Genomic DNA, 57,671 nt, shown 5'->3' on the forward strand with positions numbered 1-57,671 from the left:
GTGAGCACAAGACCTCGATTGCTCTTGGTTGTTTTCAAGATTCGAGGGCTTGCCGTGGCCATCGAAAGCATCGTACGCCGTGTCCGATAGATCGCAAGAGCAATCAGTCACAAAGGAACGAAGTCAGAAGAAAGCTGTGAGTTTGCCCTCTTGGACGCCAATGGAGGCCACCGGCAGGGGTTTCGGGGCGTGCGCCAGAAGACATACTCACTGGGAGTGGGTCAAGACACTCCCGATTGACCAGATTCGTAGGCCCGAACCTGCATCCTTGTCCTTGTGCCACGTAGCGAGCTTCCAGACTCTCTGCTATGCGTAGCGCTTCGCAGAGCATAGTCGCAGCCGGAGCGTCTGCTTCGGCGGAGTAGGCACTTCGCAGAGTAGCATTTGTAGGGCAACCGCCCGTCCCCTCCGCTTCGCTCCACGGACGACGGGATGAAGAATCATGAGGTCCTTGCGTCGTTTGTTTCAGGTGAAACAAACGCGGAGTATCCCAGGGCTCTCGCGTGGGAATTTGACTGACATCACCAAGACTTGACTGCGTTCCGTGGCACGCCATTGCGGATAGGGAGGGTATGGAAAAGACGAAACAGCCAAAGAGAGAGAAACAAGTCGGCGGGCCGGGTCGGCCATCGTGGCCGCTTCCGGCACCGCTTCGGCGTCCTGCCGGCGGGCAAAAACATGCCGCCGCAGGGACGGGAAGGACAGCAGTAGCAACCCTCGGATACCTGATCGCGGCAGCCCTCAGACGGCGGTTGCAGGGTCAGCTACAGAGGGTTGAACTGGTTCTTCAGTGGCCCCACGGGCGTCACGCATCCGAGGCGATCGCCGCCTGGTAGCCCATGATCCCACCACTTACAACAGCCGCCGCGGGCGGCTTGGGTCTTCGGCCGCAAAGCGGCCGGTTGGAGGTGGTGGGATGAGCCAAGATGCGTTTGACGCCGTCAAGCGGCTCATCCCGATCGAGGACGTCGCAAGGGATCTGGGGATCGACATTACGGGACCCGGACGCGCGCGATGCTTCAACACAAACAAAGGCCACCACCGCGACCCCAGCCGCGACAACCACCCAAGTCTCCACTTCCTAAAGGGGAACAAAGGCTACGGACACTACCACTGTCGGGTGTGCGGGAAGGACACCAGCGGCAGCGTCATCGACCTCGTCATGGCCATTCAGGGAAAAACGGCCCATGAAGCGATCGATTGGCTGAAGGATCGTTACAAAAGATACCTGCCGAGTCAGACTGCAACCCACCAAGCGACCCCGCCGAGTTTACCTCACCCCCCATCGCCCAGCGGGGCGGCTGAAACCTCATCCCTGCCTGCGCCGCGCCCGGCGCGGCAGGCAGGCATCGCTCCCGTGAACCTTCGTGTTCCCACGAGCGACGAGGACAGCCGCCCCACACCGGGCGGGGACCCATCCTCCGCAGTAGCTGCTACGGAGGGGGAAGCGGGCAAGAAGCAGGCAGGGGCCTCTGCAGCGTTGATCTACGCGCGCGTCATGGAACTCTGCCCTCCGGGTCCCAGGCTGTATGGCTACCTGGAAAAGGAGCGCGGCATCCCCGGAAGCGTCACGAAAACGCTTCCGATGGGTTGGATCGAAGACGACCGGCAGGTCATGAACACGCTGCGCCGCGAGTTCAGCGAAGAGGAACTTCTCGCCTGCGGGGTCCTCACCGTGAGCAACGCCCAAAAGGGCAACAAGGATGCGCGGCCGTTTTCGGTTCTGTGGAACATGAAGCTTGCATTCCCCTTCTACTGGGGGAGCGAGATCACCTGGATCCAGTTCCGAAGAGACATCGCGATGGATACAAAGCCCGAAAAAGGCCCGAAATTCCTGAACGTGGGCATGCCGCTCCAGTATCCCTACAACGCGAACGCAGCCGTCCATTCGGAAGAAATCTACATCTCCGAAGGGATTCTGGACCTCGCGCAGCTCGTCGTGCTCGGGGTGAAGAACGGCGTAGCGCTTCCAGGCGCCGACATGTTCAAGGACCACTTCATCCCGTGGCTTCACGAATGCGGCGTAAAGAGGGTGCACATGTGTTTCGACGCCGACCCTACGGGAACCAAGCACACCCTCGACATCGCCGGAAAACTTCTCAGGGCCGGTTTCCTGACCACGGCTGCGATCCTCCCGATGGACGAGGACGTCAATTCGTTCTGGCGGGGACATCCGGAAAACGGCGGTAAATCGGATGGCGACGCCACGAGAGCGCAGGCAGCCGACGGGGCGATAGCGGCGTGAATCCGCAGTAGGGAGGGAGAAAGGAAGGATGCAGGACAGCGCATTGGAAACAGGGTCCGGTGGGAGCGTGCAATCCCGAGTGCCGAATGAGGGGTTACCTCAGCCGGAACAGGTGGGACAAGATCCCGCCATGGCTCCGGTCGCGAGCGGCCCTGCCAACGACTTGGGAGCGACCGAGAACCGAATGAAGGTCATCCGCGACGAGGCCCTTCGCGACGCCCCGCTGGGAATCCCAAGCATGTACTACCAAAGACACACCGGCTACGGGCCGCTGCACGTCACGATCGTAGACCGAGACCACCGGCCGATCCGTGTCTTCGCCAACCTTCCCCCGCTCGGCACGGAAATCTCAGCCCTCACGGCCGTCATGGGGATCCTTCTATCGAAGTACCTTGAAATCGGCGGCGACCCGGTCCGGATCGTCAAGCACCTCAACTCCGTCAAGGGCGACCGGCCCCTGGGATTCGGTCCCCACCGGATCGATTCCATCGCGCACGCCGTGGGCGAGTGCCTGAAGGAGCATCTTCGGCGGCGCGGGCTGATGATCCCACCACCTGCAACCGGCTCGCCGGGCGAGCCGAACAGCCCCGATGCCGCTTCGCGGCCTGTTGCAGGTGGTGGGATGACGGGGCCCCGAGCGCTCATCAGGAGCCCAAAGGACCCGAGAGGAGGAGCCATCGAAGACGTAGGCTAATTCACCCAAGGATGCAACCCTCAACAAGGTTGCCCCCGTACTACATGGGAACTCTGCTTTGCATAACGCTTCGCAGAGCGAAAAGCGCTGCGTCCCCTCCGCTCGTGGGCCTTGCAGGGCTTCGCGCAAGGCCCACGTCCACGGACGACCCCCTTCGGGGGCGGCGGGCGGAAGGGCATGGGGATCAGCGCCGCGAGATGAAGAATCATCCGGTCCTTGCGTCGTAGCACGGATGCTCTTTGACAATTCGATAGCCATAGCTTCACCGCTTTGAGCGGTGAGGGCGGAATCACTTCCGCGAATCGAACGGGTCCCAGACGGAATCCGGAGCGGACACGGGTGCGTCCGTCCCTCCCCGGACAGGCAAGGCTGGAAAAGGTCTTGCCCGGCCGGGGGAGGGCGGATGAAAGAGAGGAACGATATGCAGACACCCCTCAAACCACTGTTCGAACCGGAACCGATGAACGACCAAGAATCCTCCATCGTGTCGTGGGACACCTGGGGAACCAAGGGATTCGAGATGATCAGCATCGAGGACACCCTCGAGGACATGCTCGATCTCTCCCCCGAGGCCCAGGAGGTCTTCGACACGCTGGGTTTCGATCTCCTGCTGGACGCCATCCACAAGATGCGCCATCCGGAGACCTCGAACGCGGAGCTCGACGCATGGATCGCAAGGGAGCGCAGGAAACTGGAGGAAATCCAGACGGCGCTGATTCCGGTCCTGCAGCGACTCCGGGACAAAGGATTCACGTTCGGTCCCGACTACTGGGAAAAGGCCGACGAGGCCGATCCCATTCCGAAGATTGCCGCGGAGGAGCTGCCCGAATTGTGGATCGAGCCACTGGCTCGCATCCTCATCGGACAGGCCCCGCCGGAGGCCTTGGTGCTCCTGGCCGACTTCGCCAAACGGTGTACACCGAAAGGCATGCCGGCTCGGGAGCCCTTCAGAGACCTCTGGAGGCTGAGAGACACGGGTGAAGAGGTTGCCCCCTTCGAACGCCGGAGCGCCGGTCTTCGAGGACTACTCATGATGGACGAAATCCTGGAGTGGGCGATGGCCCACCGGGACCGCCTGACTGAGATCCTTGATCGCCGCGCGCCGAGCTACGAGGAGGTTCACCTCAAGGTGACGAGTTGGCTGCGCTCCCTGCAGCGGCACCGGTTTGCGCTACCTGGGGAGAGGATGACGGCAAACGACATCTTCTTCTTTGCGCTTCCGGCGCTGCTCAGAGAGTCCTGCGACCGGCTCCTGAGAACCATCTTCCGGCCCGATCTCAAGCCCGGCTCCGTGAAACTGAGCGAAACCGGCCAATCGCTGCTGCCGTGGATCGCCAATGCGGTCCCCGGGGCGCGCGGCGCGGCGCTCAGGCTCTTCGGATCCATCCCCCAGCCCTCGAAAGAGGACGAGTGGGGAACCTTCTTCGGGATTGCCGATCCGCGGAAATCCCCCGGTCTGGCGCGGATGTTGGGTATCCAAATCGGTACCGCATGGGCCGAGATGACGGGACAGCCCGTCGGGCTTGCCATCTGGAGATGCCGAAACGGATCCCCGCCGCGTGAAGACCAGGACACGGGAAGAGAGCGTCCACGGAGACAGTAGATCCTGTCGCCCAACGCCTTCTTCCAAAACAGTAACCCGCCACGTCTCGTGAACGTGACGCTGGGCGGGTAACCACGTCTTCGTGATTCCCGCCCTCCCCTCTCAAAGCTATGAAGCAGTCGTACAAACGCTCAGCCCTCGCACGCCCCGCGGAGAGGTCTGTGCTGAAGGAGCACCATGCGCGCCCCCTGCGCTCCGCTCCGGGGACGACGGAAGGAATCGTTATGGGGTCCCTGCGTCGAGAGAAGACTCCCCCTTGGGGAAGGAGATAGTCCCGGGCGCGCGCGGGAGACGTGTTATGATTTGCGAACACAACTGGACATGAAAGAGAGCATGAAAGGAAGGCAAGGATGAACACAGAGGATCAGAATCGCGAGGAGGCTGCGAAGGAATACTACTCCGTGGTCCGGATCAAGATCCTCGAAGGGGAGGAGCGGGACGTCCGGACGGAAATCCTGAACGACTTGAAGCGGCCGCCGAGCGTCCGGGTCTTTACAGGGCTCCCGGACCCGGCGCTCATGACCGTGCTTCGTGAGCCGGATCCGCGGATGGAGATCACGCACATGAACGGAGAAGCCGAACCGCTCGATCTCATCGACTACCACCACATCTACTGCGGCCGGTGTGGCCGGTGCGGGTCGTTCTACGGTCAGTGGGGAGCGTACGACGACTCCGCGTGGACCCGCGCCGGGGCGTTCAGCATCGTACAGATGCAGAATGTCCTCGAAGGCGGGAAGCGGGCCGTTGCGGATCTGCCGGGCGTCGGATGCCCGTGCTTCGACGGAGAGGCCGACAGGTGGGCGGAAGCATCTCCGGAGGGAATGGTGAGACGTGCGGGCACGTACTACGGGGCGGTCTTGGAGGAGATGGGAGAGAAGGAGGGGGCGGCGGCCGTGCGGGACTTGGGTGGCGCCGGTGAAGGGAAGGGGATGGATATCGAGGCGTGGCGGCTGAGCGCGGGTCCGTATCGGGAGTGGTGGGTCGGTCGATCGGCCGCGGCCGTGCGGCACATTCCGTGGGGGTGGTGGATGCGTCTGATCACCATGAAGCTGCCGGCGACGGCGAAAATGGCCTTGGCCATGAAGAGCAAGGCGGAGGCCGCAGGAGTGGATGCGGAGACCCTCCTGTCGCGGGCCACGGAAAACGCGAGAATCAGGCGGCGGAGAGTGACCCATTAAGTGCAACCGACGAAGTATCCGCGCGCGGGGCAGTGAACCCCGTTAGAGGCCCGCACGAGAAAAAGATACCCCGTGGCAAACCACGGGGCCTCTAACGGGGTGAAGGGGGAGAAGGGGTCGGCCTTGAAGTTTGCGAAAAAGGGGGGGGCTTCGAAGATGCAGCTGGCTGGGGGAGGATCATGGAAGAAGCCGCCATCGAGGCGGACAAAGAACGAAGTCGCGTGGCGATCCAGGCGGAAAGGAGGCTTGAGAGATGAGCAAAGACGAATTGGGGCAGGCGGCTACAGCGGGAGCGACGGCCGGTGCGCCGGCGGAGCGGGACGGGCGACGCAAGGACCGTATCACCCCTCTGATCGTCGTCCCTGAAGCGGAGCGGAAGGGGAGCGGGGGGGCCAGGCGGCAGGAGCAGGTGTTTCAGGAAGGGTGGCTCGTGGCGGCGTCGATCGGCTACTACCGGGGGCAGGAGTCGGTCTCCCCGGAGGATCTGGGCCTCGAATGGAAAGGAGTTCCGGACTACATCCGGGATCTGGGACATGTCCGCGTGCTTCCCGAGGGGGCACTGAGGCCGCTGACGCGGGTGGAAGGGGATACGCGCCGGCAGGTGGGTGGCCTATCGCTACGGTTTCCGCTGACGCACGCGAGGTACGTTCCGGTGAGAGCCATCCCGATGCTGGAAACGGCGGTAGAGGAGTGCGAGAAGCGGTTCTGGGCGGGGATCGAGGTCTTTGCATCGGGTCTTCCCGGCTACAGGGAGGAAATGATACCGGTATTCCGAAAGGGTGCGGAAGTGATCCTTGTGGAGAGGGCGTCGTTGATTGCCGAGAAGGAAGGATTCGTGGAGCGGTACGTCGAGCGGATGGAGAAGCTGTTCCCGACGGCGGAGGTGATCGAGAAGCGGGCTTGGTTCAAGATCGACATGTTCCAGGTCCAGATCCCAAGCCGCATGGTGGTGGATCGACTGATTGAGGAAGGGACGTTGACGGGACTCGGGGAACAGATCTCGCAGCGGCTTCAGGGGTCACTCATGAAACTGGACTTCTTCACGAAGAGCATGGAGATCCAGCTCGCCGCCCGGACGATGGGGATCGTGCGCCGGATTACGGGGGCGGCGAGACGGGGACAGGGAGTGGGGCGACGCGACACGATGAGGCTCCTCGAGAAGGCGGATCGGCTGGACGTGCTGAACGCGCCCGGCTTGGAGGCGGTCCGGAGGGTCATCGAGGTCGTGCGGGGGAGAGCGGACGGCACGAGGCTGGTGCGGAACGTGGTTCGGGAGATGAGCGAGGCGCTCGTGGAGGAAGAAGCGTGGCTTGGGATGAAGCTGGGAGGTGTGGAGGATCTGCCGAGTTTTCTGCGGGATGACGTGGTGAGCGAGGTGCGGAGCGTTCTTGGGGAGGTTGAGGAGGACGGCGAGGAAGGTGGGAAGACATCTGCGGCTGTGGGGGGAGCAGAGGAGGAAGGCGACGACGAGGGATCGGCGGAGGGCGAGCATGTGGCGAATGAATCCGAGGGCACGCTGGAAGAGACGGGCGGGGGAGGATCCAATGGGGAGTGGGGAGCCGGGGATGGGGCGCGAGGAGAATGATTGGGGTGCGGGTGAGCAGGCGACGACGCCAAGACCCCATGGTTTTTCATCTCGTCGTCCGTGGAGCGGAGTGGAGGGGATGATCGAAAGGGGAATGGTTCACAAACCCGTTGTCTTGAGGGTGAGCGTTGCGTGAGGTGTTCATCCCACCACCTGAAACGGGCGCGCGAGCGCCCCGTTCCGGGTCGGTTTCAGGTGGTGGGATCATGATCGTCAATCTCGTTCAGGTTGATGGGAAGCTTCCGAATCTGGCACTCATGAAGCTGTCGGCCTGGCATAAGAGTCGGGGGGACGGGGTTCGACTGAACTCCATGGGGAGGGCCGACCGGACGTACGTGTCGTCGGTGTTCTCCTGGTCCGAGGCGAAGAGACGCAGGTGGACAGCGTTGTATCCGGATGCGATTACGGGGGGATCGGGATTCGATCCCGCCGTACGGCTGCCGGAGGAGATTCAATGGATGAAACCGGATTTCGACCTCTTTCCCGAGTACCCGGCCTGTGTGGTCTACTCGTATGAGCGGTGCCCAAGGAAGTGCGGATTTTGCGTGGTGCCGGGACAAAACATCCCGGAATACCACTCGAGCGTTCGGCGGCTTTGGGACGGGAAGCGGAGGATCATGGAGTTCCTGGACAACAACCCCATGGCGGACCCGGAGTGGCCCAAGACGGTTCGAGAACTTCAGGAGCTGGATCTGTCTTCGCGTTGGCACGGGCTGGATATTCGTTTGGTTTCTGAAACAAACGCTCTCCTTCTGGCGGGTCTAAGGATCGACGGATACCTGCACTTTGCCTTTGATCATGTCGGGATGGCGAAGTTGGTCGGTCGGAATGTGGATCTGCTGTGTGGGGCGGGGATCGGCAAGCGGCGGCTGATGTTCTATGTGCTGACGAACTACGACTCGACGTTCGAGGAGGATGTGGAACGGGTGGAGATCCTGCGTTTGTTGGGCGTATTGCCGTACGTGATGGTCTACGAGAAGGGGCAGGCCCCTGCAAGGGCGCGGGCGTTTCAGCGGTGGGTCAACCGCAGGTATTACAATTTCATCCCGTGGGGGGAATATCGGCATGGCAGGTGGCCCGAAACAGAGCGCCGGGAGGGTGAGCAGTTGTCGATGTACGTTCAGGAGCCGGCGGTATGAAGTTGGGGCGTCTTGAATGGGTATGTAGGGGGGGGTGCAATGATTCCGAAAGCGGCAGCAAGGGGTGAACGCAAGTGACGGGTGGTAGAGCGGAAAGGTGTCTGATGGACGAGAGTTCATGCCTGAAGGCCGTTTACGCGGAGATGGTACGCCGGGGTGTCAGAGTTGGGCGAAGGAACTCACGGATATGGCAGTACTCAACACCAGCCATGGATGGTGCGGCGCCCCGCCCTCCGGGCCGACTACCATGGGAGGCCACTGAAGGCTGGGTGCCACCTTTGCGGAGCGCCCAAGGTGACGGGTATGCTGGAATACGTGAGGTCAGATCTGCCTTTCCGACCCGGTCGTTTTGAGCGAGCGTCATTATTTACCATTGTGAACCTACCCTGAGTGGTGTAGGTTCCGGGATGGATACGTTTTCGTAATGGGCATGGCACGGCAGGTAGTCATCGACAACCCGATTCTGAATTCACCTTATGAGGAACCGTGCCGACATTTTCGATTCACCGACGAGGGGATCAGCAGTGAAATCGTAGAGTCCCGCCGGGTAAGCTCCTATTTCGTACCGATTCCCCGGCCAAAGAAACGGGGGAAACAGCTCTCCTTCGAGACGGAATGGACCCAAGATCGAATCGAGGAGAATAGGTTCATAAACCGTGTTCGCGAGCGGGTCCGGATCTGGCGCGGCGGGGGCCACATGGGGGTAACCAGAACCAGCACCGAACTTCTTCAATACTGGCGGCGTCAGGAAAGAATCCGTCGGTTGTTTTTCTGTCAAATCGAAGCCATTGAGACCGCTATCTACGTGATGGAGGTAGCGGGGAGATACGGAGATGCCTGGATAGAGAACGAACTCCAGGAACAGAATCGACTTTCGAATCCGCTTCTCCACCGGATGGCATTCAAGATGGCGACCGGCAGCGGCAAGACCGTCCTCATGGCGATGCTGATTGCGTGGCACGTTCTGAACAAAGTTTCCAACCCGCAGGACAGTCGTTTTTCCGACACGTTCCTGGTCGTGACGCCCGGGATCACCATCCGCGACCGACTGCGCGTGCTCCTGCCCAGCGACCCCAGCAATTATTACCGTGAACACGATCTCGTGCCCATCGGACTCATGGACACCTTGGGCCGAGCGAAGATCATCATTACCAATTTTCATGCCCTCAAGCCCCGCGCATTGGTAGAGGCGGGAAAGCTCACAAGAAGTATTCTGCTGCGAAACAACGGCGATGCGTTCACGGAAACTCCTGATCAAATGGTTCGTCGAGTCTGTCGGGAACTGGGCAACAAGAAAAACATTGTTGTTCTGAACGACGAGGCCCATCACTGCTACAGACGAAAGCCCGATGGTGAAGGTGAGCAACTCTCAGGCGAAGAGCGCCGCGAAGCCGAGAAAAGGGAGGAAGAAGCCCGGATCTGGATCTCGGGTCTTGAAGCCGTGAAAGCCAAGATCGGTTTGAAGGTCGTCTACGACCTCTCGGCCACCCCCTTCTTCCTTCGGGGATCTAGCTATCCGGAAGGCACGCTCTACCCGTGGGTGATATCCGACTTTTCGCTCATCGATGCCATCGAATCCGGTATCGTAAAAGTTCCACGGGTACCGGTGGCGGACGACTCCATGACGGGCGACCAGCCGACTTATCGGGACCTGTGGTTCAGGATTCGGGATCAGTTGCCAAAGAAAGGCCGGGGACGGCAGGCGGTCGAAGGAGAACCCAACATCCCGACGGAACTCGAGGGTGCCTTGCAGAGTCTGTACGGGAACTATGAGAAGCGGTACAAACGATGGGAGGGAAGTGCGAATTCTCAGGGGGACGGACGGACGCCGCCCGTTTTCATTGTCGTCTGCAACAACACGAATGTGTCCAAGCTGATCTATGACTACATCGCCGGTTGGGAAAAGAAACTTCCCGATGGATCCACGGTGGCTGTGCCCGGAAAGCTCCCCATATTCAGCAACGAATTGAATGGCCGATGGTCCGATCGCCCAAAGACAATCTTGATCGACAGTGAGGAGTTGGAGTCCGGAGACGCGCTCAGTCCGGAATTCAAGAAAATTGCCGCTCGTGAAATTGAGGAGTTCAAGTCCGAATATAGGCGCAGGTTTCCGGGGCGGGATGTCGATGCCTTGACCGAGCAGGATCTCCTGCGGGAGGTGATGAATACGGTAGGGAAGGCCGGAAAACTGGGCGAGCAGATCAGATGCGTCGTCTCCGTCTCCATGCTCACGGAAGGTTGGGATGCGAACACCGTCACGCATATTCTGGGCGTCCGTGCTTTTGGGACCCAGCTTCTTTGCGAGCAGGTGGTCGGTCGCGGCCTGCGCCGCATGAATTACACTCTGGACAACACAGGGAAATTCTCCCCGGAATACGCGGAAGTGTACGGTGTGCCTTTTTCATTCATTCCGTGCGCGGGGACAACCGAAGGCCCCACGGACACCCCTCAACCTACACGAGTCAGGGCTCTTGAAGATCGGCTTGAACTTGAAATCACGTTCCCTCGACTTCTCGGTTACCGATATGACATTGAACGGGAGAGGATCTCCGCGCGCTTCACGGAAGAATCTCAGTTGGCGATATCTACAAAAGACATCCCTACGCGTACGGAGAACGCGCCAATCGTCGGAGAGACAACGCTTCACACACTCTACGGGCTGAAAGAGAAGCGCGAGCAGGAAATTGACTTCAAGCTCGCACAACAGGTTCTGGAACGATACTTTCGTGATGAGGAGGGCCAACCGAAAATCTGGTGCTTTCCTGAACTGCTTCAGATTGCGCGCGAGTGGCGCCAAACCTGCCTGACCTGCAAGGACAATACGTTCCCCCAGATGCTGCTCCTGATCGAACCCGCCCACAACGCCTCAGAACGGATTTACCGTGCAATCGTGGCCACAGCCAATGGAAACAAGACATTGAAGCCCATTCTTCGGCCCTACGACACCGTCGGCTCAACGCGCTATGTTGACTTCACGACCCTTCGGGACACCTACCTAACCAATCCCCGGAAGTCGCATGTCTCGCACGTGGTGCTGGACAGCGATTGGGAGGCAAAACTCGCGCAGAGTTTGGAAGACATGCCGGAAGTCGTCTGCTACGTCAAGAACGACACCCACCAGCCCGGTTTCAGTATTCCCTACACCTTGAGCGGGGAGGAGCATCCGTACATTCCGGACTTCGTGATCCGGTTTAGCGATGGACAGGGCGAAGGTGACCTTCTGAACCTTATCCTGGAAGTCACCGGCGAGCGGAAGAAGGACAAGGAAGCGAAGGTGTCCACCGCGAAGAACCTGTGGATTCCCGCCGTCAATAACCACGGAGGATATGGGCGCTGGGCGTTTATCGAGATTTCGGATCCTTGGAACGCGCAGAATTTGATTCGGGCGGAAGTGAAATCGAGGCGCGGATGAGATCGTTTTCGTTCGACGAAATCGGGTACTGGACTGAAATCAAGCTCGAAATCATTCGAAAGTATGCCGTAGAGTATTCCAAGATTCTGGCCGCTCAACGACCGATTCGGCGGCACGTCTACATAGATGCCTTTGCGGGGGCGGGACACCACATGTCGAAACGATCCGGCCGGCTTGTTGCCGGTAGCCCGCTTAATGCACTCGACATTCAACCCCCTTTCAGCGAGTTACATTTCATTGACCTCCACGGCGGAAAGGCTGGTGCTCTCCGGAAACTGGCGGGTGATCGGAATGACGTTTTCGTGCACGAGGAGGACGCGAACACGGTTCTTTTGAGGGATTGTTTCAGGCGATGTCGGTTCGAGGACTACAGCCGGGGGCTGTGCATTCTCGACCCGTATAGCATTGCCGTAGATTGGAAGATCCTCGCGACGGCGGGCAAGATGAAATCGGTTGAAGTGTTCTACAGTTTCATGATCATGGATGCGAACATGAACGTCCTGTGGACAAATCCCGATAAGGTTGCCAAGAATCAGGCGATCCGGCTGGATGCGGTGTGGGGCGACCGATCTTGGCGTTCGGTCGCCTATCCCAAATCCCGTGGCCTATTCGGGGAGATGGAGGAGAAAGCGGGAAATGAAGAAATAGCTGAGGCATTCAGGAAACGCTTGATTGATGTAGCCGGTTTCAAATTCGCACCGAAACCCATGCCAATGCGAAACAGCAAGGGAGCCGTGGTTTACTACCTTTACTTTGCCTCCCCAAACAGGACAGGGGCCAAAATCGTGAAGAGCATCTTTGATAAGTACCGGTCGATGGGCATCCGCTGATGGCCACCAAATCCTCAATCGAATGGACGGAATCGACGTGGAACCCCCTCACGGGGTGCAGCAAGACGAGTCCAGGATGCGACAATTGCTACGCGGAGCGGATGGCGCGGCGACTTCACGCGATGGGGCAGCCGCATTACGCGAAGGGATTCGAACTTTCGCTCCACGAGGACGCCCTGGGATTGCCGCTCCGATGGAAAATGCCACAAACGATCTTCGTCAATTCGATGAGCGATCTCTTCCACCAGGACGTACCCGTCGCGTTCATCCAGAAAGTGTTTGACGCGATGCGACGGGCTTCTTGGCACCGGTTTCAAATCCTGACGAAACGGTCCCGCAGGCTCTTGGAGTTGAGTCCCGATCTACCTTGGTCGCCCAACATCTGGATGGGCGTGAGCGTCGAGAAATCCAGTTACGGCTTCAGAGTCGATCACCTGCGTCGGACTGGGGCACACACCAAATTCCTCTCGTTGGAACCGCTTCTTGGCCCGTTTCCAGCTCTTGATTTGGAGGCCATCGACTGGGTGATTGTGGGTGGAGAGTCGGGGCCGGGGGCACGGCCAATGGACCCGGCTTGGGTTATCGAAGTCCGCGATCAATGCCGTGCGTCCGGCGTGGCATTTTTCTTCAAGCAGTGGGGAGGTGTCTGGAAGAAGAAGACCGGTCGCCTGCTCGAAGGCAGAACATGGGACGAAATGCCCAGGGTCCACATGCCTCCAATCGATACAGGGCGTGAATTCGCATGGGCGTGACGGAAGATTCTCTTTGAAACAGAAGAAACACAAACCTTCCACCTACGTCGCATCCGTCCGCCACAAGGACAAGCGGGCGAATATCCCGACGAAAGAACTGCGGGACTTCGTCAAGGAGGACGAGGAAAAGCCAAAGAAGGTACTGTATCCCCGCGACCCGTCCCTCGATCCTCAGTTGGTTTGGAAGGGGAAGGACGAGCAGGATCAGCACCCGCTGGAGGTTCCGGCTGTTCCCATATACATCCAGGAGAAGATCCACCCGCAGGCCATCATCGAGCAGGTGCGCGCCGAGGCGCGGAAGGACGCGCCGGGCCAGGCGGAACTTTTCGCGGATTTCAACGGGATCAAGTTCGAGGATTTGGTGGACTTCTACCGGCACAAGGACGGTGTCAACTGGGCCAACCGAATGATTCTTGGTGATTCTCTTCTGGTAATGACCTCCCTCGCCGAAAAGGAGGGACTGAAGGGCAAGGTGCAGTGTATCTACTTCGATCCTCCCTACGGGATCAATTTCGGCTCGAACTGGCAGGTCTCCACCCGCAAACGCGACGTCAAAGACGGGAAAGCCGAGGACACCACCCGCCAGCCCGAACAAATCCGGGCCTTCCGCGACACATGGAAACTCGGCATCCATTCCTATCTCGCCTACCTCCGCGACCGGCTCACCGCCGCCCGCGAACTCCTCACCGAAAGCGGCAGCATCTTCGTCCAAATCGGTGATGAAAACGTCCACCTCGTGCGCTGCGTGATGGACGAAGTGTTTGGAAGCGAGAATGCAGTAGTATCCATCATCGTTAAGAAGAAAGGAGCGACGACTGAAACCGACCCAGTTAATGATTTCCTGCTCTGGTTTGCCAAAGATCGTGAGCATCTAAGGACGAGACGGCTCTTTCTGGACCGGCCAACGCCAGAGGACGACACCAAGTTCAACACGTTGATCTCACCAAAAGGAAAGCACGTTCGCGTAAAGGACTGCGAGGAAGGCGAGGTCGCGACACTCTTAGCAGAGGGTTACAAATGGGCGCGAGTAAATTGGCCGCTTGTTAGCCAAGATCCAAGTCCTCGCAGTCAAGACTTCGTCTGGAACGGTAAGCGGTTTCAATGCGGCAAAACCCGTCACTGGACATACGACCCAGAAACACAAATGGAGCGTCTCGCAATTGCAGATCGTTTGTTTGACGGCGGAGGCGAATCGCTTGGCGGTGTTGTCTATTGGGATGACTGGCCATTTATTGCGTCTTCAAACATTTGGGAAGATGTAAAAGGTGAGGAAGAAGCCATTTACGTTGTTCAAACATCTCGCAAGATTATTGAGCGTTGCCTTCTCGTTACGACCGACCCCGGCGACCTGGTGCTCGACCCGACGTGCGGCAGCGGCACGACGGCGTATGTGGCGGAGCAGTGGGGACGGCGCTGGATCACGATCGACACCAGCCGCGTCGCCATCGCGCTGGCGCGCACCCGCCTGATGGCCGCCAAGTATCCGTATTTCCTCCTTTCCGATTCGCCCGAAGGTATCAGAAGAGAGGCGGAGTTGACCGGCAAAGTCCCACTGGAATACAAAACGGAGAACGACATCAAGAAGGGCTTTGTCTACAAGCGCGTCCCGCACGTCACGCTCAAGTCCATCGCCAACAATCCCGACATCAAAGAGGGGATGACTCGCGAGCAGATAGACGCCACCATCGCCCGCCACGCCGAGACCGAATACCTCTACGACCAGCCTTACGAAGACGGCAAACGCATCCGCGTCACCGGCCCGTTCACGGTCGAAAGCCTGTCACCGCATCGCGTCCTCGCCACCGACACCGAACGCCCGACCTCCGAAGTCGCCGGGCGGAAAGACAGCTCCGTCGGCCAGTTCGAACCGATGATCATCGAAAATCTGGGAAAGGCAGGCGTACAGAACCGCGTAAAAAATGAGCGGCTGACTTTCGACCGCCTTGAACCCTTCGCCGGAACATGGCTTCACGCGGTGGGCGAATACGCTGAGAATGGGAAGCGTCGCCGCGTAGCCGTCTCCATCGGACCGGAGCACGGTACGGTTGGGCCGGAGCAGGTGAAGGAAGCTGCCAAGGAGGCCGTTCAAGGCGTGGGGTATGATTTGCTGGTCGTATGCGGCTTTGCTTTCGACCCCCATGTTTCTGAAGAAGCAAAACGTTATGGCAAACTCACTGTCCTGACCGCACGCATGAATCCCGACCTCGCCATGGGTGACGAACTATTGAAGAAGACAGGTGCCGGCAACCTTTTCATGGTTTTCGGTGAACCGGATCTCGACGTCACCAAGAAGGACGACAAGGTCATCGTGACCATCAAGGGGCTGGATGTTTACGACCCGACCACGGGTCAGATTCGAAGCAACTCTACGGCCGACATCGCCTGCTGGTTCATCGACACGAACTACAACGGCGAGAGCTTCTTCGTACGCCACGCCTATTTCACCGGTGCGGGTGAACCCTACGACAAGTTGAAGCGGGCCTTGCGTGCCGACATCGACGAATCCGCTTGGACCGCCCTCTATCGCACCGTGAGTCTCCCGTTCGAGAAACCGAAAACCGGCAAGATCGCCATCAAAGTCATCAACCACTACGGCGACGAAGTCCTGAAGTTGTTTCCTCTGAAATGAACCGAAGCCGTTTCTTATGGCGAAATCATTGCTCGACATAGCCCCCGAGCCGAAAGCCATATTCGACGTGACGCCCGAAGAACTGGCGGGAGTCGTGCTGGAATATTTGAATTCCCTGTCTGATAACGAGCGTGGGCAACTCAACCGGAACAATTTCAGTTTGCATGTCCAAGACACCTACAGGCGAGTCTCTCGCAATCTCGAACCGAAGATTTCCGAGGCGTACATGGAAGCATGGGTGTGGCTGGAACGGGAAGGAATGATCGCTCCGACCCCAGGCCGACAGGGAGAATGGGTTTTCTTAACGCGGAAGGGCCGACAATATCAGAACCCGACAGACCTCTCAGCCTACCGGATCGCAGCCTCGCTCCCGAGGGAGATGCTCCATTCCCTTGTTGCAGAAAAAGCGTGGCCCCTGTTCATGAGGGCCGAATATGACACCGCCGTTTTCCAAGCGTTCAAGGAAGTGGAAGTAGCGGTGAGAAAGGCAGGTGGCTTTGCCCTAACCGATATTGGGGTGGACCTAATGCGAAAGGCATTCAACCCAACGGATGGGCCATTCGCCGATCACTCGCGACCTGCCCCCGAGCGGGAGGCTGTGGCGCATTTGTTTGCCGGATCCATCGGTTTGTTCAAGAACCCTCACAGCCATCGAAACGAACCGATCACAAATGTCCAGGAGGCATTTGAAATGCTGGTAATTGCCGGCCACCTCCTGCGGATTCTTGATTCTCGCTCAGAGTCACCAAAGGCAGGGCCTCGTGGCTCGTGACAGAAACCACACGTAGCAATCCGTTTCAGGCGCATCCACCATGCTGATACGGTTGCTGACGCAAATCGCTCTACTCGCGAGTCCAATGCAGTTGTGGGGCTGGGGCTCAGGACAGGAGCTTGGAAACGGCGACGAGGAGTACAAGCTGAACGACCCACCCGACGGCGCAGACGGCCACGGCCCGAAGGGTGCTCGTGTAGTCGAGCGCCTGACGGACGGCGATGACCATGCTCGCCAGCATCCAGATGCCGGCGACGAAAAACACGATGGACTGGACTCCGGGGATGACACCCAGCACCCGGATTGCTCCGGGTGCGCTTGAGAAGCCGATCGTTCGCAGGAGTTCACCGACGTCCGACTGGGTCTGAGGGCTTGGCAGGATCTTGGTGCCTATGACGTAGGTGAGGAGGGCCCAGACAAACCAGCTACCCACGGCGACGATCGAGCCGATGAGAATCCCGGTGGTCCCCACAGCCGAGATGGACCCGATGGCTGCGGCGATGGCTGAAAGCGCGACGACGACGAGCGCCTGGCCTGTGGCGCTCTTGTCGGCTTCGACTTCTTCGTAGAGAGCGGCTTCGAGTTTGGCGGCTCGAAGCATGCGCGGGAACAGATTCGACATGTCGCGTCACGCTATCAGATCGGTGGAGGATACTCAATTTGAAGTCTACCGGGAGCCTTTTTCACGGTTTAGAATGACAGACCTTCCCACAGGGCTTTCCCTGCCCCCGCCGCCCGGTTCCTTAGGGTGGTAGGCAGGGCGCGGTACGGGGACGGTTCCGCAGTCACGGATTGTCGTCCCCTCCGCTCCGCTGCACGGACGACTCCCTTCGGGGGCGGCGGGCGGAAGGGCATGGGGATCAGCGCCGCGAGATGAAGAATCATGGGGGCCTTGCGTCGCCGGTTTGTTTCACCTGAAACAAACGCGGAGGAATCGCGGGTGGGTGTGCGTGAATGTGTGCATGATTTCGCCTCTATAACGGGGTGCCGTGGCATGGACTTGCGAGAAGAGGGGGCATGGCAACCAAGAGATGCCCGAAGACAGAGGGGGGCAAAGGGCTTGGAAAGTTCTCCATAACGGGAATCCCATGCCTTCAGCCCATCCTTGGTATTGTAAGTTTGATGGTCGCGGGTTGCGGAGGCGGCCTTCCGGACGTGGTCGTGCCGCTCAGGCCCGAGCGGGCGGGGATGCTGAGTCGCGTGGAATGGAACGTCGTGGATTCGGAAGGGGAGAGGGCGGAGGTCGATATCGTTCGCCTGGAGGATCCCAAGTCAGAAAACCGCGCCCCCTCCGCTTCGCTCCAGGGACGACGAGATGAAGAATCATGGGATCCTCGCGTCGAGGAGCGGAGCGGGCTGGTTCTCGGTGATGCTCTCAACCGAAAAGGTACTTATCTTGTGATGCAAGCGGCCGGCGTGCCGGTGGCCATTGTTGCCGGTCATCCGCCGGTCATCGAGTGGCTCGACCCGGACCATGACCGGGTGGACAGTCTCACGGAGCTCCTGCTGCAGACGGATCCGACGCAGGTGGATGTCACGGCGGGGTCGGACGCGGTGAGGAGGGTCGAAAGGGAATCCTACGCTTTTGCGTCGGACCTCCCGGTGAAGGAGCGGGGGAAAAAGGAAAAGTGGGTGTACGGCCGCGAGGGGCGTATTTTGTTCGAGAGCGGTGAAAGCGCCCGGGCGGATCTCGCTCGCTGGTGGAAGGGGCCGGGGAAAGACAATACGTGCGCGGAGGCAGCACCCGGAGACGCTTGGGAAATGCACGAGGTGGGCTGCGACGTTGGCTCGTTGAACATGAGCGACGGTTGGCACACGGTCTGGGCGGAAGACGTTCTGACGTTTCGGATCGGGCGGCCGGTGCCGGCCACGGTGGTCAAGACTCGCGAAGACGGCATGGATTTTCTGTGCCAGGGGGATGAAAAACTATTCGGCCCAAGCCTGTGCTACGAGCAGTGCTCGGTCGGGGCCATCGGATTTCGGTCGTGCGGGAGCGTCGACTACGTCTCGACGGGTCCGGGGATCGCCGCGGTGCGCGTGCGATCGGTGGAGGCGGGCGGAGCCATCGACCTGACGGGAGCCACGGTGCCGTACCGGAGCGTGGCGCGGGCGGTGGGACGCCAAGGCCGCGAAGAAATTCGGTTGTCGCCCGGGCGGGGCGATCTCCTCAAATACTGTGCGGATGGAAAAGGGGGTTGCGAGCCGACGAAGCCGCACACGGAGATCTTGCGGCTCTCCTGCAAGGCATCCGGGTGCAAGTATTTCGTCAACACGGTTCAGGAGCGACGGGAGAGACTGTCGGCGCCACGGCAGCAGAGCCTCGTGGTCATCGACGGCGATGCGCCGACGGCGCAGTACACCCCCGAGACGGGATGGTTGGGCTCCTCCGGGACGTATGAAGTCAAGGGCCATGATGCCAGTTCCCCCCTGATCGGTTTGTACTACTGTGCGGCCGGAGCGGGGGCGCCGCCTTGTGAAGGCGACCCAGCCGACTACGACCGGCTGATTGCAGCGGAGGGTACGGGGGGCCAAACCGTGCAGGATGGGTACGGCTTTACGTTTACGTTTACGGGGGCGCTACTCCAGGAGTTGGCGACGCAGTCTTGCGCGGGGCTTGGAGCGTGCACGATGCGGCTGGCCGGCGTGGTCATGGACAGCGCGGGGAACCCCAGCGTGAAGATCGAGGCGGTGGTGAAGCGGGACGTGAGCGTGCCGATCGTAACGGCCTACGCGCCGGAGTACACGACGGAGGCCGCGGCCACGGTGAAGTTCAGCATGACCGATACGGGCTCGGGACCGGCGAAGGTACGGCACTGCATGGCCGCGCAGGGGAGTGATACGTGCGAGCCGGCGACGGAGACCAACGTGGACGAAACCGGCTCGGCCGAGGTCACGGTGGACTCGCGAAGCAGCGTGGACGTCGTCACGGTGGTGTACGAGGGCCTGGACCAACTGGGCAATGTTTCGACGCGGGGGAGCGTCGTCCTGAAATTTGACGGCTCTGGACCGATGGTACAGATGCCGAGCCCGGGCGTGTACGGCCCGGGGCCGAAGGCGGTGTCCGCGACGGATGCATCGGGCGCGGGACTGGATCGGGTGGTGGTGTGCGTGGTGACCGTGGACATGAATGCATGCCCTGAAAAAGGGTATGCGGTCCAGCCGTCAAGCGGGGTGGATCCGCTGGAATTTACGGTGGACGTGACATGCCAGGAGGGGGATCTGTGCGCACGGTGGATCCTGGCGAAGGCGTTCGACCGGGCGGGGAACGCGGGGGCCTGGGCGAAAACGAAACTGAGCATCGATCAGAGGGCGCCCGCGATCACGATTGAAGGGCCGGCGGGTCAGCTCCTGGCCTCGAAAGCGGAATTCAAAATCACATCGGCGGACGGAACCGGAGAGAGCGGCGTGGCGAAGGTCACGTTCTGCACGGGGGCGAATGGGGCGTGCGACGCGGCATCCGGCCAGAACGTGCCGGCGGGTGGCCGCGTCACGCTGGAGGGAGACAAAGACGTCTTCAGCTGGCGATGGCTCTGCGTGCGGAGTTCCGACCGGATCGGGAACGCGGCGAGCCGCTGCGTTCGGGCGGGATTCGACCATGTGACGGGGGCGTGCGCGATCGAGAATGGAGGAGGACGGTGGATGCGGTGGACGAGCGACGTGCCGCTGTCGAGCTGCGTCGAGCCGGGCCAGGATGAGTTTCTGGGGGACTCGGGGAAGGATCTTGTGCGCGAACCCTTCGGGGCGCGCGTGGCCTACTGCATTACGAATGAAGGTGGGACGTGCGTGCCAAATGGGTCAAAGACCGTTGCGGTTGACGCGGCATCGCGGAGGGCGGCGATGCCAATCGGGGAATTCGGCTGCGGAGCGGGGGAGGGGTGTGCGAAGGCGGTGTTTTTCCGCATGGAGGACAAATTCGGCAACGTGGGGAAGGTCGAGTCCGGTGCGGTTCGGATCGACCTCCAGGCGCCTGAACTGATGGCGCTCCTCAGCGGCACGACGCTGACCGTGAATGTGAGTGACGGACATTCGGGAGCGGCGCTCGTGCGGTATCACGCCTGGGTGTCCGGAGGCTTCAGACCGGAGGCGAACACGGAATGGGATTTCTACGTACCCTCGGAGGGGGGCGGAGGGGCTGGGGCGGCGCAGATGTACGAGGCGGGGAACTGGCTGAACCTGTCCGGAGTGGGAACGGTGACGGTCAATAGTCACGCGATCCTCTGTGGAAGGGTTGACCGGAGCGCGGGGAGCACCGACTGCACGGTAACCATCGAATACAAGGTGCGGGACGCGGCCGGGAACGAGTCGACGGGGGGTACTGGAAGCACGGGAAGCAAGGTCAAGGTGGGTCAGATCAGCGACGGGGGAGTGAAGGACGAAGGCGCGCCCGTGATTGTGGGAGGCAAGGTCTACGAGGGATTGTACGAGTCGTCCCCTCCGCTTCGCTCCACGGACGACGGGATGAAGAATCATTCGGTCCTTGCGTCGGCTGAGCACGACATCGAGGTATGGGCGGGCGGCGGGTTGCCGGTAAGCGTGAGATTCAAAGACGGGCTGGTGAACGCGAAGAATGAACCCACCGGGACGTCAGCCGTGGACTATGTGCGGTTCGATCTCTTCTGGGGTTTCGACGGAAGTCAGGCCTGCTCGGAGAGCTACCGCGTAAAGTGGGAGTGCAGTGGTAATTGGACGTGCGTGATGCCGAAGGATCCGAAGCCGGCGACGGAGCTCCTGGGAATTGCGTACATGAGACCGCTGTCCGGGGGCGAGCGGGCATGGACGGGAAGTCTGAACATCGACCTGGCGAAGATCATGGGTACGGACCAATACCGGGGGGACCAGGTGGATCCGGCGGTAAATTCGGCGGCCCAGGCGAAGCAAGCTCCGGGGCGCGTTCCGCGGCGTTGGTTTGTTCGGGCGAAGGCGGTGGACGTGTACGGCAATGTGTCGGCCTGCGCGGCCTCAAATGGGTTCTACCCCTACGAAGTCCGCGGCGAAGGGGGTGACGCGCATCTCAAATTCCTTCAGATGAGCGCAAACCTGGGCTCGGCTGAGAACGTGCTCTTTGGACGATTCAAATCATTCGGCGACGCCTACCGTTCGAAATCGGAAAGCGTGATTGCGCTCAAAGACTGGACGCCCCCCGCGGAACTGGGATGGAACAGCGGTTCGATAGCCACGACGCGGAGGACGGTGCGCGCGCTGGCGGCGAACGAGGACAAGGACGCCCGGTACTGGGTGAGCTCGGTGACGTACAACCAAGATACTACAAACGGCCTGTACTTAACGCTGCAGCACTCGCTTTGGCTGGACAAAATTCGCAAAAGTGATGGAGGCCGGAGGACGTGCTTCGTGGGGAAGGCCCCATGGATGATCGTACCCAAGAATGCAGCGGTTCCGGATCCGCACGGCTGGAGTGCGGTACTTCCGAGTGGGAAGGTCTTGGTGTCTGGGGTTTTCTACAATGCCGATTCAACGTATTCAGATGGCTACCACGCCGCGGCGGTCCGGGGCGTGTTGGATCCGGCGATGATGGAAAAGCAGCCGGCGCCGACGGAGGAGGATCCGCAGAGGATGGTGGATTCGCCGCGTTGCGGCTCCTCGATCGATGAGGTTCTCCGGCGGGCGGAGAAGGCGAGAAACCCGAGCTGCACGGGTGCGTGCGAGCCGAGCTTCTATACGTTCATTTACTTCGTGCAATCGTCGGACAGGGGGCCTCTGTGGCCGTCCTATAGCGAGGGAGCATCCAGCTACGAAGGTCCCCAGGGAGATGGCTACGAGCGTACGGTGCTGACCGCTCCGAGCCCCTACGGCGATGGACACGTATTCTACGGGGCGCTGATCTACTCCGACTACTTGGAGAGCTCCGGGTATGTCCCGCGGATCGTGCTCGACTGGGAGGGCCGGGCGGAGAAGGCATACGGCGAGGGACAGTTTTCGGATGGGAACGTGCTCGAACTGGCCGGTATGAAGTGCCGAGACGCCGCCTTGGCGGCCGATCCTGATTTCGGTCTGATTGTGCGGAGTCCTTACGGGCTCACGAACTACCCGTGGTTTCGGCCGGTGTCGGCGAGAGTGTTTTCCTCCGCATCCTGCGGCATCCACCTCTTCTGCGCCAAACCGGAGGGCGGGGGCCAGCACATCTGGACGATGGATCCGCTCGTGAAGGAACAGCCGGGCACGCCCTACAAGGCGGTAGCCGCAAACAAGGGCGCGGTGTGGAAACGTGAGGACTACGCGTTCAGGGACGTGACGATGGACCAGATGTGCAATCTTCACGTCCTGGACGATGGATCGGGATCCGCGTATCAGCCGTCGAACCTCCGATACCGGGTGGACCCAGCTAGGTGGTGGTAGCGGTGAGAAACCTTCCCGCGCGCAGGACGCGCAAGCGGTGCCGGCAGCGGCCAGGATGGCCGACCCGGCCCGGCATACACGATGGCGCGGACGCCCTCCTTTCATGGTCCCATACCGTCCTGGCCCCCTGCGCTCCGCTCCGGGGACGACGGAAGGAATCGTTATGGGGTCGCCGCGTCGGCATGGGACTGACGCTACTTCTTGCTTTAGCGGGAACGCCGGCGTGCAGCGGCGAAGGGCACGGAGGACAGCTTCCGAGTCTGGTTCTACTCACGCCGCGGGTGCGGAACGGTCAGGAGATCAAGGTGCAGGTTCGGTCGTTCGTAGAAGGCGCCGAGGTGACGATCGATGCGTCGGCGCTCGATTCGGAGTTCGGGCCGACCCGAAAGACCGAGGTGCGGACGCGGGAGGACGGTGTTTACGAAGCTGCGTACGTCGTGGCGGCCGAAAATCGAAACGTGGACGGAGCGTATGCGGTTCGCGTCCGCGTGAGGATGCCGGAGGGGGATTTTGCGGCATCGGAGGAGTTCACGGTGAAGCTGGAAAACGGAGCGACGCACGGATGGGTCGTCTCGTTCGAGGCGACCGCGGGAGAGGCGGCGGGGCCGGACGGGTATCGGTCGGTCGGTCGCCTGGTGGTGGCGGCGCGGGAGGACGGTGTTCTGAGGGCGCTTGCGATCCGGTCCCGTCCGGTCGCCGGACCTCAGGCGGGCGGAGGCGCGGTAAAGAGCGAAAGGATGCGGGGGGAATGGCGGCTGGCGAGCGGAGTGGCCGGGAGCGAAGTCTTGGATTTTACACCGGGGGCAACGGCGGACGGACAGCCGAAATGGGACGTCGCTCTGGGCGGAGAGGGTCTTCCCGTCGAAAAAGGGATGCATCGATGGAGTCTCCTCCTGCGGAGAGCCTGCGGCGAGGCTGGAGAGGCGCCGGCGCTTGAGATGAGCGCCGAGGACGTGATGGTCGTAAACGGCGTGGGCCAGGTGATTGAAGTTCAGGGTGTCCCGGTGACGATTAGGATCGAGGAGGCCGTCTCGCTGGTGGAGCGGTGGTCGCTCAGCCTGGCGGCATTCGAAGCGTTTCCAAGAGTCCTGGGTGCAGCCGATTTGGAGAGCAGCGAGTGGGGGGATGAACTCCTGGTGTTCGGTGGGCATGGCGGCCGGCGGATTTCGAGGATCGAGCTGGATGCATCGGCGGGGGCCCGGGAGGCGGGGAGGTGGGAATCGATCAAGGGCCGGAGACTCGTGTCGGCAGCGACGGCAAACCTGGACGGCGACGAGAAGGTTGACGTGATTGCGACGGATGAGACGGGGGGTATTCAGGTGTTTTTCAATGCGGATGCGGAAGGGAGGATGCCAATCCTCTGGACGGGTGAGCCAGGGCTTGAGGTCGTGGGAGGGACTTTCGACGCCGACGGGAATGGTCTTGGCGACTATGCGTTTTTCAACAAATCGACGGGCTCGCTCTGGATTGGGCCGAGCCGGCCTGACGGGGTGAGCAAGGCAGTGGGTTCGGTGGAAGCGCCCCCTCCGCTTCGCTCCGGGGACGACGATCAGAACGGTCATGCGGTCCTTGCGTCGCCGACCTTCGTAAAGGGGTCGCTGGGGCAGGGGCCGTTCGCCGGGGTGTGGGCGGTCGACGTGGACGGCGACGGCGTGAGCGAGCTGATGGCGGCGGCTTCGTCGGGACGTCGGAGCTGGATGACGCTTTACCGGCGATCCGGTGAGACAGGGCGATACGAAGGAGGCCGGTCGGCCGGATTCGGGAAAGGCGCTCTGCAGTTCTCAGGGCCGTGCGAGGGGTGCGACCGGGAGGATGGGGCGTGGGCGGCCGTCGTTCTGGACGGAGGCGAAGTGAAACTCCTGCATGTCACGGCGCAGGGCGAGTGGGCCGTGGCGTGGTCGAGGGATGTGGGGCGCGGAGCGAGGAAGATTGCCGTGCTGCCGGACGGAGATGTGGCGGTATCGATTTCGAGCGGGGTGGTGGTCCTCGATTCCGGGGGTGAGCGCCCCGTAACGGGGGTTGATCGGGAGCCGGATTGGATGGGGGCGGCAAGGGCACGGGGATGCGCGGGTTGCGGGGGGGATTTCGCGGTCGGGTATGAGGAAGGCTTGGACGTCGTCTCAGGGGCGGGCGGGGTCTGGTCGGTGTCAAGGTCCTCGGGGTCAGGATTTTATCCCACGCGCGTGGCCACCGAAAACGGGGCAGGACTTTGGTTTGCTGGGAACGGAACCAGCGCACAGCACCTATCGGTGGAGTATGGCCGGCCGGGCGGACTGACGGCCGTGAGCACGAAAGGGCGGATCCTCGGGGCAGCGGCCTTGAGTGGGGGCGTGGCGCTGCTTCAGGAGAATGTAGTTGAGATTGTGGGACGGCGCTGCCCGCCCGCAGGACGCGGAAGCGGTGCCGGAAGCGGCCAGGATGGCCGACCCGGCTTGGCCGTGGAGTGTCCGGAACAAGGGCGAGAGGTGGCGCTCCCAAAGGGAGAATGGAGCGCGATCGCGAGCGGCGATCTGGACGGCGACGGCGAAAACGAATTGGTTGTGGCCCCGAAGGTTGGGGGAAGGTGGCTTTTCATGAAGGACGAGGGGGGGCCGCTGGCCAGTTCCGATTTGGGCGTCCGTGCGGAGCGGATATTCGTAGAGGACCTCGATGGGGATGGCCTGGCGGAGATCGTTGCGCTTATGGAAAAGGAAGGCGCCATGGCGGTTATCGGCTTCGATGTGGCCGGGCGAACGCTCAGGGTGAGAGGGACCGCCCAGAGGGGTAGCGGGATGCGCGTGTTGGGTTGGGCGGGGAACGGACGGCTTGTGGCGGCGGGCTCGGGTTCTGTCGAGTTGGTCAAAATCGAGATGTCGGATGGACAAATCGCCGTCAAGAGATCGGGGGCAAGGGCGGTCACGGGCCTGCCGCTGGGCGCCGCTGAGGTGGGCATGGGTTCCGGATCGGGCGGACCGGAGCCATCCATGGGGGTCTTGATTGATCGGGCCGATGAGGGCAGGGCCCTGGGTCTCCTGTCCGGGGAGGCCGCGGAGAGCGGATGTCTGGGAGCGGTCGTGCGGGTTGATGCGGACGGCCTGGCAGCGGTGGATCTTAACGGAGATGGACGAAAGGAGCTGATCGCATGGAGTTCAACGAGTGGAGTGGTGAAGGGGTACGAGGTGCGGCCATGATCCCACCACCTGCCACCAGGTCGAAGACCTGCCTTCCGGTCCGCCTGAGGCGGACAGGTGGTGGGATGAAATCCCCCGGCTCCCGGATGAGACGCGAATGGGCTGCGATCGTTCTTGTGGTCGGATTGATTGTGATCATGGAGAGGACGTCTTGGGGCTTCGCCACGAGCACGATGCGCGAGCGGGAGGTGAGTCTGGGGGCGCGAACAAGCCTGGAACGGGAGAACGTGCGGATGGCCGGCGTCGTGGGCGGCGCCGCAGTTCGGGCGGACCTCCCGGTTCACTACCTTGGAATCTTGGGAGAGGCAACCTACGGACTGACGAAGAGCCTCGACATGGGCCTCAGCCTCGGAGCGGCGAAGATGAAAGGCCCCTGGGAGGAGGCGAAGGCGGACCAGGCCACGCTGATGACGGGCGGACTCCGCGTGAGGGGCACGGCCTGGTCGAATCATTCGGTTGAAGTGGGGTTTCTCGGAGACGTGCGATACCTGCCTTCGGTCGCGTTCAATGAAGACCTCCTCGTGGGGAATCTCCGGATGCCGGGTCAGGTCGCGTTGAAGAACGTGTTTGCGACGGAACTCGGAACCGGCGTGACCTTCTGGCTGCGCACGGCCGGAAAGACCTGGGTGGCGCCGTACGTGAGGGGATCCCTCCTGCCGATCGTGGCGCTTTCAGGGACGGTTCAGCAGGGGGAATTCGAAGCCAAGTCCGTTTCCAGACTCACGGCCGGACCGGAGAGGTTGTGGGGCGTGGCGACGGGGCTGGGAATCAATGTGAATCGGTTTTTCATAACGCCGGAGGTGCGGTTTTGGCCGATCGCCGGCGGCATCAAGTTGGAGATCCTGCTCTAGGGGCGCACGGGTCGCTCAAAAGGAGGCTTGCGATGAGAAGCACGAGGAAATGGCCGGTACGAATGGGAACGGCGGCGCTCTTGGGATTGATCCTGGGCGGCTGCGCAACGACGAAGGGCGCGGGTCGGAAGGCGGACGACACGACGCTCTCCTGCCGGCAGGTGGGGGAAACCCTCCGCTGCTCGGGGCTTGAGGGGGGCTATGTGGAGTTTGCACCGGAACCTTTGGCCGTGGATCTGTCGGGCATGAAAAAGAAACGCGAGGCCTACGACGCCGGGTACCAGGCGGGCATGGAGAGCATGCACAAGATCCGGCAGGGCTACGAGGAGGGAGTGCGGTACGTGTTCAAGCGGCCGGTCTGGCAGAAGGTGAAGCTGCCGGCGGAGGTGAAGGACGGGGTGTTTCATCCGGAGCGGGAGGTCTACGTGCTCGTTGAACCGGGCCGCTACGAGCTCAAGGGGGGAGCGGTGTCCCCTCCGCTTCGCTCCACGGACGACGAGATGAAGAATCAGAGGGTCCTTGCGCCGGATGCGCCCTCTCCTGCGAGCGGAGCGGAAGGGCACGAATAGAGAAAGGGGAGACACGGTGAAATTGCCGACAATGAGATGAGTGAAAGAGGGGTCAGGAAAAAAGAGAAGTGAATTCAGATGTGCATGCATCACCGAGGAACGGACGGAATCCTCGCGTCAGCGTGAAGGTCATTTCCCCGCTCGATGGTCTCTTGCGGCCGACAAGGGAACGATCGAGCGGGGAAAGGAGCTAGGCAACTATGACACAGAATGGACCGACGAATCAGAAACCCCCTGAGGGGGGATTGGATCAGTCGTTCTATGTTGATAGTGTGAGCACACCCTCCATCCTACCAAGCGAGGCGGCGAAGATAACCCGCCTTGCGTTCCGGGAGCGGCTGTCTCTGGATTCGAGCGCAAAAGTGCTTGGGTTCTTGGGGCTGGCCAATGCGGAGGACATGGAGCTGGTGGGAGACCTCGACGCAATGGTCGGAGCGGTGAAACACCGCATGAGGACGCACCTACGGCGAAGGAGGCCGGATCTCGTGGTCACATGTTTGGCCGCTGGAGTCGACTTCTTGATGCTTGAGGTGTGTGAGGAAGAGGCTATCCCGTTTGTCGTGGTAGCGTTTCTTGACCGGGTGGACGTGGACCGGGACGGCAGCCGCGAAAGACTGGCGCGGCGACATGGTCTCATGTCCAAGGCAAGGCAGGTGGTATTCGTGGCGGACCCGCTGGATGCGGAAGGCGATGAGAAGGCGACCCGCTGGGTCGCGACTCACGCGGACCGCGTCTACGCGATTTCCGGCGAAGTGACGGAGGAGTCGATGGCGCGGCTGGAAACAGCTCTCCGCGCCGGTTCTCCTGTCCGTGTCGAGCCGATTGAGTTCTGCGAGACTGTCTACGCCAAATGGGTGGACGACAGGTTTTGCGATCTCATGTTGGCGATCCAGCCCGGGGCCGCGGATGCGCACCAAACCACGACGGAACAGACAAGCTGCAGTGCGACCGGTGGCGAGCCCCCGGCCGTAACGCAGTAGCAGTCATGGGACGGCGATATCCCGCTCCGTCCGTCCCTCTGGGATGCATGCGGAAAACAATGAATAGGATGGAACGAACAAGAGCTCGCGGGGAGGCGCGAGAAGAGAAGGGTTCAACGGAAAGTCTATTTCGCATCTCTGTGGAACGGACCCGGAGAATAAGGGGGCGATCCTTTCCCGCCCGACCGGTCCCTGCCGAAGGGCGGGGGTCGATGGGGCGGGGAAAGGAGAGAACCATGAAGCAACCTGATGTCGCAGACGCAAAAGGCAGTCAGGGCAGTAGTCATGGACAGATCGTCATGGCGTCGTTTGAGTCGGCCGCGGTGACGAAGCGGGATATCCTCCAATGGGCCGGAAAGGGCTCGGAGGGGATCATCCTTGCGGTTACCGGTCACCGGCCGGACAAGATCGGTGGCTACGACGAAACGCACCCCACAAGAAGGGCCGTAAGGACGGGGATCCGGAAGGTGCTCGAAGGCATTTCGCCGACGGTTGCGCTGAGCGGAATGGCGCTCGGCGTCGACCAGGATTTTGCCGAAGAGTGCATTTCCTTGGGGATCCCGTTCGTGGCGGTCGTTCCGTTTCGCGGTCAGGAAAACGTCTGGCGCGGCTACGCGCGCGAGCGGTGGCGGAACCTGCTGAGGCAGGCCGTCGCCGTCGTGAACGTGAGCCCGCCGCCCTACGCCGGCTGGAAGCTCCAGCGGCGGAACGAATGGATGGTGGACCGATGCGATGCGCTCCTTGCCGTGTACGACGGGTCTCCCGGCGGCACGCGCAACTGCGTTGAATACGCCGAAAAGAGGCGGTTCAGTGCGGAAAGGCTGCACATCCTCCGACCGGGGGACTGTGTGGAATCGCAGAGTGTTCCGGCGGTCATGCCGGCGGAATACCAAACGGCTTGCGCACCATGCTGAAGGTCTACACCAGTCGTGTAGGGTACACGGGCCCCTTGCCGCTCGACGTCACGATCAAGTCGGCGGGAGAGATGGGGCGCGCGTTTGCACCGACGAGTTGGGACATGGTCCTGGGTGCAAAGAGCGGCCGCATTCCTCACGATCAGTACCGAACTTGGTACGAGGACGTCCTCGACAAGAGCCGGAAGGCGCAGCCGTGGCACTGGGAGAATCTCCTCGGGCTGCCCCGGGTGGTGCTCATGTGTTACTGCACCTCCCCCTTGAATTGCCACCGACGATATCTGAGCGAATACCTCATGAAAACGTTCGGGGCATCGTATCAAGGTGAGGTGCCGGTAAACGGCAGCGATCTTCCGGAAAGGTTTCCATTCAGCAACTTCCAGCCTGTGCCGGTGAGCCACGAGGGGATTTTGTATCCCAGCGTGGAGCACTACTACCAGGCGATGAAGACGCTGGACCTGGCGGAGCGGAGACGCATCGCCCAGCTGCCCACGCCGGGAATGGCGAAGACGGCGGGGAAGAAGCTCTTCCACCGTCGGGATTGGGAACGGGTCAAGATCGAGGTCATGCGCGATGGCCTCAAGAAGAAGTTCTCGCCGGGGTCGGCCTATCTGGCGGCGCTCCTGAGAACAGGCAGTGATGAGGTGGTCGAATCGAACCGGTGGCACGATGTGTTCTGGGGACGGTGCATCTGTCTCCAGCACAACGGTGCCGGGGAGAACCAGCTTGGTCAGCTGCTCATGGAGCTCCGCACGGAGGCGCGATCGGCGGGGATGAACGCGTGAAATGGAAACGGCCCAAAGCCCGCCCGGGCCGTTCCATAGGGATGCGAAGCGAGAGGTGGACATGGGGAGAACGGGGCGATGATCCCACCACCTGAAATGTGAGACGTACACCCGACCGCTGGCATCTGGCGTGACAAGTATCAACTCTTCTCAATTCGGAGGTGATTCTCTCCTGGCGACGAGCGCATCACTCCCAGTGTGCCAGTGCCGTTCGCGTTGACGTTCTTCGGAACCCCTTAACCATCGGTTCCTCGTCAGAGATGAGTACGCTGTGAGGTGATAAAAAGGAGTTCACTCATGCAAGCCGCGTCCGGCGTGAACTTTGCGAACTGCGAACTGCGTCAAGATTCGAACCCGAGCGTCGGCGGGTGGGCTGCCACGATACATTGTGGGTGATATTGCGGATGAGGACGTCGTTGAAGTGGTAGACGTAGCTCCCGGTGCAGCCAAGGGGATCGGTTGAAGAGACGAGGCGGTTCATCGTTTCTTCGCAGAGTCACCAGTCAAGCTGTGACCCTCAATCTTCAGGTCCGTCTTTCTATGACCGTTCGCGCAATTCGTTCAGAAAGGTGCGGCTGCGCACCCGAAGCCGACCGATTCTGTCTTCTCGCGTGAGGTGGGGTCCTCCATCTGGGCCGGGGAGGACAGCGCTTGCCTCGGCGGAGCCAGCGGAAACTTCACCGGGTCGTACTCGACAATCTGGTCGCTCACGTCGTACCCTAGTACCCCCAAGTACCCCCCGAAGCAGTAGATCTTCCCGTTGGCCGGCCCCACACAGGACAAATCGCTCCGCGCCGACGGCAGCTTGGCCGATTTCGTTGCAACGGTATCACCGGCCGGGTCGTACTCGACAATCTGGTCGAAGCGGCTGCCGCCGATCCCCCCCAAGCAGTAGATCTTCCCGTTGGCCGGCCCCGCACAGGACAAATCGCTCCGCGCCGATGGCAGCTTGGCCGATTTCGTTGCAACGGTATCACTGGCCGGGTTGTACTCAACAATCTGGTCGCTCACGTCCTGCCGTAGCACCCCCAAGGACCCCCCGAAGCAGTAGATCTTCCCGTTGGCCGGCCCCACACAGGACAAATCGCTCCGCGCCGACGGCAGCTTGGCCGATTTCGTTACAACGGTATCACCGGCCGGATCGTATTCGACGATCTCTTCATTGCCTACCCCCCCGAAGCAGTAGATCTTCCCGTTGGCCGGCCCCGCACAGGACAAATTGCTCCGCGCCGACGGCAGCCTGGCCGATTTCGTTACAACGGTATCGCTGGCCGGGTTGTACTCGACGATCTCGTAGACGCCCATGTGCGAAGTGCCCTTCAGCTCGGTCCCCCCGAAGCAGTAGATCTTCCCGTTGGCCGGCCCCGCACAGGACAAATCACCCCGCGCCGACGGCAGCTTGGCCGATTTGGTTGCCACGGTACGCCTGGCCGGGTCGTACTCGACGATCTGGTCTTCATATTCGAAGTAGCCAGCACCGCCGATCCCCCGCCCCCCGAAGCAATAGATCTTCCCATTGGCCGAGCCCGCACAGGACAAGTCCTCCCACCCGGCCGGTAGCTTGGCAACAACGGGCAGCGCGCAAGCGTCGTCGATCTCTCCGTCGCAATCGTTGTCCTTGCCGTCACAACTCTCGGCTGAAGGAGTGCCCGGCGTGGCATTGCATTCTGTGTCGGTCCCATCAGTCTTACACTTAAGAGTTCCGGCTTTCGCGCATTCCCCTACACCCACTGTACAGGAGGGGCCAATGTCGAACCCTTCGTCGACCTTTCCGTCGCAGTCGTTATCCACGTCGTCACATACCTCAGGATTACCGGGAAATGCCTTTCCTTTCGAATCGTCACAGTCTCCCTGCTTGAAGCTGGAGTTTTGTCCACCACAGATATCCGTACTTCGTGGATTGCCACTCCCAAACCCATCTCCATCGCTGTCAACAAAACCAACGCAGATCTCGATACGTTCAGACCGCTTTGGCCCATTGAAAGCGTGCAAGCGATACCTGCCCCCTTCACCACTTCCGTCCCGCCAACGGGTTGTATCTCTTGGAAGACTTGCTATAGGGGAGAAGTTATTGCCTTGCCTCTCGGTCGATTTCTCGACAACAAAACCATCTTCAAAGTTTGAATCATCCTTCCATGTCAAAATGACGCTTCCTTGTTCAAAAGATGCGCCAAGGTCACTGGGTGGATCGGGCGTTGGATCGGCACCGAACATTTCAGCCAGCCCGCATGAGGGGAGTGCAAGTACAATGAGGTACAGAAAGGTTGTCCTGATCCCGCCTCTCAACACTCGCCTGCGGGAAGCATCGCGGATTCCAGGCGCACTATTCCGGAACTGCCGCTCTGCCCCCAATGACCGTGCGTTCAATGTAGTTGTCCACTCCCATCGTCTTGCGAAGCTGGTAGTTGTACAGATCAGCATTCTCCTGCGCAAAGAACGCTGGCGTCACCCTTTTCTTTCGGAGCTTGTATCCCATGGGAAACAAGATCCCGCTCGTACCCCCAAACGCCGCAGCTATTGGGAAAGCAAATATCACTCCAGCCACCTGGGCATCTTCTGACTTGCCTTTCTTCATCAGGTAGTCGCCCAGTAGTTGTGATCCCGTTCCGAGAACAGCCATCCACCATCCCGCTGTGATAAGTTTCTCCGCTAGTTCCTCTCTTCCCTTTGCGATCGCCACAAGTTCCATCTGCTGGCTCTTTTCCCAGAACTGGGATTCCTTCAAGGGAACAATCCCCTCAAAAGGCGCCCATGTCTTGATTTGTGAGATGTTTGTGCTTTCAAACGAGCCAAACTTTCCGAGATTCGTTGAACTCTGCTTCACTTCGAGCTCCGTTGCACTTTCAATAGAGATCTTCCGTTCAATGTATGAGCGGTACTGCGTGACAACCTCATCGTCTTCCAACACGGGTGGGGACGCGGATTGTTCAACCGATTTCAGAGTCTCTTTTTTCAGGTGCTTTTGAATAATGTCGTCTTGTCCCCAAGCAGGGAAACCTGTAAAGGCCAAGACAACGAACAGCGCAACTGATGCTGCCCTCGTCGTCAGCCCCACCCTACGCGACCTACGTGTTTGTCTCATGGCACCTCCCGATACTTTACATTTCCACCATCAACGTGGCTCCTGTGATCTACGTGGTTGGCCAACCGCAATCTGTTATGAAAGCGGCTTGCAATTGCACTGAAAAGGAAGGGATGACCCGATATTTCCATATTGATATACTTGGCGCGGTCAACATTTGAGCTTCTTGGGGGCCATCCCGTAGCTCCCGATTTTACATCGGGCGATAGATCGTCCTAGACCGCACCCGATTTCTTTGGACATTGGATTAGCGATGGTAGGATGGGTTTGACAGGAGGTGGCTATGTCCAAGAAATCGAACGGTGATGCAACCCCGGAGGCTCGCGAAGCGCTCACCGGCCGGCTTGATCTCCCCCGTCGAGATGTCCTTTACTTTTCCATTACCCATATCTCCTCCCTCCAATTACCTCCCCTCCTGACGCGGCAAAGCCGCGTTGAGAATCGACCATCGCTTTTCACTGATCCCACCCCCTGCTATTGCCCACCTGTGGTCGTCTTGAGGATCGTGCCGCCTAACCCTACCGCGTAGCCCGTGGTCGCGTCCACCGGGAAGTGGACGGCATAGAGATGGTTGCTCGTTCCCGATGTCTGGGCGGTCCAAGTGGCGCCGCCGTCGGTCGTCTTGAGGATCTTGCCCGAATCCCCCACGGCGTAGCCCGTCGTCGCGTCCACAGGGAAGTGGACGGTGTAGAGCCAGTTCGTCGTCCCCGAGGTCTGGGCTACCCAATTGGCGCCGCCATTCGTCGTCTTGAGGATCGTGCCATTCCCCCCCACCGCGTAGCCTGTGGTCACGTCCACAGGGAAGTGGACGGCACTGAGGTTGGAGCTCGTTCCCGATGTCTGGGCGGTCCAGGTGGCGCCGCCATTGGTCGTCTTGAGGATCGTGCCACCCACCCCCACGGCGTAGCCTGTGGTCGTGTCCACCGGGAAGTGGATGCCATAGAGGTAAAAGCCCGTTCCCGATGTCTGGGTCCAGGTGGTGCCGCCATCGGTCGTTTTGAGGATCGCGTTGCTTGGCCCCACGGCGTAGCCGGTCGTCGCATCCACAGGGAAGTTGACGGATTCGATCCCTTCGCTCGTCCCCGAGGTCTGGGCGGTCCAGGGCAGGGGGAGGGTCATCGCGCTCTTTTCCGTGGTGTTCGGATCCTCGTTGCCCTTTTCGTCCACGGCGCGGGCGACGAAGTAGTAGGTGGCGCCAGCGGTGTAACCCGTTGCGCGGTGGGAGGTGGCGCCGGCGGCGGTCGTGTACGTGGCGGTGAACGAACGCCCGCACGTTCCTGACGTGTTGGATTGGCAGATGCGGTAGATGATGTTAGCTGGCGCGCTCACATTGTCCGTCGCAGCCGCCCAAGCGAGGTCGATTTGGCTCCTAGAGACCCCCGTAGCCGAGGATAGGCCGGCAAAAGTTGGGGGTGTCGTGTCGCAGGCGTTGTCCGTTTGCCCGTCGCAGTCGTTGTCTTTGCCGTCGCAGATTTCGGCCACCGGGATCACCTCGCCGCTGCACGTTCCCCACTGGCCGCCCGAGCAGGTCTGGGAGCCAGCCTTGCAGACACCCGTGCCTTTCGTTTCGGAGGCACCACTGTAACAGCTTTGGATCAACCCGTCGGTGCAGGCACATCCCTCGTCCACACTCGCGTCGCAGTCGTTGTCTTTGCCGTCGCACTTTTCAGGATTCCCAGGGAAAACGTCACTATCGGAGTCTTTGCAGTCTCCGCCCACCAATAGAAGTGAGTCCGGCCCTGGGCAGGCCTCATATGTCCCCGGCCACACGCCATACCCATCTCCGTCCCGGTCCTGGAAAAATAGACACCGCTCGGCCGCCGAAGATTTCTTGTTGCCCCTGACAGCATACACTCGGTAGCGGGCACCCTGAATTGTCTCTTCGGAAAATTCGGTACTGTTCTCAGGCAAACGGGCAAGAACTGAAAACCCTTCGCCTTGCGCTTCCGTGGATTTTTCTACGACATACCCTTTCTCGAAGTCCGAGTTGTCATTCCAATGCAGTCTTACCACGCCATCCTTATAGTCGACCCTGAAACCATCTGGCCCATCCGGTGTCGGATCCGCTCCAACCAGTTCCCCCACAGCCCCGCAGGATTGCACGCCGAGTGCGATCCCACAAAGAGCGAACAGCTTATATATCATTCCCCCGCAGCTTGGCAGGCGGGGGAGGCGGTGATTCTGCTCGCCACGCCGACGCTGGAAATCCCTCAAACATGTCCGCGGATACCCAAAATAAATTTGACGGCAATGGTGCCAAGACTCATTGGCATTTGACACCACCCACTTGCTCGGGAACGGTACAGCCCCCGCCAGCAGTTCCCCCCGCGGCTTTACATGCACCAACGCAATACGTTTTTGCGCATCTGCACTTCTCTGTGTAACCTTCTTGCTGGCAAGCGGCAGCCCCCGCCACATCACTTATCTTGCTGCACGTTGCAAGTTTCTCCTGTGCTTTCAACGTACAATCGTTGAATTGAGCGCAGGGATTATTGGATGCAGCCGAAGCAGCAGATGTAGCCGCTGAACTTGCGTCTCCTTCATCTCCCCCACAACTGAAGCTATTCAAGACCGCAATAGCGAGAAAAAAGACGGCAAGAACTCCAGTAACGGGAGGTTCTGTTAAGAGGTGTGCAAGCCGATATCTCCGATTTGACTCCCGTTTTACCCCTGTGACGGTTTCCATGACGGATGTGGCGATTGTAGCCTGGGCTGATACCTTGTCAAATGCCTCTTAACAGCCAGCCCGAGCATTTCAGGGTGAATCTGGCCATTTGGGTTGGGGGGCGTAATCCGCATAGAGTCGGAATTCGAGGGCCTCCCGGCCTGTAGGACCCGTTGACGGCCTTTCCGCGCTCCACCGCTCCTCGACCCATCACCCAGCGTGTGCCTCGGCTCTCCGAGCGTGCATGATCCCACCACCTGCAATCCGCCTGCGGCGGACTCGGAAAAGAGGCGCTTCTGCGCCTGTTGCAGGTGGTGGGATGATGAGGAACCCCTACCATCGGTTCCTCGTCGAAGGGGATGACCTCGCGGTGAGGTGAGCGGAAGGAATTCAGCAAGGCATCTTGTCTGCCATGAGCCTCGGGGACTCTTTCAAGATTCGCACCCGAGCGTCGCGCGGGCGAGGCGCAATCACGATTGGTTCCAATCTCTTCACCTCTCCGGCAAAGGAGGCGTACGGCACGGGGAACATGAAATCCGTCATGAACGGCGCCCTGACGATCGGGACGATCGAGGCTGCGGCGGACCCCTTCCTCTTCGGCCTCACGGCCGTCGAGTGGGCGATCCTGCACGCCCGGACCCTGCGGCGAACGCGAAGAGGCGCCGCAGGCTCAGGCCGAGTCCGCCCCACAACGGAGCGAGCCACAACGGAAGCGGGGTGAAGGCGGCGTACGTGTATCGAAACAACGAGAGATGGACGAGACCCAGTTCGATCGCCGCGTCCCCGACCATGAATCCGGCCGCGACCATGAGGTCGCCGAGTCGCCGACAGAAGACGAGCCGCGCGGCGAGGTACGCAGCGACAACAACCGCCAACGCGACCTCCCGCGCGTGAAGGATCGCAGGCGCCGCGAATAGCGTGAGCAGGATCGTCGTCTCGAGGCCGACCTCGCGGCCCGTCGGAAGCATGGGCTGAGAAATGCGTCGTTCGAGCGCGCCGAAGCCGGCATTCGCGCCGAGGATCCCCGCGAAGTACACGGCCGCGATCCACACAGGAAGCGGGGCTCCTTCCGGAAGCGTCCATACGCGCGCCCGCAGGTGGACGGACTCCGCAACGAAACCGATCGCGCCCCCGATGGCGGCGAGGCCGATCGATCGCGCTACTTTGGCCGTCACGCGGCTATTCTACGCCTTTCAAGGGCGTATTTCGCCGCTCCGAGAGCGACCATCGGGGATACGAAGAAGCCGCTGGAAATGAATTGTTATGGGGTTCCTGCGTCGTGGCTTGTTTCACCTGAAACAAACGCGGAGGAATCGGGGCGGGGTGTGTGTGAATAGACTCATCGTTAGAGAGGGTTCGGACGGTTGGTTGGCACCGGATTGCAATAGGGAAGGCGTGACGAATGAAGAACAAACGATTGCGGTCAGAAAGAGAGGTCAGACAGTCATGAACAAGAACAGCAAGGACGACAAAACAAAGAGGGCCCGGATGCCTTTTCCATTCCCGATGCTGGGCGGAAGCCAGTCGGGCGTATCGGATCTCGAGGAGCTTTACGTCGACGCCCTCGCGGAGGGCGGCATGTGCGAAGCACCGGAGCAGGATCGAACGGTGGAAATGCTGTCGATCGGCGGAACGACGGTGGTCCGGCGGGTGGGTCGGCGGTCGAGAGTCATCGTCCCCTCCGCTCCGCTCCACGGACGACGAGATGAAGAATCATGGGAACCTTACATCGAGGTCGATCTGGCGTGAGGACGAACTTGGGATCCCTGCTCGTTGCGCTCCGTGGTGGAAAGGCCGCGGGCGAGATGAAGCCCCATGGGGTCTCTGCGCCGAAACCGGCCCGGAAAAGCGCGGGGCGCTTCTTCGAGGTCTGGGGCGAGGCGGAGACGCGGTACGAGCACATGCGAGGACTCACCATTCTTTCCCTTCTGGTCGCGCTTGCGGCCGTGGGCCTGGCAGCCGTGCGGAAAGACCGGGTCTATGTGGTCCCGGGAGCTGCGGGGGTGACCAGACTCGGCGACGAATCGGCGGGACCGGCCTATGCGGTCGACGTGGCGAGGAGTTTTCTCACACAGTATGCGTCCTATCGGCCCGAGACGATCGAGGGGAACGTCCGATCGGCGCGGACGTACTTGGAGGAGCATCTCCTGGAACCTTTCGACAAGGCGACGATCCGCCAGGTGGAGCGGGCGAAGAGTCTGTCGCTGTCGCAGCATTTCTGGATCCGGCAGGAAACGGTGGAGCCGACGGGAAAAGATTACAAAGTGGTTCTGGTGGTGTGGCAGGAACTATGGAGTCCGCGGGGCAAGGAGTGGGCCGGGACGTACCGGTACGAGATCAGTTTGAAGAAGGTGCCGGTCGCCGGACGGGATTTCCGGGGACTGGCGATCGTCAACATCGCCCAGCGACAGGAGGCGGCATGAACGGGATGAGTGTCTGGCGGCGGATCCGGTGGGACGTGATCTTAGCCGTGGGCCTGGCGGCAGGGCTGACGCGGGGAGCGGCGTTCGCAGTGGATCTCTCGGTACAGCCGTGGAGCCCGGGCAGGACGATCTACGTTCCTCTTCAGGTGGGCAATCCGATGAGCGTGAAATTTCCCGAAACCCCGAAGCAGTGCGCCGTCCACGACGAACAGCAGCTCACGGTGGAGTATTTCGGGAGGGAGGCCATCTTCAAGGCGCTCAGTTCTTTCAGCGCGAGCATCTTCTGCATGGACGTGAAGCAGAACACCTACGCGCTCAAAATGGAAACGACCCCCTACGCGGGACCCACGATGATCCAGATCGTCCCGGAGGAGGGTGCGCCGGTCGGCGCAAAAAGCGATGGGGGCCACGCGTTCTACGGACCCCTCAAGAGACTGCTCCTCGCCATGTACCATCAGCAGCCGCTTGCGGGCTACGAGATCGAGGTGACGAGCCGGGTGATCGTGGGATCGGAACCGGGATCGCTCCATGTTCGGCAGGTCATGCGGTACGTCTCCGACGTGAGCAACCTGATCGGATACGTATTGGAAATTGAGAACCGTCTGCAGGGCCAGGCGCAGGCCGTGGCACCGAGGATGCTCAAGGTTCCGGGGAAGGTCGCGGCGGGCGTACGGGACATGTATCTCGCGCCGGCGGGGCCGGCGCCGACGCCCCCTCCGCTGCGCTCCGGGGACGATGAGTGGAAGAATCACGGGGTCTTTGCATCGCCGGAGGCGTACCTGGGTTATCCGACGAAGACGGTGGCGTGGATGGTGGTGGACCGCCGGGCGCTGCCGGAGGGACTCGACAAGGGGACGGACACGCTGCCGTTAACGGTGAATCCCGAGACGCGCAAGGACGGAGACTAGCAAGAAGAGAAAGGTAGGAAGGAAACCGTGGAAGAAGGAGAAAGGGGCAAGACGGGTGGCGACGCGGGATCGATGCCGGGATCCTATGATTCTTCTCCTCATCGTCTCCGGAGAGAAGCGGAGGGGGCGCCGGTCGGTTCGGGAGCGGAGGATGGAACCGAGATTAGCGGGTCGTGCGCTGTCGGAGAGAGCAACCCGGGACCTGCGTCGGTGGCGGCGCAGGATCCCCATAACTATTCCCATCGCCGTCCCCGGAGCAACGCAGAGTGGACGGAAAGAATGGACCTCACACTGAAAACCCACGGGCTTTCACGCCGGCAGGCGGTCGTGGGCGCAGGTCTTGTGCTGGCGGCCCTTATGGCGATCATCACGGCCGGGCGGGCAACCGGAGAGGCGCCGCCACTGGACGTTCTGAAGGAGGGCGTCGTAGGCGGTGCCGAGGCGCAGCCTACGGGGAAGGCTGTCCAAGCCGCGGTGAATTTGCCGCCCGTGCTGGGCGGCGCGGAGGGAATTGAGGGAGAGACGCCGGCGAAGCCGGAGGAGGATCCGGTAGCACGGTGGCGAGCGATGGGCGCCGAGGCTGAAGCGGCGGGAGGCGAGCAGAGGGCGGTAGTAAGAGCCGGAAGTGGGTTCGACTCCGCTCAGAATGCGGATGCGCTGATCAACCGGGAGAAAATGAAGGATATGGAGCGACGCCTTGAGGAGTCGGAGGAGTCGAGGCACCAGCTGGAACTCTCCCTCATGAAGGAGATCGCCGAGCTGAAGAACAAGGCGGAGGGTGGGCGATCCATCACAACCATTTCAGGGAGCGGCGGGGCGTCCGGTTCGGAAGGCCACGCAGGCCACGAGGGCATGGCGGAGGCGCGACCGGTCGGGAGAGGGAAAATTATTGTGAACCCGAGCGCGGGCGCGGCTTCGGACGAGAGCGGCGTGTACTTTCCGAGCGGAAGTTTCGCGGCAGGCGTGCTGCTGACGGGTGCGCTCGCCCCGGATACGGATCAGCAGCTGCCGTACCCGCTGCTCGTGCGTCTGCAGGGTTCGTTCGTGGGACCGAACCGATTCAAGATTCCGGCGCACGGGTGTTTCGCGCTGGGGCGGGCGAGCGGCCGGGCGGTGGCGAGGCGCGCGGAGATCCAGGTGTTTCAGATGAGCTGCGTCTATGAGGACGGGACGTCGATGGACCGCAAGATCAACGGCTGGGTGTCGGGCGAAGACGGCATCCTGGGGGTGCCGGGTATTGTGGAGAACCATGACGGCCTGTACATCGCGGGGACGATTGCCGCCCGGACCGCGCAGGCGTTTTCGCAGGCGATTGCGGCGTCGCAGCTGACGACGCAGCTCACGCCGCTGGGCGGCGCTCAGCAGAAGGTGGACGGAAGTCTCGTGTCTTACGGGTTTTCGAGCGCGGGCGCGGGTTTCTTCGACTCGCTCGCAAAGATTATGGAAGAAAGGATCCGTCGCAACGTTCCGGTCATCAGAGTGGAACCGGGAAAGGAGATTCATGTCGTACTGGCTCAAGGTTTCGAGGGGATGCCCCCCGATCTGGCTCTTCCTGTGCACTAGCCTGGCGCTCTCGGCGTCCGTCGGCTGTTCCGCGCGGGCGCGAATGAGGACGCTGGGCGAGACGTACCGGGAGGCCCTTTCGGAAGGGACGCGCAAAGAGGGGCGGGCTTACCTGGACCAACTCCAGGTGGAGCGCCCGGCCGGGTTTGCCGAGCCGTTTACGCCCGTGAGAAGGAGCGAGGAGAGCCAAGCGTACTGGGTCGAGCCGTATTTTGCCGGGGAGGACGAGGCGCACGACGGCCACTGGATGGTGATCATCGTGAAAGGGAGTACATGGAATTCCGACCTGGTGCTGCAGAAGGGTCTGCTGGCGCTGCCGGGACCCACGATGCCGAAGCCTCCGAGAGCGATGGCGGACGAAGGGACGATGAACGGGGGCATCAAGTAAGAGGTGAAGGCAAAGGTGAGAAGGCAAAAGTGGGCGAGGGAGAAAGCGAGAATATCAACGTGCAGGACATGAAGAATCTGAAGAAACGGAAGGGCGCTTGGGCAGGCTCACGACCTCATAAGGCGCTGAGTCAATCGAAGGGAGCGCAACCGAGCGGCGCCAGGACGGCACAGCCGTCCGGCCCTGCCTGCCGCGACGCCTCCGCGTCCTGCGGCGCAGGCAGGGACTCGCTGGACGCGACGAAGCGGGGCGTTCCCGTCTTGAGTTTCCTCCTGGCCGCGGCGGCGCTCTGCGGGACGGCGGCGTGCGCCCCGCCGGAGCCGGCGACGTACATCATCTATATCGAGGCGGAGAAGTCGCTCACGTCGGCGGTGGAGAGATTTGCGCCGGTGGCACGGATCGACCGGGGGGAGAGCGTGCTGGACGACGGCGTACCGGTGGGCTTCCAGATCGGCGAGGACGGCGCGTCGTATGTGTCGCTGGGATTCGAAGGTCGGCTTGGGAATGCGGAGGACCCGGTCACTCTGACGCTCCATGACCGGAGAGTGGATCTCATCGGCGTGAAGCTCATGCGGGCCAGGAACAGTGAGGGGGTCCTGACGCGGGACGGCGAGGCGACGGCGTTTCCCGATTCGGACGAGGACGGCGTGGAAAATCTCATCGAGGCGTATCTGGGGACGGATCCCTTCTCGAAAGGGCAAAGGCCGCCCGAGGACCAGGCGCAAAAGATTGCGGAGGATGTCTTTCCGGAACTGGCTTCTCAGCGAAAGGCGCGTAGCACCGGGAATACGGGAGGGGCTGGGGCCGGCGACCCCGGTGCGGGGGTCGATACGAAAATCACGACAAAACCTTCGAAGCCCGTGTCATCGGATGCCGTAACAATTCGGTTCATCGCGGTGGGGAAGGCGGAGGGGGCGAGGTTGGAATGTTCGGTGGACGACGGTGCGTTTGGGGAGTGTGTCTCGCCGCTGACGCTTACGGGCCTCGCGGAAGGGCCGCACCGGTTGCGGGTCAGGGCGGTCGCCGGCGACGGCGAGGTGGATGCGACGCCGGCGGAGGCCGTCGTCGTCGTGGACCGCACGCCACCCGCGACGAAAATCACGGGGACCCCATCGGGCGTGAAGAACGAGGGGAAAGTGTCTCTCCAGTTTGAGTCGACGGAGGCGGGGAGCGCATTCCTGTGTTCCGTGGATCAGAGCCCGGTGCAGGCGTGTTCGCCCGGTCAGGGAGTTTCAGTCGGATCGGACGGCCGCCACACCATTCGGGTCTTCGCCATGGATGCCGCGGGAAACCGGGATCCTGTAGGAGCGGAGGCGGTTGTGGATGTGGATCTGACGCCGCCGACGGTAAAGTGGCTTGCCGCGCCGGCCGCCGTGACGAACCGCACGGAGGTAACGGTGACGGCTGCCGCGGAGGACCGCGCGGGAGTCGCTGTGATCGAGTGCGCGGTGCGCGGTGCTGCCGAGAAGGATCAGTCGCCCCCTCCGCTGCGCTCCACGGACGACGAGATGAAGAATCATGGGGTCTTTACGTCGCCCCGGTGGGAGGCCTGCGGGTCGGGCATGATGGTCCGGGGACTGGCGGAGGGCGCCTTCGTGGCCATGACCCGGGCGAAGGATCGGGCGGGAAACGTGAGTGCCGTTCTCGAAACAGCTTTCATCGTGGACCTCACGGCGCCGGCCGTTCGCATCAAGGAGGGGCCGGCCGAGGTCAGCGCGATGAAGCAGGTGTCGTTCGTCCTGGAAGGCTCGGAGGATGTAGAGACCTTCCGCTGCGGAATGGACGAAGAGTGGTCGGCCTGCGGGGGTACCTGGAGCGTGCCGAGCGTGCCGGAGGGGCGCCACTTGGCGCAGGCCGAGGGCGTCGACAAGGCGGGTAACGTGGGCCGAAGCGAGGCGTACGCCTTTACGATCGATCGATCGCCGCCGGAGATCCGGGTCGTGTCCGGGCCGGTGGATGGGACCAACCAGTCGTCGGTTGTCTTTCGGATGGGGATTACAGATGCGCTTTCGGGTGGGGCAAGGCTCGAGTGTTCCGCGGACGGCGGGGCGTTCAGCGATTGCCTGGAAAAGGGCGTGACGTTTTCAAGCCTGACGACCGGAGCGCACGTGCTCGCCGTGAGGGCGGCGGATGGAGCGGGGAATGCGGCGGCAAGCAAATTTACGTTTGTTGTGGACCGGACGGCGCCGACGGTGACGGCCTCCGTGGCGGCCGGCTGGCTCAAGTCGCCGGGGGCGGTGATGTTCTCGGCGGCCGACGACAGCGGCGTCGCCCCGGCGGTCGACTACTGTTTCGCTCTGGGGGCAGGGTCCTGTGTGCCGTCGGTTCGCGCGGTCGATGGAGTGGGAGAGATAAGCTGCGAGGCCGGGGCGATCTGCGAGGGAAACGTGCATTTCACGGCGGTGGACCGGGCGGGGAACCGCTCGGAGGTTGTGCGCGTAAGCGTCAAGGTGGATGCGCAGGGGCCTATGATCGGGGGGGATGTCGCGTTCACGATGATGGGGACGCGAGGCGCGAGTCTGAGCGCGCGATTCGATGACGCGGGTGTAGGCGAAGTGAAAGACTGTCTTCTTGAGTTTGCGGACTCCGCGGGCGTGACGAGTCAAACGAAAGCGGCGGTGGGTGGAGTGTGTTCGGTCTCGCGCGCATGCGAAAGAAAAGGACCACTCGTCTTGGGTGTCGTGGCGCTCGATGCGGTAGGGAACGGATCGGCCCTGGTGGAAAGGACGATGACCTGCGATTCGGCGCCGCCCGCGACAAGTATTACGTTTGGGCCGGACGTGAAGGAGTCCCCCGGGAGGTTCATCGACGGCGGGCCCGGGTTCACGACGAGACGCTACCCGTTCGCGGTGACGGACGGGGACGGTGTGGGGCCACGGGAGGTGCGCTACTGGGTGACGGGCATGAGCGGGGAGGCGAGCTGCTTGTGGACGAGCCCGGGAGGCTGCGGTTTCGAGGTTGCGTGTTTGGGTTCGGTTTGCCTCGGAACGGTCCGGTTCTACTCGGTCGACCAGTTCGGGAATGAAGAGGCGCTGAAGGCGGTGGCTTATACCATCGATCGAAAGGGCCCGGTGTTCGCTTTCGTGGCCGACGGAGAACTGTACGGACGAGACGCGGCCGTTCTGTCTTCGAAAGGGGTGACGCTGCGCGCGTGCGGGAACTTCTATGCCAGCGACACGACGACCACGGTCGCGCGGTACGAGGCGGGTCTGTCACAGGGGGTGAGCGGCTGCGGGAGGTCCGACGTGTCGTTCGCGGGGATCTCGCCGTCCGACGCGCTTCGCCCGGCGGGATGCGTTTCAATGGCCGGTCGTCCGGCGAACAACCGGTACTGTTTCACGGTCAAGGCATACGACGAGTTTGGAAACGTCGGGTGTGCGTCGTCGTGCGACAGGGAGGCCGGGGTGTACTTTTTCGACAATGGAGGACTGGGCCTGTTTTCGCCGGCGGAGGTCGTCGTGCAGAACCGGAGCGACGGGGCGAGTGTGATCAGTATCGGCGGACCCGACAAAGTTGTCCGGTATAGCCCGCTCGCCGGCGGTTTCGAAAAGGTGACCGACCTGGCGCCGGTTGCGGCCGGTCCGGAGGCCGTTCGGATGGGCATCTTGGACGACGGCTGCGTACAGACGTTCTACGAGACTCCGCTTCCCACGGAGGTGAGGGTTGTAGGCTGCCCGTCAATGGAAGAGGGAGTGCTCTCGGGGGCTGAGGCGCTCCTCGGAACGTCGAAGGGATCGTTTTGGGTCACAACGGGGGCCAATGCGCTCATAGGATTCGGCACATGGGATCCGGCGAAGGCCGTCGCCGTAAGCATGACGGATGTCCTGCCGCTACCGAAGGAGGGACTCACGCGCGCCCTGGCCTCGACGTCGTCGAGTTCGACGGCGCATGTAAAGTGGGTGGCCACGGGGGCGAGAAGCTCATCGCCAGGATCGGCTTTCTCCATTCGAAGAATCGTCCATCCGTCCCATGAGATTTCAATTCTTGATGCGTCGGCTCTCTCGGACGGCCAGAATACGTATGCGCTCGAGGGCATCGCGCTGGTCGTTGTCGAGGAGGCGGGCGAATCCCTCGTGATCGCGCAGGGTGTTCGGCAGACGAATTCGGGCTTCGTCCGGAAATTGTTCTACGGTTTTACGACTCCGGCTGGAACGGTTGCGATGAGGATACTGGGGGACGGGGCATCGGGTTTTCCGGTTGCGGCTGTCTTGCCAGGCGTGTGCAGCGACGCGAAGAGGATCGTCGTGGGAGTCGGCTCTGGGCTGATCCGCGGAAAACTGGACCTCGGGACGCGAGCGATTACGGGCATCGAGACCAGCCAGTATCCGGGATGGGTGTTCCAGTCGCTTGGGGCCGACATGGAATGCCAAGTGTACGGCACCGTAATTGCGGATGGGGCACGATATGTCGTGACACCGTAAGGGGAGGCTGGGAATCAGCTTTGCCGGCTAGGGCCGCATGAGAATGGTGCGGTGATCTGGGCCGTCTCGCGGGAGATCACCCCATCCCTCGCTATCGAATCAGTCGATACGCGGCCACTTGGAGGGCGCGGGCCAGCTTCGCCAGCGTTCGAAGCGTGATGTTTGCCGACCGGGAACGGGTGGATTCCAGGCGCTGGTAGTACTTGTAGGGGATCCCGAACCGCTCCATGTCCTCCTGGGTGAGGCCCCGCTGCTCTCGGAATCGCCGGAGGTTCCGGGCGAGCCGCGCGCGGACGGCTGCGTAACGGTCGGTCGCCATGGCGCGAATGGTAGCCAGACGGCTTGACCGTAAACACCCCAATATATTAGGGTGTACGGATGGGCTACGAATGGATAAACTTCCGGAACTAGGCATGGACGCCACCCACGCGCAAGGATTACGCCGCTCGCCCTTCGGACCCGTGGTTCTCATCGTGGACGATGATGATCAGATCCGAAGCCTGCTCCGCCGGCTCCTTTCAGGGCGCTGCCGGTGCATCGAGGCGGCGGATGGAACGGAGGGATACGCGCTCGCGCTCCGCGAAACCCCGGACATCATCCTCACGGACCATGAGATGCCGGGTCTCAAGGGGGCCGACCTTTGCCGTACGATTCGCGGTTCTCCCGCCCTGGCCGGAACGAAGATCATCCTCATGAGCGGGACGTTTTCGGGCGAGGGGGCCTCTCCCGAGAAGGCGAGTGGGTGCGATGCCTTCCTCAAGAAGCCGTTCGACCCGCAGGAACTCTACGAAACCCTGGGGCTTGGGGCCTGAAGACGGTTGTGTGACCGCGGGGTGACCTCCCTCCACGCCATGCCCCGGCGCGAGCGGACCGTGGATCGGAGCAATTCCGTCATCGACTCTGGACAGTGCGACGCGAGGGCATGACGGGCGGTTCAATTCAACCTGCACCGAGGCCATTTCACATGCAGCCCTTCCTGGGCCACTTTTGCGTGGGCCCTCGCCGTCATTATCCCTCACAAAGCGGTTACCGGCTTGTGGGCTGAGCCGGTCATCCTTGGTGAGCCGGAAAAGGAGGCGCACCTTGATGGCCGTCATAGGCAATCGGAATCCGGTGAGCGCATACTTTGTGCCAAGGAGGAAGCTGGTATGCGCAGTCCGCGCGGGTCTTGGATCAGCCGGCGAGGTAACCCTGTCAGGGGAGGAGACTCCGGCATGACGAACGCCGCACAACCCACTCCCCCAGGACCAATTCCGAACGAAGTGCTGGGTGAACTTCTGCAACACCAGTCGCTGGTCGGCCTCTACATGCTTCAAGGCGCAAGATTCCGGTATGCCAACGAGAGGATGGCGGAGATGCTCGGGTATTCCCTCCAGGAGCTCCTCGACATTCCCTCGTTCATGGAACTGGTTGTCGAAGAGGACCGTTCCCTCGTTGCGGAGAAAATGCGTCGGAGACTCGCGGGCGAATCGGCCGCCGAGGAGTATGTCATCCGAGTTCGGACCAAGAGCGGGGCGATCCGACACATCGAGGTCCACGGCGCCGCCACGCCATTGGACGGTGCGCGGGCCATCTTCGGTGTCGCCATCGACGTAACGCCTCAGTGGGCTCTGGACGACTTGCTGAGTATTCCCGAAGTCGCCCTACGACATATCCTCGACCTCTCGAACGATTCGATCGCTCTCCACGACATCGACAGCTTCGCCGTGGTCGAAGCCAACAACAAGTTCTACGAGTTGCACGGGTACGCCCCCGAGGAAGCCGGCAGGATAAGGATCGACGATCTCGGTACCAACCAGGCGCCCTATTCCAAGGATGAACTCCTGCCCATCATCGAGCGGGTTAGGGGGGGGGAGCCCCGGACCTTCGAGTGGCTCACCAGGCACAAGTCCGGCCGCATCTTCCCTGTGGAAGTAAGCCTGTGGCGCACCACGGTCAAGGGACGGGACAGAATCCTGGCCGTTGTCCGCGACCTGACGAAACAGAAGGCCCTTGAAGACCGGCTCGTGCGATCGCAAAAGCTGGAGGTGGTCGGAAGGCTGGCCGCCGGGATCGCGCACGATTTCAACAACAACCTGACAACCATCCTGGGGTACGCCGATCTTCTATCACGAGAACTGGAAGCGGGATCCGAACCGGGCCGCTACGCCGCCGAGATCAGAGATTCCGCCAAGCGGGCTTCAGCGGTCTCTCAGAGGCTGCTGACCTTCAGCCGGAGGGAACTCGTCAAGCCCGTGGAGCTTGAGTTGAATGCGGCGATTTCCGACCTCGAAAAGACATTCAGGCGTCTCATCGGCGAGAACATCGAGTTGCGGGTTACGCCCTGCATCGAGCGCTGCTGGATCAAGGCCGACCCGGGACAACTTGAGCAGGTGCTTCTCAACCTGGTCATCAATGCAAGGGACGCCATGCCTGACGGCGGGACACTGGCCATCGAAACCAAGAGGGGCATGTCCGCCGGCGCCGGCCCGGCGGCCGATCGCACCGCGCGGGAACCGTTTATCCAGGTGTCCGTAACGGACACGGGAACCGGCATGACGCAAGAGACCCAGGCCCGCCTCTTCGAACCGTTTTTCACCACCAAGGAAGAAGACAAGGGAACGGGGTTGGGGCTGTCTACAAGCCGTGAGATTGTGAGGCAGATGGGAGGCGAGATAAAGGTGTGGAGCGAACCCGGCCGGGGATCAAGATTCGAAGTCCATTTGCCTCAAGCACTCCATGCGACCCTCTCCACTCATCCGAAAGTGCATCCCGCCCCGCGGGGGGGGAGGGAAACAGTCCTTCTCGTCGAGGACGACGATCAGATCCGGGATCTCGCCGTTCGGTTCCTGCGGATGTCGGGCTACAAGGTCATCGAGGCGTGCGATGGAGTGGAGGCTCTGGAGTTGTCGGAACGCCATTCGGAAGCCATCGACCTTCTTGTCACGGATGTTGTGATGCCTCGCAAGGGAGGCTGGGAGCTGGCCGCCGAACTGCACGCATCACGACCGGAAACGAAAACCCTTTACATGACCGGATATGTGGACAACGCCTTCATGAGCCAAAGGCTCGGCGAGTTGGGGAGGTCGCTGGTTCGGAAGCCGTTTACGTTGGACGATCTCGGTCGCTCTGTCCGCGAGGCTTTGGGCGCCGACTCTCGGGATCGATCCTCGGAGTCTGCCTGAGGGCCTGACGCCCCCAGATCGGCTGCAATCGAAAACCAAATCAATGGTAAGCGCGGCCCATGCGATCTTTCCGCGGCGGCCGATTCCTTGTTGGTTTCCGGTGGAATGTTGGTCCAAAACAAGAGGCGCGGGCCCCCTGCGAGGATACGGGGGAGCGAAGAGGCCCGCGCCGTAAAGACTTCTTGGGGGGATGATGCGTCTCCCCCACTACGGGCTCGATTCTAGTCCCGGCAGGTAAATTGTCAACTGGGGTGATGTCCTTACTCGCAGTGGTGTTGTGAGAACCGGAACCTCCTTATCGACATGGGACGATGGCCCGTCCCCTTCTGACCTTGGCGCCTCATCTTCCCGCAGGAAGCACTTTGTCTCTCTTTCCCGTCTCACGCGCGATTTCTTGGGAGAGGATCTTTGGAAGTTGTTTGATGAGCGCCCAACGGGCCCGCGCCAGGAATTCTTTCAGCCCCATTGCATGAAGGTGGCGCTCTTGCCATCCAGGTAGAACGGCGTCCGGTCGGGGATCGGTCAGGTCCGGCGATCGGAGTCGGAGGCGATTGGACGCGAGGTGGGAGACGAAGGCCATGTTTCCTGTGGGGTGACTGCGCGCGTTTCGCGGAACCAACGCGGCAAACCGGCGGGATTGACGATGAGTTCAATATATGCTACACATTTACCCTATGGTAAATATTATGCATACAGGCCGGCGCACTGGAAGGATTCCGGTCGCAGATCTTGAACAAGAGGCGGTAGGGGGGATCCTCCAGCTCATCTCGCATATCGGAGTCAAGGTCAGGCAGGACAGGAGGCCGAGGCGGGAGCGGGGGGGTGGGGGCATCGGGTGGGACCGCGTGCTGAGGGCCCGGCACGGGGGGGAGGAGGCCCGGATCGGGATTCGGATCGTACGAAGAGGCGAGCCGAGTGCTGTCCTCGAGGCGATCGGCGTGATTTCGCTCATCAGAAAGAGGCCGGGCGAGCATGCGACGCGGCCCATCATCTTCGCCCCGTCTCTGACGGAGCGGGCCATGGAGCTCTGCGACGAAGCGGATGTGGGCTACCTGGATCGCCTCGGAAACGTCGCGGTGCGATTTCTGAACGTGGTTGTGCAGAAGGAAAAGGAAAAAAGCATGCCCTGGCCCAGACGCGAGCTTCGGCATCTCTTCGCGCCCAAGACATCGAGGGCCATTCGGGTCCTGCTTACAGCCCCGGCCCGAGCGTGGACCCAGAAGGGGCTGGCGGACGAAGCGGACGTCAACATTGCCCTTGTCAACCGCTTGGTGAGACGGCTCAAGGTCGAGGGACTCGTCGCCCTATATCACAAGCGATGGATCGTGACGGACCCGAAGACGCTCCTGGGAAGGTGGCTTCAGGCGTACGCCTTCGGGGACGCACATCTGAGCCTGCCCTGTTTCGATGTGCAAGGGGCGCAGGGACTCTACCGAGGTCTGCGGGATCTCGCCGAGAAGCGCGGGCTGCGGTGGGCCGTGACGCTCTACTCGGGCGCGAACATGCGGTCCCCCTTTACGACGGCGCAGGTCACGCATGTCTACATCGGGGGGGCGGACGTGCATGAAACGGCGGAGGCGCTCGAGTTGAGGCCGGTCGGGAAGGGTGCAAACGTGGTCCTCATCGAGCCGGGGGATGAGGGTGTGTTCCACGGCGCACGGGAGATTGAGGGCGTTCCCGTTGTGTCTGATCTTCAACTCTACCTGGACCTGAAGACATCCGGAGGGCGGGCTGCGGAGCAGGCCGAGCACTTGGTGGAGAAGGGACTCGTGGCGGCCGCGAAAGAGTGCGCCGCCCCCCCCTTGGGGATCGTCCTGGGAGGCATCCCTTCGGATGTGGGTGGAGAGGATGACGGCGCGCCCGGCGATCGGGCGGCGCAGGCGGTTTTGCTTGTCGAAAGGGAGATCGAGAAAACCATGACTCGGGGCAAGTCGCGGGGGAGTAGGAGAGCCGAATGGCTGCGCGCGACCTTGTGGCTCCTCCGCCTCCAAGCGGCGATGGAGGAGGACCGGAAGCATTTCCTCGAGTCGGCGGAGCGGATCGTGTCAACCGATACGGCGACCGACGCCTTGGAGGCGCGGGGACTCTTGGATGGAGCGCTGGTGTCGTATGGGCGGGCGCTGCGCAACGGCCTGAAGGCGAGGTGGGAGACGGATCCTCATGATCGTAAGCACTATCGGGCGGACTTTCAGCGGCAGCTGCGCCTTCTGTTGAACGTGGAGAGTCAGCCGACGTGGCTGAGGCCGTGGATCGAGCGTCTCAAGACATGGTCCGAAGACGAATCCCGCGGAGTGGGGGAGAAGGGCGATGGCGGAGCCGCGTAGCCCGGAAATAACGCGGGCCTTGGAGGAGGTTCTCGTCGAGATCCTGACGCACCTGGGCCGGTACGCCGAGCACATGGTGGTGGTTGGGGGGATGGGTACTTACCTGCTCATCCGGGACCACGTGGGGCCGGAGGGATACATCGGGACGCGGGACATCGATCTCTTGGTGAATCCCTCGGAGATCCCGGGGACGGTGTATGCGCGGATCAGCGAGATCCTGTCGGACCACGGTTTCCAGCAGAAGAAGGACCTGCTGGGAAAGCCAATCCCAAGCATTTTCGTGCGGACCAAACTCCTTCCCGGAGAGGGCGTTTGGGACGAGGAAATCGATTTCCTGGCTCCCGAGTACGGGGGGTCGGGCCGGAAACGGCGGCATCAGCGCGTGCAGGATCTTCTGGCCCGCAAGGTTCGGGGTGGAGACTTGGCGTTGGAGGGGGCGATGACGGTCCCTGTGCGGGGCGTGCTTCCCTCGGGTGCGCCGCAGACAAGATCCATCCGTGTCGCTTCGCCTGCATCGCTTCTCGTCATGAAGGCGGTCACGTTCGGCGATCGGAAGGAGGACAAGGACGCGTATGACATTGTCATGCTTCTGCGCCATGCTCCGGGAGGGCTGGATTCGGCGGTGGAGTACTTCACGGTTCATGGCTCACACGGTTTGGTGAGGGAGGCCGTGCGAGTACTGGAGGAGGCGTTTGGAGGATCGGATTCGATCGGCCCGGCGGGGGCGGCATCCAGCATGGGGGCCACCGGCCCCGAGGTCAGAGCCCAGGATAGGCAGTTGGCGTTCGAGGTGGTGCAGAGGTTTCTCAAGCGTATTTGGAGGGGCGGAGGAGCGCCATGACTTGGATGGAGTGATGGGGGCCTTGCCGTTTTTGCGCGGCATGTTGGGCGCCGACTTCCCAGAGGGAACGCCCTCTCCCCATCCCAATCCCATCCAAAACCAAGAAGGAAAAAGAATCCATTGAAAGAGATTGCGAAGAAGAGGCCTGTTCCTCTGGGAAGCGTACACCCCGCAACATTTCCCCTGCCCTGTGGTAGGATCAGCCGGAGTGGAGAGAAAGAACGTGTCCCGTCAAACGGGAGGACGTGTCACCCCATGCAACGGGGCAAGCTGTCCCGCGTGATCGGAGGTCAACACAATGATGACGGTGCCCAAGAAGGAATTCGTTGAAGGCTACTCCGTCTGGGTCGGCGACGACACGCCGATCGATCTCAAGGTGAGAATTCTCGCCGCGATTGCGAGCTACCAGATGGGAATCAAAAGCATGGACAGAACGCTCAAGCTCTACGGAGAAAACTGGACCGCCCAGTTCGAGAGGGAAGGGGTGGTGAGATTGCAATAACCATGGAACAGGGGCAACTGTTCAAACCCTCCGCCGACACGGTCCTTCCCACCGACGCGGAAAGCGAAGTGGAGCGCCCACTGCGGGATTTCGCGAAGATCCCCGCGGAATGATGCAGCCGGACTTCCATCCGGCCGCATACCATCGCGATCCTACGCTGTGAGGGATCCAAGGCCCTCCGGACCGGTCATGGTCTGGAGAGAGTGGAGAATGTCCTTGGGGACAGGCAGGAGCTTCCCTCCCGCGAAGGCAAGCGTGATGCGCTCGTAGTCGGGGTAGAGTACGGCCGTGTGGAAGGATCGCCGCCTGTATGCAAAGAACTCGTCCATCGCCACCTGGAGGACTTCCTTGGGATCGGGGGCGTGGATGGTGAACGCGACGCTGAACGGTCCGAGGTCGCGCCCGTGATGCCTGGCGGTGTAGGGAATCCTCACGAGGGAGCGAGCGGGCGCCTTCGCTTCGAGCTTCGCCATGGCGAGATCCATTGTAACCTGCCGACAGGGTCGGTGGAAGTGGAAAAGGGGTATTGCAACGGTTTCCGAAGTGGGTTACAAGTGCGGGGCTTTGCGACCTGCCTCCAAGAGTAGTTATAACCAATGGGGAGAGGCTGGAGCGAGAGCAATGGAATGAAGGAGGATGATTCGTGGCAAAACCAAAGAGAAAGAAAGCCAGGGGCAAGGTCATCCTGGCAGGTGAGTACGCGCGCAAGTCACTAGCCGCGCTCAGACCGTCGTCGATCAACGATCTGGTCAAGAAAGTGAAGGCCGTCACTGGGCGCAGACTCGCGTTTGCAACGGCGAAGGCCCTGTATCAGGAGTTCCGATCCAAGGTGGGCGCTTCGGCCCCGGCAGACGAAAGGCCGGCACCCCGGCGGATCCCTCGACCAACCCGTCGGGCGGTGTCACCACAGAACGGCGAGCAGTACTTGGTGGTGACGAGGGACCGGGGCTTCAGGCTTGAAGTCCTGCGCTACATGGACAAGGGGCAGGCGGAGAGAAAGGCAACCGAGATGATCGGAGCGGGGCGAAAAACGCGCGTCCTGGTCGCGAACCTGAGAGAGGAGGAGTGAGATGGCACAGAAAAAGCCTTTTGGCGGCATGACAATCGACTTTGGAGGCCGCAAAGAAAGTATTGAGAGCGTCTTCGGAACGGGGGCTCTCAAGCCCAGCGACATGACGAAGAAGCTCTGGTCCTTCATCAAGTCCAAGAAGCTCATCAGGAAGTAGTCGCCTTTTCGGTCCGAGAGGACCGCCGGGGTACTGAACCGATTCTCTGGGTTGAAGAGCACAAGTAAGAGCCGGCGGCGGCCTGTCCCCACCGCGCCGCTGGGGGCGGCTGGGCCGGCAACGAGGGAAACCGTCGAAGCGCGGCTCAAGGCGGCGGCCGACCGTATGGTATGGGCTCTGGAGTCGGCGCTCAAGGTTGCGGCGGCGCCTCGTGACAAGCGGAAAGCGCGGAAGATTCTCCGGATAGCCCGCCACCTCAAGAAGAGCGCCTACAAGGCGCTGGGTGAAGTCGCGCCCGAGGTCGATCGTCCCACGCGAGTCGAAGGCTTCAAGAAGCCGCTCAAGGCGCTATCGCGCAAACTTCAGTAGGATCCGACGTCTTGGCGCGATCGGAAGGGATCGGGGCATTCCGCCGCTCAAGCCATGATCCCACCACCTGTCACCAAGTCGAAGACTTGCCTTTCGGCAGTGACAGGTGGTGGGATGATTGACAAACCACCTTTCGTTGGTACGATGCAGTGACGGCATTGGGGGTGGAGTGATGACGATGAACACGCCGACAGAAGAGTCTGGGCGATGCGGATCCCGGATGACGGGACGCGCGTCCGAAGTGAGCCAAATCGGCCATGGGCGGAGTCGTTGGCGGAGGTTGGAGTGTCCAACTTCCGAGTAGAGATGCATGGCGCGGGCCCCGTTCGCTCCCCGTTCCTCGCAGGGGGCCCGCGCCTCTTCCTTCCTGACCCCGTCGCCCTCGCCCACGTGACGGCCTTCCCATGAGAGCACACATCCTTTCCGGACCAAACTCCGCGACTTGGCGAACATGCGCGCGTTGCCATGTGACCCTGCTGGGCGGCGGTTTTCGCTGCCGACACTGCCGGATGCTCTTGCCAAGCCTGAACAGGCGGAGCGGCATGCTCACGTTCGTTCTCCTCGCACTTTCAACGCTCGCTGTAGCTCTGGCCTTACGCAGCCAGGGCTGATCCCCCACCACCTCAGGGGCGCGACAAAAGATCCATGAACAGCTGCTTGAACCTCTCTGTGTCCAGATCCTCCCAAACCGTGACGGGAGAACGCCCATCCGATTCCTGCAGGACGACGGTTCTGCCCCAGTCCTCCGACCCTGGGTCCGTGACGATGCGGATGAACCGGGTGGAGCTTTTTGTGAGAAGAGAAGGATCGAGTTCGCACAGGATGCCGATCGAACCGTAGGGATAGAATCCTCCCGCCACGGCCTCCATGATCGAGAGCCACGAAGAGGCGCGCTCGGTGAGGAATTCGGCAAGAAGCGTTCCACTGGATTCGAGCCTCTCGAAATCGGCCCGCGTGACGACGGTATCCATCGTGATGTCCAGGGGGACGAGGACCGCTCGTTGCGCGTTCCGGAGGACGTACTCCGCGGCCTGCGGGTCGAACCCCACGTTTGCCTCCGCCCGGAACCGGAGCGGCACGTTGCCCGCGACGTCCACGGCCCCGCTCACGATGATGAGTCTCCCAAGATTCCCCGCGAAATCCGGATCCGCCATCATGGCCGTTGCAATATTGGTGAGGGATCCCTGGGCGAAGAGCGTAATGGCCCCCGGATGCTCTTTCACAACCGCGACGAGAAACCGCGAGGCCTCCGTCTCCTCCCCCAGCCGGCTCGCCCGATCGGCGCCCGCGTAGACGGGGACCTTCGCGTGGCCGGCCACCGAGAGGACCTCTTTGGCCACACGGACTTCATCGTTCAGCGTCCCGTTCCCGAAGACGATCGTGAGTCCGAGGAGCCTCACGTCCTCCCTTCTCGTGAGGACGGCAATGTCGAACCCGTCATCCACCTCCGAGATCGGGGTGAGGTCGATCGTGGGATCGGAGTCCATCACGACGAGCCGCCGGTCGTCCGGAGCGTTCTCCTGGCAGCAGGTGAGAGCGAGAATTCCGATTGCGGCGCAAAGAAAGGAAGCTGTGAGCCGGTCACGCCAACGGCGTGCCTGCCCGGATGATCCCTGCATCGGAACGGCGCGGGACGGGGCTTCAGAACGCGCGTCCGCCGGCCGGCGGATCATCCCACCACCTCCCACAGGCCGCAGAGCGGCCTCGGATCTAGCGGCTCGCTTGGCGAGCCGGTGGGAGGTGGTGGGATCATAGGCCGGCGCGGCTCAGAAGCCTGCGCACGGCGTCCACCCCGACTTCCAAATCCGACTTGGACAGAATCCGGTCGATCGTGTGGGGCCTAATCTCTGTCTCCACCTTGGCGCGAGCCCGATCGGTAAGCTCTTGCGAAACGGCGAGGTCCTTCGCGGCCGTTCCGATCTTGTCCGCCTGTTCCTCCGTGAGCGGCACGGCCCCCCAGCGCCTGAGCTGCTCCCTGTAGAGGCCAAGGTAGTAGAACCTTTCTTCAAGAACGTTTTCCATCCTTGAGACCAGAGCGTCATCCAGCGAACCCGGCTTGCGGCTCCCTTCGAGAATGATGCTGAAGAACTCCCGGCTGTCGGAGGCGAGGCGCTTCAAGTTGGATGCGACGGGGTCGAGCATTTCGAGCGGCTGGAACTGGGGATCTCCTTCGGGCGGCTTCCAGCGGCCGGAACCGGCGCGTGATGGCGTGGGGCCCGCGGCCTTGTTGCGGATCTCCTGTCCGCCTTGGCGGAACGCGGGTAGGCTCGCCGATTTGGTGGCGGTCCGGCAGCAGAACTTGTATTTCTTGCCGCTCCCGCAAGGGCAGGGGGCGTAGACATCGCCTGGAGGCATGCCGACCCCAGGCGTCACGTCCCGCCCTTTCAGGAGGTCTTCGGGAGCGAAACCGAGATTGTCCAGGTCGAGGTTCCCGTCGGCAAAATCACCCGCAAGGACGGAACTGAGCGACCCCAGCATGGACTCGCTCTCCTTGCGCATCTGGTCCAGACGGTCTGTACCCACCCGGTGGAGGAGATCGTTGAGCGGCCCCCGGTTGCCGTTTTCCGCCTCGCGGCACGCCGCGTTGAACTCGTTCGAGATCTCGCCCCACTTTTCGCGCCACGCGGCCATGAGACCATCGCGATCCCGCACGCGCTCCTCGTGTGAGGAGGGACTCGCGACGGTTTCGGCAGGAGGCGTGAACGAGAGATCGAACCGCGCCCGTTCTTTCGCGTCGCCCAGGAGCGACGTCAGGAACCGGCTGCGGGCCGATCGGCCGACCTCCCGGAAGCCCTCGAAGGCCTTGGGAGAAAGATCCCGAACGTGTGCGAAGACGCGCGAGACCTTAAGGATGCCCTCCTGGACCGACGCGAGAACGCGGGCCATGTCGTCCCACGATTCTCGAATGAGGTCTTCATTGATTTCGGGCATCGTGGCCTCGGCGAAACCGAGCCGCCTGCGGATCGCGGGTGGGGCCAGGATCGGGTAGACCCCCATGCGCTTCATGACGAGTTTCAGGCGGAAAGAGAGCATTTCCGTCAGGCCGAAGGCGAGGTCAACCCACTCGGTGAACTTTCCGACTGATTTTTCGCGCTCCAACCGGAACCACTCGGAAGCATGCGGATACTCGTCGCGCGTGACGACCTTCTCCCCGGCAGGATCGGAACGCTTGCCGACCTCGGTGATGGCGAGACCGCGTGTCCGCGCGTCATCGAGGAGTTTGTCCAGGTGGGCGAAGACGAGAGGGAGATCCTCCTCGGTCACGACCAAGTTGCGCGCGGGACACTTTTCAGCCACCGGGATCCTCCATTGCGTGCCGTACCACGGCACATG

Annotated in this window: 43 protein-coding genes; 33 read left to right on the plus strand and 10 right to left on the minus strand. The window is 61.6% G+C overall.

The window, feature by feature from the left end; genetic code table 11:
- The first annotated feature begins 916 nt into the window (after positions 1 to 916).
- The 11 genes from HYT87_14710 to HYT87_14760 all read left to right on the plus strand — a co-directional run bounded on the left by HYT87_14710 (position 917) and on the right by HYT87_14760 (position 16,839).
- Positions 917 to 2,245: a toprim domain-containing protein gene (locus tag HYT87_14710; protein ID MBI2061015.1), complete on the plus strand. Its 1,329-nt coding sequence runs from the start codon at positions 917 to 919 to the stop codon at positions 2,243 to 2,245.
- 130 nt (positions 2,246 to 2,375) lie between these two features.
- A complete protein-coding gene (locus tag HYT87_14715) occupies positions 2,376 to 2,939 on the plus strand; it encodes a hypothetical protein (protein ID MBI2061016.1) in 564 nt (187 codons plus the stop codon).
- A gap of 403 nt (positions 2,940 to 3,342) precedes the next feature.
- Positions 3,343 to 4,542, plus strand: a complete 1,200-nt coding sequence (locus HYT87_14720) for a hypothetical protein (GenBank protein ID MBI2061017.1) — start codon at positions 3,343 to 3,345, stop codon at positions 4,540 to 4,542.
- 350 nt (positions 4,543 to 4,892) lie between these two features.
- Positions 4,893 to 5,720 carry a hypothetical protein gene (locus tag HYT87_14725; GenBank protein ID MBI2061018.1) on the plus strand — a complete coding sequence of 276 codons (828 nt, stop codon included), beginning with the start codon at positions 4,893 to 4,895 and terminating at the stop codon, positions 5,718 to 5,720.
- Positions 5,721 to 5,973: 253 nt separating this feature from the next.
- A complete protein-coding gene (locus HYT87_14730; protein ID MBI2061019.1) occupies positions 5,974 to 7,305 on the plus strand; it encodes a hypothetical protein in 1,332 nt (443 codons plus the stop codon).
- A gap of 206 nt (positions 7,306 to 7,511) precedes the next feature.
- Positions 7,512 to 8,444 carry a hypothetical protein gene (locus HYT87_14735; GenBank protein ID MBI2061020.1) on the plus strand — a complete coding sequence of 311 codons (933 nt, stop codon included), beginning with the start codon at positions 7,512 to 7,514 and terminating at the stop codon, positions 8,442 to 8,444.
- A gap of 430 nt (positions 8,445 to 8,874) precedes the next feature.
- Positions 8,875 to 11,856: a DEAD/DEAH box helicase family protein gene (locus tag HYT87_14740; protein MBI2061021.1), complete on the plus strand. Its 2,982-nt coding sequence runs from the start codon at positions 8,875 to 8,877 to the stop codon at positions 11,854 to 11,856.
- Positions 11,853 to 12,686, plus strand: a complete 834-nt coding sequence (gene tcmP / locus HYT87_14745; GenBank protein ID MBI2061022.1) for a three-Cys-motif partner protein TcmP — start codon at positions 11,853 to 11,855, stop codon at positions 12,684 to 12,686. The genes HYT87_14740 and tcmP overlap by 4 nt, the downstream gene beginning before the upstream one ends.
- Positions 12,686 to 13,438: a phage Gp37/Gp68 family protein gene (locus HYT87_14750; GenBank protein ID MBI2061023.1), complete on the plus strand. Its 753-nt coding sequence runs from the start codon at positions 12,686 to 12,688 to the stop codon at positions 13,436 to 13,438. Before tcmP ends, HYT87_14750 begins: the two co-directional genes overlap by 1 nt.
- A 13-nt stretch (positions 13,439 to 13,451) precedes the next feature.
- On the plus strand, positions 13,452 to 16,067 hold the full coding sequence (locus HYT87_14755; GenBank protein MBI2061024.1) for a site-specific DNA-methyltransferase: 2,616 nt from the start codon (positions 13,452 to 13,454) through the stop codon (positions 16,065 to 16,067).
- A 16-nt stretch (positions 16,068 to 16,083) separates the two neighbouring features.
- Entirely contained in the window at positions 16,084 to 16,839 is a 756-nt protein-coding gene (locus tag HYT87_14760) for a TIGR02391 family protein (GenBank protein ID MBI2061025.1), read from the plus strand.
- A gap of 106 nt (positions 16,840 to 16,945) precedes the next feature.
- Here HYT87_14760 and HYT87_14765 read toward each other — a convergent pair whose 3' ends face one another.
- Positions 16,946 to 17,461, minus strand: coding sequence for a hypothetical protein (locus HYT87_14765; GenBank protein ID MBI2061026.1), 516 nt, complete (start codon positions 17,459 to 17,461; stop codon positions 16,946 to 16,948).
- A gap of 395 nt (positions 17,462 to 17,856) precedes the next feature.
- On the opposite strand from HYT87_14765, the gene HYT87_14770 reads away from it, so the two are divergent.
- From HYT87_14770 to HYT87_14800, 7 genes are all read left to right on the plus strand, one after another.
- Positions 17,857 to 23,193, plus strand: coding sequence for a hypothetical protein (locus HYT87_14770; GenBank protein MBI2061027.1), 5,337 nt, complete (start codon positions 17,857 to 17,859; stop codon positions 23,191 to 23,193).
- Between the two features lie 182 nt (positions 23,194 to 23,375).
- Positions 23,376 to 26,363, plus strand: coding sequence for a VCBS repeat-containing protein (locus HYT87_14775; protein MBI2061028.1), 2,988 nt, complete (start codon positions 23,376 to 23,378; stop codon positions 26,361 to 26,363).
- On the plus strand, positions 26,360 to 27,214 hold the full coding sequence (locus tag HYT87_14780; GenBank protein ID MBI2061029.1) for a hypothetical protein: 855 nt from the start codon (positions 26,360 to 26,362) through the stop codon (positions 27,212 to 27,214). Before HYT87_14775 ends, HYT87_14780 begins: the two co-directional genes overlap by 4 nt.
- Before the next feature lie 32 nt (positions 27,215 to 27,246).
- Complete coding sequence (locus HYT87_14785) at positions 27,247 to 27,783, plus strand: hypothetical protein (protein ID MBI2061030.1); 537 nt, start codon at positions 27,247 to 27,249, stop codon at positions 27,781 to 27,783.
- 272 nt (positions 27,784 to 28,055) lie between these two features.
- Positions 28,056 to 28,763, plus strand: a complete 708-nt coding sequence (locus HYT87_14790; GenBank protein ID MBI2061031.1) for a hypothetical protein — start codon at positions 28,056 to 28,058, stop codon at positions 28,761 to 28,763.
- 236 nt (positions 28,764 to 28,999) lie between these two features.
- Positions 29,000 to 29,677: a DUF1273 family protein gene (locus tag HYT87_14795; protein MBI2061032.1), complete on the plus strand. Its 678-nt coding sequence runs from the start codon at positions 29,000 to 29,002 to the stop codon at positions 29,675 to 29,677.
- A complete protein-coding gene (locus HYT87_14800) occupies positions 29,662 to 30,462 on the plus strand; it encodes a DUF1768 domain-containing protein (protein ID MBI2061033.1) in 801 nt (266 codons plus the stop codon). The genes HYT87_14795 and HYT87_14800 overlap by 16 nt, the downstream gene beginning before the upstream one ends.
- A gap of 561 nt (positions 30,463 to 31,023) precedes the next feature.
- Here the strand turns inward: HYT87_14800 and HYT87_14805 are convergent.
- From HYT87_14805 to HYT87_14815, 3 genes are all read right to left on the minus strand, one after another.
- Complete coding sequence (locus HYT87_14805; protein ID MBI2061034.1) at positions 31,024 to 32,454, minus strand: hypothetical protein; 1,431 nt, start codon at positions 32,452 to 32,454, stop codon at positions 31,024 to 31,026.
- A gap of 331 nt (positions 32,455 to 32,785) precedes the next feature.
- Positions 32,786 to 33,517 (minus strand): hypothetical protein, encoded by a 732-nt coding sequence (locus HYT87_14810; GenBank protein ID MBI2061035.1) that lies wholly within the window; start codon positions 33,515 to 33,517, stop codon positions 32,786 to 32,788.
- A 501-nt stretch (positions 33,518 to 34,018) separates the two neighbouring features.
- Complete coding sequence (locus HYT87_14815; protein MBI2061036.1) at positions 34,019 to 35,557, minus strand: hypothetical protein; 1,539 nt, start codon at positions 35,555 to 35,557, stop codon at positions 34,019 to 34,021.
- Positions 35,558 to 36,621: 1,064 nt separating this feature from the next.
- On the opposite strand from HYT87_14815, the gene HYT87_14820 reads away from it, so the two are divergent.
- Complete coding sequence (locus HYT87_14820; GenBank protein ID MBI2061037.1) at positions 36,622 to 36,930, plus strand: glycogen/starch/alpha-glucan phosphorylase; 309 nt, start codon at positions 36,622 to 36,624, stop codon at positions 36,928 to 36,930.
- Here the strand turns inward: HYT87_14820 and HYT87_14825 are convergent.
- On the minus strand, positions 36,812 to 37,384 hold the full coding sequence (locus HYT87_14825) for a DUF2878 family protein (protein MBI2061038.1): 573 nt from the start codon (positions 37,382 to 37,384) through the stop codon (positions 36,812 to 36,814). The two genes, HYT87_14820 and HYT87_14825, sit on opposite strands and share 119 nt — an antisense overlap.
- Before the next feature lie 271 nt (positions 37,385 to 37,655).
- Between HYT87_14825 and HYT87_14830 the strand changes: the two genes are divergently transcribed.
- From HYT87_14830 to HYT87_14855, 6 genes are read left to right on the plus strand one after another with little or no spacing between them, the layout of a single operon-like run.
- Positions 37,656 to 37,958 carry a hypothetical protein gene (locus HYT87_14830; GenBank protein ID MBI2061039.1) on the plus strand — a complete coding sequence of 101 codons (303 nt, stop codon included), beginning with the start codon at positions 37,656 to 37,658 and terminating at the stop codon, positions 37,956 to 37,958.
- Positions 37,955 to 38,632 carry a hypothetical protein gene (locus tag HYT87_14835; GenBank protein MBI2061040.1) on the plus strand — a complete coding sequence of 226 codons (678 nt, stop codon included), beginning with the start codon at positions 37,955 to 37,957 and terminating at the stop codon, positions 38,630 to 38,632. Before HYT87_14830 ends, HYT87_14835 begins: the two co-directional genes overlap by 4 nt.
- Positions 38,629 to 39,540 (plus strand): hypothetical protein, encoded by a 912-nt coding sequence (locus HYT87_14840; GenBank protein MBI2061041.1) that lies wholly within the window; start codon positions 38,629 to 38,631, stop codon positions 39,538 to 39,540. The genes HYT87_14835 and HYT87_14840 overlap by 4 nt, the downstream gene beginning before the upstream one ends.
- Before the next feature lie 27 nt (positions 39,541 to 39,567).
- Positions 39,568 to 41,103: a TraB/VirB10 family protein gene (locus HYT87_14845; protein ID MBI2061042.1), complete on the plus strand. Its 1,536-nt coding sequence runs from the start codon at positions 39,568 to 39,570 to the stop codon at positions 41,101 to 41,103.
- A gap of 43 nt (positions 41,104 to 41,146) precedes the next feature.
- Positions 41,147 to 41,491 (plus strand): TraV family lipoprotein, encoded by a 345-nt coding sequence (locus HYT87_14850; GenBank protein ID MBI2061043.1) that lies wholly within the window; start codon positions 41,147 to 41,149, stop codon positions 41,489 to 41,491.
- Positions 41,492 to 41,520: 29 nt separating this feature from the next.
- Positions 41,521 to 45,912 (plus strand): hypothetical protein, encoded by a 4,392-nt coding sequence (locus HYT87_14855; GenBank protein ID MBI2061044.1) that lies wholly within the window; start codon positions 41,521 to 41,523, stop codon positions 45,910 to 45,912.
- A 91-nt stretch (positions 45,913 to 46,003) separates the two neighbouring features.
- Here HYT87_14855 and HYT87_14860 read toward each other — a convergent pair whose 3' ends face one another.
- Entirely contained in the window at positions 46,004 to 46,231 is a 228-nt protein-coding gene (locus HYT87_14860; protein MBI2061045.1) for a helix-turn-helix transcriptional regulator, read from the minus strand.
- Positions 46,232 to 46,301: 70 nt separating this feature from the next.
- On the opposite strand from HYT87_14860, the gene HYT87_14865 reads away from it, so the two are divergent.
- Together HYT87_14865 and HYT87_14870 are read left to right on the plus strand one after the other, a co-directional pair.
- Positions 46,302 to 46,724: a response regulator gene (locus HYT87_14865; protein ID MBI2061046.1), complete on the plus strand. Its 423-nt coding sequence runs from the start codon at positions 46,302 to 46,304 to the stop codon at positions 46,722 to 46,724.
- Positions 46,725 to 47,126: 402 nt separating this feature from the next.
- Positions 47,127 to 49,076: a PAS domain S-box protein gene (locus tag HYT87_14870; GenBank protein MBI2061047.1), complete on the plus strand. Its 1,950-nt coding sequence runs from the start codon at positions 47,127 to 47,129 to the stop codon at positions 49,074 to 49,076.
- Between the two features lie 340 nt (positions 49,077 to 49,416).
- On the opposite strand, the gene HYT87_14875 is transcribed toward HYT87_14870, so the two are convergent.
- Entirely contained in the window at positions 49,417 to 49,656 is a 240-nt protein-coding gene (locus HYT87_14875) for a hypothetical protein (GenBank protein ID MBI2061048.1), read from the minus strand.
- Between the two features lie 94 nt (positions 49,657 to 49,750).
- Between HYT87_14875 and HYT87_14880 the strand changes: the two genes are divergently transcribed.
- The 3 genes from HYT87_14880 (at position 49,751) to HYT87_14890 (ending at position 52,743) form a co-directional block, all read left to right on the plus strand.
- Positions 49,751 to 51,400 (plus strand): hypothetical protein, encoded by a 1,650-nt coding sequence (locus HYT87_14880; protein ID MBI2061049.1) that lies wholly within the window; start codon positions 49,751 to 49,753, stop codon positions 51,398 to 51,400.
- Positions 51,384 to 52,241 (plus strand): nucleotidyl transferase AbiEii/AbiGii toxin family protein, encoded by an 858-nt coding sequence (locus HYT87_14885; protein ID MBI2061050.1) that lies wholly within the window; start codon positions 51,384 to 51,386, stop codon positions 52,239 to 52,241. Before HYT87_14880 ends, HYT87_14885 begins: the two co-directional genes overlap by 17 nt.
- 298 nt (positions 52,242 to 52,539) lie before the next feature.
- Positions 52,540 to 52,743 carry a hypothetical protein gene (locus HYT87_14890; protein MBI2061051.1) on the plus strand — a complete coding sequence of 68 codons (204 nt, stop codon included), beginning with the start codon at positions 52,540 to 52,542 and terminating at the stop codon, positions 52,741 to 52,743.
- Between the two features lie 152 nt (positions 52,744 to 52,895).
- Here HYT87_14890 and HYT87_14895 read toward each other — a convergent pair whose 3' ends face one another.
- Positions 52,896 to 53,216: a hypothetical protein gene (locus HYT87_14895; protein MBI2061052.1), complete on the minus strand. Its 321-nt coding sequence runs from the start codon at positions 53,214 to 53,216 to the stop codon at positions 52,896 to 52,898.
- 170 nt (positions 53,217 to 53,386) lie between these two features.
- On the opposite strand from HYT87_14895, the gene HYT87_14900 reads away from it, so the two are divergent.
- The 3 genes from HYT87_14900 to HYT87_14910 are packed head-to-tail and all read left to right on the plus strand — an operon-like array spanning position 53,387 to position 54,338.
- Positions 53,387 to 53,812 (plus strand): hypothetical protein, encoded by a 426-nt coding sequence (locus tag HYT87_14900; GenBank protein ID MBI2061053.1) that lies wholly within the window; start codon positions 53,387 to 53,389, stop codon positions 53,810 to 53,812.
- Position 53,813: 1 nt separating this feature from the next.
- Positions 53,814 to 53,969: a hypothetical protein gene (locus tag HYT87_14905; protein MBI2061054.1), complete on the plus strand. Its 156-nt coding sequence runs from the start codon at positions 53,814 to 53,816 to the stop codon at positions 53,967 to 53,969.
- Positions 53,970 to 54,020: 51 nt separating this feature from the next.
- Positions 54,021 to 54,338 carry a hypothetical protein gene (locus HYT87_14910; protein MBI2061055.1) on the plus strand — a complete coding sequence of 106 codons (318 nt, stop codon included), beginning with the start codon at positions 54,021 to 54,023 and terminating at the stop codon, positions 54,336 to 54,338.
- A gap of 623 nt (positions 54,339 to 54,961) precedes the next feature.
- Here the strand turns inward: HYT87_14910 and HYT87_14915 are convergent.
- Both HYT87_14915 and HYT87_14920 read right to left on the minus strand, forming a co-directional pair.
- A complete protein-coding gene (locus tag HYT87_14915; GenBank protein MBI2061056.1) occupies positions 54,962 to 56,011 on the minus strand; it encodes a nucleoside hydrolase in 1,050 nt (349 codons plus the stop codon).
- Positions 56,012 to 56,087: 76 nt separating this feature from the next.
- Entirely contained in the window at positions 56,088 to 57,635 is a 1,548-nt protein-coding gene (locus HYT87_14920) for a Tn3 family transposase (protein MBI2061057.1), read from the minus strand.
- Positions 57,636 to 57,671 lie beyond the last annotated feature (36 nt).

The organism is Nitrospirota bacterium (assembly GCA_016180645.1).
GTDB lineage: Bacteria > JACPQY01 > JACPQY01 > JACPQY01 > JACPQY01 > JACPAV01.

What these genes read in the sequence shown, in the direction of transcription:
- HYT87_14710 (MBI2061015.1), top strand. Translation starts at nt 917, where the DNA reads ATGAGCCAAGATGCGTTTGACGCCGTCAAGCGGCTCATCCCGATCGAG.
- HYT87_14715 (MBI2061016.1), top strand. Translation starts at nt 2,376, where the DNA reads ATGGCTCCGGTCGCGAGCGGCCCTGCCAACGACTTGGGAGCGACCGAG.
- HYT87_14720 (MBI2061017.1), top strand. Translation starts at nt 3,343, where the DNA reads ATGAAAGAGAGGAACGATATGCAGACACCCCTCAAACCACTGTTCGAA.
- HYT87_14725 (MBI2061018.1), top strand. Translation starts at nt 4,893, where the DNA reads ATGAACACAGAGGATCAGAATCGCGAGGAGGCTGCGAAGGAATACTAC.
- HYT87_14730 (MBI2061019.1), top strand. Translation starts at nt 5,974, where the DNA reads ATGAGCAAAGACGAATTGGGGCAGGCGGCTACAGCGGGAGCGACGGCC.
- HYT87_14735 (MBI2061020.1), top strand. Translation starts at nt 7,512, where the DNA reads ATGATCGTCAATCTCGTTCAGGTTGATGGGAAGCTTCCGAATCTGGCA.
- HYT87_14740 (MBI2061021.1), top strand. Translation starts at nt 8,875, where the DNA reads ATGGCACGGCAGGTAGTCATCGACAACCCGATTCTGAATTCACCTTAT.
- tcmP (MBI2061022.1), top strand. Translation starts at nt 11,853, where the DNA reads ATGAGATCGTTTTCGTTCGACGAAATCGGGTACTGGACTGAAATCAAG.
- HYT87_14750 (MBI2061023.1), top strand. Translation starts at nt 12,686, where the DNA reads ATGGCCACCAAATCCTCAATCGAATGGACGGAATCGACGTGGAACCCC.
- HYT87_14760 (MBI2061025.1), top strand. Translation starts at nt 16,084, where the DNA reads ATGGCGAAATCATTGCTCGACATAGCCCCCGAGCCGAAAGCCATATTC.
- HYT87_14765 (MBI2061026.1), bottom strand. Translation starts at nt 17,461, where the DNA reads ATGTCGAATCTGTTCCCGCGCATGCTTCGAGCCGCCAAACTCGAAGCC.
- HYT87_14770 (MBI2061027.1), top strand. Translation starts at nt 17,857, where the DNA reads ATGGCAACCAAGAGATGCCCGAAGACAGAGGGGGGCAAAGGGCTTGGA.
- HYT87_14775 (MBI2061028.1), top strand. Translation starts at nt 23,376, where the DNA reads ATGGGACTGACGCTACTTCTTGCTTTAGCGGGAACGCCGGCGTGCAGC.
- HYT87_14780 (MBI2061029.1), top strand. Translation starts at nt 26,360, where the DNA reads ATGATCCCACCACCTGCCACCAGGTCGAAGACCTGCCTTCCGGTCCGC.
- HYT87_14785 (MBI2061030.1), top strand. Translation starts at nt 27,247, where the DNA reads ATGAGAAGCACGAGGAAATGGCCGGTACGAATGGGAACGGCGGCGCTC.
- HYT87_14795 (MBI2061032.1), top strand. Translation starts at nt 29,000, where the DNA reads ATGAAGCAACCTGATGTCGCAGACGCAAAAGGCAGTCAGGGCAGTAGT.
- HYT87_14820 (MBI2061037.1), top strand. Translation starts at nt 36,622, where the DNA reads ATGAGCCTCGGGGACTCTTTCAAGATTCGCACCCGAGCGTCGCGCGGG.
- HYT87_14830 (MBI2061039.1), top strand. Translation starts at nt 37,656, where the DNA reads ATGAACAAGAACAGCAAGGACGACAAAACAAAGAGGGCCCGGATGCCT.
- HYT87_14840 (MBI2061041.1), top strand. Translation starts at nt 38,629, where the DNA reads ATGAACGGGATGAGTGTCTGGCGGCGGATCCGGTGGGACGTGATCTTA.
- HYT87_14850 (MBI2061043.1), top strand. Translation starts at nt 41,147, where the DNA reads ATGAGGACGCTGGGCGAGACGTACCGGGAGGCCCTTTCGGAAGGGACG.
- HYT87_14860 (MBI2061045.1), bottom strand. Translation starts at nt 46,231, where the DNA reads ATGGCGACCGACCGTTACGCAGCCGTCCGCGCGCGGCTCGCCCGGAAC.
- HYT87_14865 (MBI2061046.1), top strand. Translation starts at nt 46,302, where the DNA reads ATGGATAAACTTCCGGAACTAGGCATGGACGCCACCCACGCGCAAGGA.
- HYT87_14870 (MBI2061047.1), top strand. Translation starts at nt 47,127, where the DNA reads ATGACGAACGCCGCACAACCCACTCCCCCAGGACCAATTCCGAACGAA.
- HYT87_14875 (MBI2061048.1), bottom strand. Translation starts at nt 49,656, where the DNA reads ATGGCCTTCGTCTCCCACCTCGCGTCCAATCGCCTCCGACTCCGATCG.
- HYT87_14880 (MBI2061049.1), top strand. Translation starts at nt 49,751, where the DNA reads ATGGTAAATATTATGCATACAGGCCGGCGCACTGGAAGGATTCCGGTC.
- HYT87_14885 (MBI2061050.1), top strand. Translation starts at nt 51,384, where the DNA reads ATGGCGGAGCCGCGTAGCCCGGAAATAACGCGGGCCTTGGAGGAGGTT.
- HYT87_14890 (MBI2061051.1), top strand. Translation starts at nt 52,540, where the DNA reads ATGATGACGGTGCCCAAGAAGGAATTCGTTGAAGGCTACTCCGTCTGG.
- HYT87_14895 (MBI2061052.1), bottom strand. Translation starts at nt 53,216, where the DNA reads ATGGCGAAGCTCGAAGCGAAGGCGCCCGCTCGCTCCCTCGTGAGGATT.
- HYT87_14905 (MBI2061054.1), top strand. Translation starts at nt 53,814, where the DNA reads ATGGCACAGAAAAAGCCTTTTGGCGGCATGACAATCGACTTTGGAGGC.
- HYT87_14915 (MBI2061056.1), bottom strand. Translation starts at nt 56,011, where the DNA reads ATGATCCGCCGGCCGGCGGACGCGCGTTCTGAAGCCCCGTCCCGCGCC.